48 protein-coding genes and 1 pseudogene (2 of these 49 cut by a window edge) are annotated in these 57671 nt (G+C 70.6%); 15 read left to right on the forward strand and 34 right to left on the reverse strand.

What is annotated here, in order from left to right; translation table 11 throughout:
* The 9 genes from BKA10_RS08895 to BKA10_RS08935 form a co-directional block, all read right to left on the reverse strand.
* Positions 1-1070, reverse strand: partial view of an aldehyde dehydrogenase family protein gene (locus BKA10_RS08895; protein ID WP_183499568.1) — the 5' portion only. Its footprint begins 430 nt before the window's first position; only the first 1070 of its 1500 coding nucleotides appear in the window; it begins with the start codon at positions 1068-1070; the stop codon falls past the left edge of the window.
* Positions 1071-1080: 10 nt separating this feature from the next.
* Positions 1081-2082, reverse strand: a complete 1002-nt coding sequence (locus tag BKA10_RS08900) for a proline racemase family protein (RefSeq protein ID WP_183499569.1) — start codon at positions 2080-2082, stop codon at positions 1081-1083.
* Between the two features lie 50 nt (positions 2083-2132).
* Positions 2133-3047: a dihydrodipicolinate synthase family protein gene (locus BKA10_RS08905; RefSeq protein ID WP_183499570.1), complete on the reverse strand. Its 915-nt coding sequence runs from the start codon at positions 3045-3047 to the stop codon at positions 2133-2135.
* Complete coding sequence (locus BKA10_RS08910) at positions 3044-4471, reverse strand: FAD/NAD(P)-dependent oxidoreductase (RefSeq protein WP_183499571.1); 1428 nt, start codon at positions 4469-4471, stop codon at positions 3044-3046. The genes BKA10_RS08905 and BKA10_RS08910 overlap by 4 nt, the downstream gene beginning before the upstream one ends.
* The gene (locus BKA10_RS08915) at positions 4468-4803 is read right to left on the reverse strand and encodes a (2Fe-2S)-binding protein (protein ID WP_183499572.1); all 336 of its coding nucleotides are present in this window, start codon (positions 4801-4803) and stop codon (positions 4468-4470) included. The genes BKA10_RS08910 and BKA10_RS08915 overlap by 4 nt, the downstream gene beginning before the upstream one ends.
* Positions 4800-6005: an NAD(P)/FAD-dependent oxidoreductase gene (locus tag BKA10_RS08920; RefSeq protein WP_183499573.1), complete on the reverse strand. Its 1206-nt coding sequence runs from the start codon at positions 6003-6005 to the stop codon at positions 4800-4802. Before BKA10_RS08920 ends, BKA10_RS08915 begins: the two co-directional genes overlap by 4 nt.
* Before the next feature lie 160 nt (positions 6006-6165).
* A complete protein-coding gene (locus BKA10_RS08925; RefSeq protein ID WP_183499574.1) occupies positions 6166-6858 on the reverse strand; it encodes an FCD domain-containing protein in 693 nt (230 codons plus the stop codon).
* A gap of 257 nt (positions 6859-7115) precedes the next feature.
* Positions 7116-8702 carry a glutamine-hydrolyzing GMP synthase gene (guaA, locus tag BKA10_RS08930; RefSeq protein ID WP_183499575.1) on the reverse strand — a complete coding sequence of 529 codons (1587 nt, stop codon included), beginning with the start codon at positions 8700-8702 and terminating at the stop codon, positions 7116-7118.
* Positions 8699-9238, reverse strand: a complete 540-nt coding sequence (locus BKA10_RS08935) for a DUF3817 domain-containing protein (RefSeq protein ID WP_183499576.1) — start codon at positions 9236-9238, stop codon at positions 8699-8701. The genes guaA and BKA10_RS08935 overlap by 4 nt, the downstream gene beginning before the upstream one ends.
* Positions 9239-9407: 169 nt before the next feature.
* On the opposite strand from BKA10_RS08935, the gene BKA10_RS08940 reads away from it, so the two are divergent.
* Positions 9408-9935 (forward strand): RNA polymerase sigma factor, encoded by a 528-nt coding sequence (locus BKA10_RS08940; protein WP_308221549.1) that lies wholly within the window; start codon positions 9408-9410, stop codon positions 9933-9935.
* 418 nt (positions 9936-10353) lie between these two features.
* On the forward strand, positions 10354-11394 hold the full coding sequence (locus tag BKA10_RS08945) for a hypothetical protein (RefSeq protein ID WP_183499577.1): 1041 nt from the start codon (positions 10354-10356) through the stop codon (positions 11392-11394).
* Positions 11395-11398: 4 nt separating this feature from the next.
* On the opposite strand, the gene BKA10_RS08950 is transcribed toward BKA10_RS08945, so the two are convergent.
* From BKA10_RS08950 to guaB, 6 genes are all read right to left on the reverse strand, one after another.
* Positions 11399-12232: an SURF1 family cytochrome oxidase biogenesis protein gene (locus tag BKA10_RS08950; RefSeq protein ID WP_183501129.1), complete on the reverse strand. Its 834-nt coding sequence runs from the start codon at positions 12230-12232 to the stop codon at positions 11399-11401.
* 107 nt (positions 12233-12339) lie between these two features.
* Complete coding sequence (locus BKA10_RS08955; RefSeq protein ID WP_183501130.1) at positions 12340-13458, reverse strand: GuaB3 family IMP dehydrogenase-related protein; 1119 nt, start codon at positions 13456-13458, stop codon at positions 12340-12342.
* 66 nt (positions 13459-13524) lie between these two features.
* The gene (locus tag BKA10_RS08960) at positions 13525-15213 is read right to left on the reverse strand and encodes an ABC-F family ATP-binding cassette domain-containing protein (RefSeq protein ID WP_183499578.1); all 1689 of its coding nucleotides are present in this window, start codon (positions 15211-15213) and stop codon (positions 13525-13527) included.
* 255 nt (positions 15214-15468) lie between these two features.
* Positions 15469-15753, reverse strand: coding sequence for a Fe-S cluster assembly protein HesB (locus tag BKA10_RS08965; protein WP_183499579.1), 285 nt, complete (start codon positions 15751-15753; stop codon positions 15469-15471).
* 411 nt (positions 15754-16164) lie between these two features.
* Complete coding sequence (locus BKA10_RS08970) at positions 16165-17034, reverse strand: endonuclease domain-containing protein (protein ID WP_183499580.1); 870 nt, start codon at positions 17032-17034, stop codon at positions 16165-16167.
* A 391-nt stretch (positions 17035-17425) separates the two neighbouring features.
* Positions 17426-18928 carry an IMP dehydrogenase gene (guaB, locus tag BKA10_RS08975; protein WP_183499581.1) on the reverse strand — a complete coding sequence of 501 codons (1503 nt, stop codon included), beginning with the start codon at positions 18926-18928 and terminating at the stop codon, positions 17426-17428.
* A 310-nt stretch (positions 18929-19238) separates the two neighbouring features.
* Between guaB and BKA10_RS08980 the strand changes: the two genes are divergently transcribed.
* The 4 genes from BKA10_RS08980 to BKA10_RS08995 are packed head-to-tail and all read left to right on the forward strand — an operon-like array spanning position 19239 to position 23327.
* Positions 19239-20570: an ABC transporter permease subunit gene (locus BKA10_RS08980; protein WP_372491416.1), complete on the forward strand. Its 1332-nt coding sequence runs from the start codon at positions 19239-19241 to the stop codon at positions 20568-20570.
* A 9-nt stretch (positions 20571-20579) separates the two neighbouring features.
* The gene (locus tag BKA10_RS08985) at positions 20580-21557 is read left to right on the forward strand and encodes a branched-chain amino acid ABC transporter permease (protein WP_183499582.1); all 978 of its coding nucleotides are present in this window, start codon (positions 20580-20582) and stop codon (positions 21555-21557) included.
* A 40-nt stretch (positions 21558-21597) separates the two neighbouring features.
* Positions 21598-22557, forward strand: a complete 960-nt coding sequence (locus tag BKA10_RS08990) for an ATP-binding cassette domain-containing protein (protein WP_248198843.1) — start codon at positions 21598-21600, stop codon at positions 22555-22557.
* Positions 22554-23327, forward strand: coding sequence for an ATP-binding cassette domain-containing protein (locus BKA10_RS08995; protein ID WP_183499583.1), 774 nt, complete (start codon positions 22554-22556; stop codon positions 23325-23327). The genes BKA10_RS08990 and BKA10_RS08995 overlap by 4 nt, the downstream gene beginning before the upstream one ends.
* Positions 23328-23388: 61 nt before the next feature.
* On the opposite strand, the gene BKA10_RS09000 is transcribed toward BKA10_RS08995, so the two are convergent.
* The 3 genes from BKA10_RS09000 to groES form a co-directional block, all read right to left on the reverse strand.
* Complete coding sequence (locus BKA10_RS09000; protein ID WP_183499584.1) at positions 23389-24657, reverse strand: ABC transporter substrate-binding protein; 1269 nt, start codon at positions 24655-24657, stop codon at positions 23389-23391.
* Between the two features lie 126 nt (positions 24658-24783).
* The gene (gene rarD / locus BKA10_RS09005; RefSeq protein ID WP_183499585.1) at positions 24784-25704 is read right to left on the reverse strand and encodes an EamA family transporter RarD; all 921 of its coding nucleotides are present in this window, start codon (positions 25702-25704) and stop codon (positions 24784-24786) included.
* A 326-nt stretch (positions 25705-26030) separates the two neighbouring features.
* Positions 26031-26327, reverse strand: coding sequence for a co-chaperone GroES (groES, locus tag BKA10_RS09010; RefSeq protein WP_017203655.1), 297 nt, complete (start codon positions 26325-26327; stop codon positions 26031-26033).
* Between the two features lie 308 nt (positions 26328-26635).
* Between groES and BKA10_RS09015 the strand changes: the two genes are divergently transcribed.
* The 3 genes from BKA10_RS09015 (at position 26636) to BKA10_RS09025 (ending at position 32301) form a co-directional block, all read left to right on the forward strand.
* Entirely contained in the window at positions 26636-28759 is a 2124-nt protein-coding gene (locus tag BKA10_RS09015) for an Hsp70 family protein (protein WP_183499586.1), read from the forward strand.
* 25 nt (positions 28760-28784) lie between these two features.
* Positions 28785-31409, forward strand: coding sequence for a LuxR C-terminal-related transcriptional regulator (locus tag BKA10_RS09020; protein WP_183499587.1), 2625 nt, complete (start codon positions 28785-28787; stop codon positions 31407-31409).
* Positions 31410-31500: 91 nt separating this feature from the next.
* Positions 31501-32301, forward strand: a complete 801-nt coding sequence (locus BKA10_RS09025; RefSeq protein WP_183499588.1) for an IniB N-terminal domain-containing protein — start codon at positions 31501-31503, stop codon at positions 32299-32301.
* Positions 32302-32746: 445 nt separating this feature from the next.
* Here the strand turns inward: BKA10_RS09025 and BKA10_RS09030 are convergent, their stop codons facing one another.
* The 3 genes from BKA10_RS09030 to BKA10_RS09040 form a co-directional block, all read right to left on the reverse strand.
* Positions 32747-34357 carry a dynamin family protein gene (locus tag BKA10_RS09030; RefSeq protein ID WP_183499589.1) on the reverse strand — a complete coding sequence of 537 codons (1611 nt, stop codon included), beginning with the start codon at positions 34355-34357 and terminating at the stop codon, positions 32747-32749.
* The gene (locus tag BKA10_RS09035) at positions 34354-36249 is read right to left on the reverse strand and encodes a dynamin family protein (protein WP_183499590.1); all 1896 of its coding nucleotides are present in this window, start codon (positions 36247-36249) and stop codon (positions 34354-34356) included. Before BKA10_RS09035 ends, BKA10_RS09030 begins: the two co-directional genes overlap by 4 nt.
* Positions 36250-36397: 148 nt before the next feature.
* Positions 36398-37738 (reverse strand): hypothetical protein, encoded by a 1341-nt coding sequence (locus BKA10_RS09040; RefSeq protein ID WP_183499591.1) that lies wholly within the window; start codon positions 37736-37738, stop codon positions 36398-36400.
* A 760-nt stretch (positions 37739-38498) separates the two neighbouring features.
* Here BKA10_RS09040 and BKA10_RS09045 point away from each other — a divergent pair.
* Positions 38499-39698: a class I SAM-dependent methyltransferase gene (locus tag BKA10_RS09045; protein ID WP_183499592.1), complete on the forward strand. Its 1200-nt coding sequence runs from the start codon at positions 38499-38501 to the stop codon at positions 39696-39698.
* Positions 39699-39787: 89 nt separating this feature from the next.
* Here the strand turns inward: BKA10_RS09045 and BKA10_RS16665 are convergent, their stop codons facing one another.
* The 12 genes and pseudogenes from BKA10_RS16665 to BKA10_RS09105 form a co-directional block, all read right to left on the reverse strand.
* Positions 39788-40744 (reverse strand): ribonuclease E domain-containing protein, encoded by a 957-nt coding sequence (locus BKA10_RS16665; RefSeq protein ID WP_241739889.1) that lies wholly within the window; start codon positions 40742-40744, stop codon positions 39788-39790.
* Complete coding sequence (gene tsaD, locus BKA10_RS09055; RefSeq protein ID WP_183499593.1) at positions 40741-41793, reverse strand: tRNA (adenosine(37)-N6)-threonylcarbamoyltransferase complex transferase subunit TsaD; 1053 nt, start codon at positions 41791-41793, stop codon at positions 40741-40743. Before tsaD ends, BKA10_RS16665 begins: the two co-directional genes overlap by 4 nt.
* Positions 41794-41990: 197 nt before the next feature.
* Positions 41991-42446 (reverse strand): annotated as a pseudogene (rimI, locus tag BKA10_RS09060) (ribosomal protein S18-alanine N-acetyltransferase); the annotation flags it as partial.
* Positions 42443-43111 carry a tRNA (adenosine(37)-N6)-threonylcarbamoyltransferase complex dimerization subunit type 1 TsaB gene (gene tsaB, locus BKA10_RS09065; protein ID WP_183499594.1) on the reverse strand — a complete coding sequence of 223 codons (669 nt, stop codon included), beginning with the start codon at positions 43109-43111 and terminating at the stop codon, positions 42443-42445. The gene tsaB and the pseudogene rimI, both read right to left, overlap by 4 nt.
* Positions 43112-43308: 197 nt before the next feature.
* A complete protein-coding gene (locus tag BKA10_RS09070; protein ID WP_183499595.1) occupies positions 43309-44085 on the reverse strand; it encodes a hypothetical protein in 777 nt (258 codons plus the stop codon).
* A gap of 56 nt (positions 44086-44141) precedes the next feature.
* Positions 44142-45488: a sensor histidine kinase gene (locus BKA10_RS09075; protein WP_183499596.1), complete on the reverse strand. Its 1347-nt coding sequence runs from the start codon at positions 45486-45488 to the stop codon at positions 44142-44144.
* Entirely contained in the window at positions 45478-46155 is a 678-nt protein-coding gene (locus tag BKA10_RS09080; RefSeq protein WP_183499597.1) for a response regulator transcription factor, read from the reverse strand. The genes BKA10_RS09075 and BKA10_RS09080 overlap by 11 nt, the downstream gene beginning before the upstream one ends.
* A 53-nt stretch (positions 46156-46208) precedes the next feature.
* Entirely contained in the window at positions 46209-46712 is a 504-nt protein-coding gene (gene tsaE / locus BKA10_RS09085) for a tRNA (adenosine(37)-N6)-threonylcarbamoyltransferase complex ATPase subunit type 1 TsaE (protein ID WP_183499598.1), read from the reverse strand.
* 184 nt (positions 46713-46896) lie between these two features.
* The gene (alr, locus tag BKA10_RS09090) at positions 46897-48012 is read right to left on the reverse strand and encodes an alanine racemase (RefSeq protein ID WP_183501134.1); all 1116 of its coding nucleotides are present in this window, start codon (positions 48010-48012) and stop codon (positions 46897-46899) included.
* A 5-nt stretch (positions 48013-48017) separates the two neighbouring features.
* Positions 48018-48380 (reverse strand): holo-ACP synthase, encoded by a 363-nt coding sequence (locus BKA10_RS09095; RefSeq protein WP_183499599.1) that lies wholly within the window; start codon positions 48378-48380, stop codon positions 48018-48020.
* Between the two features lie 80 nt (positions 48381-48460).
* Positions 48461-48955 (reverse strand): SRPBCC family protein, encoded by a 495-nt coding sequence (locus BKA10_RS09100; RefSeq protein ID WP_183499600.1) that lies wholly within the window; start codon positions 48953-48955, stop codon positions 48461-48463.
* Positions 48952-49395 carry a metalloregulator ArsR/SmtB family transcription factor gene (locus BKA10_RS09105; protein ID WP_183499601.1) on the reverse strand — a complete coding sequence of 148 codons (444 nt, stop codon included), beginning with the start codon at positions 49393-49395 and terminating at the stop codon, positions 48952-48954. The genes BKA10_RS09100 and BKA10_RS09105 overlap by 4 nt, the downstream gene beginning before the upstream one ends.
* 348 nt (positions 49396-49743) lie before the next feature.
* Between BKA10_RS09105 and BKA10_RS09110 the strand changes: the two genes are divergently transcribed.
* Entirely contained in the window at positions 49744-51039 is a 1296-nt protein-coding gene (locus BKA10_RS09110) for a class I adenylate-forming enzyme family protein (RefSeq protein ID WP_183499602.1), read from the forward strand.
* A gap of 22 nt (positions 51040-51061) precedes the next feature.
* Here BKA10_RS09110 and glmS read toward each other — a convergent pair whose 3' ends face one another.
* Positions 51062-52912 (reverse strand): glutamine--fructose-6-phosphate transaminase (isomerizing), encoded by a 1851-nt coding sequence (gene glmS / locus BKA10_RS09115; RefSeq protein WP_183499603.1) that lies wholly within the window; start codon positions 52910-52912, stop codon positions 51062-51064.
* A gap of 638 nt (positions 52913-53550) precedes the next feature.
* Here glmS and BKA10_RS09120 point away from each other — a divergent pair.
* From BKA10_RS09120 to BKA10_RS09135, 4 genes are all read left to right on the forward strand, one after another.
* On the forward strand, positions 53551-55050 hold the full coding sequence (locus BKA10_RS09120) for a sugar transferase (protein WP_241739887.1): 1500 nt from the start codon (positions 53551-53553) through the stop codon (positions 55048-55050).
* 474 nt (positions 55051-55524) lie between these two features.
* Positions 55525-56178, forward strand: coding sequence for a hypothetical protein (locus BKA10_RS09125; protein ID WP_183499604.1), 654 nt, complete (start codon positions 55525-55527; stop codon positions 56176-56178).
* Positions 56179-56181: 3 nt separating this feature from the next.
* Positions 56182-57492, forward strand: coding sequence for an MFS transporter (locus tag BKA10_RS09130; RefSeq protein ID WP_248198837.1), 1311 nt, complete (start codon positions 56182-56184; stop codon positions 57490-57492).
* A protein-coding gene (locus BKA10_RS09135; protein WP_183499605.1) for a TolB-like translocation protein crosses the window boundary here: on the forward strand, positions 57489-57671 show its 5' portion. The gene runs 846 nt beyond the window's last position; the window shows 183 of its 1029 coding nt (coding positions 1-183); its start codon is at positions 57489-57491; its stop codon lies off the right edge, out of view. The genes BKA10_RS09130 and BKA10_RS09135 overlap by 4 nt, the downstream gene beginning before the upstream one ends.

Below are 57671 nucleotides of genomic sequence, written 5' to 3' on the forward strand. Positions count from 1 at the left end.
CTCTCGTCGAGCACGGCCGCACCGGCGGCGGCCACATCGGCCAGGGAGGCGGCGTAGACCGACGGGCGGGCCCAGCCGTGGCCGTCTTCGGCGATGCGGATCTCACCGTCGGCGATCGAGCGGATGCCGGGCGCCGAGGCCACGGCATCCCTTCTGTCCTTGTAGGAGTCGGCGATGCGCGGGTTGAGCAGACGGTGTTCGGCGATCTGCGCGGCCTCGGCGGCGATGCGGTCGTCGAGGCCGTGTCCGGCCGGGACGAACACGAAGCCGGGCTTGGTGCACAGCTGGCCGGCCGATCCCGACACGCTCGCCACGAACCCGGTGGCGATGGCGTCGCCGCGTTCGCGCACGGCCGCCTCGGTCACCACGACCGGGTTCACCGAGCCGAGCTCGCCGAAGAACGGGATGGGGGCGGGCCGGGAGGCGGCGATGTCGGCGAGCAGCCGGCCCGCGTGGATCGAACCGGTGAACGACCCGGCTGCGATGCGCGGATCCCGCAGCAGGGCGACACCGGCTTCCTGCCCCGTCACGATCTGGAAGACGCCGTCGGGCATGCCGGCGCCGGCGAGCGCCTCGGCCACCACGGCCGCAGTGCGCTGCGACAGCTCGGGATGCCCCGAGTGCGCCTTGACGATGACCGGGCATCCGGCGGCGAGCGCGGCCGCGGTGTCGCCGCCGGCGACCGAGAACGCGAATGGGAAGTTGCTGGCCGCGAAGTTGAGCACCGGGCCGAGTGCGACGAGGTAGCGGCGCAGGTCGGGGCGCACACCCAGCGCGAAGTCGGGGTCGGCCTCGTCGATGCGGACGTCGAGGTATTCGCCGTCGACGATGGTGTCGGCGAACAGGCGCAGCTGCACGGCGGTGCGCTTCAGCTCGCCGCGCAGGCGGGCCTCGGTCAGGCCGGTCTCGGCCGCGGCAACACCGACGAGCTCGTCGGCGTGGGCCTCGAGTGCGTCGGCGACCGCGACGAGCGCCCGGGCGCGGTCGTGCGGGGCGGTGGCGGCGAACGGCTCGGCGGCGTCGGCTGCGGCCTGGGCTGTGGCGTCGAGTGCGGGGGGCAGGGTGGTCACAGGGGGCTCCTCAGAACTGGAATCCGGTCGGCATCGGGTCGGCGGGGTCGAGCAGGTACTGCCCCATCCCCGTCACCCAGGCGCGGCCGGTGATGGTCGGGATGACGGCGGGCCGGCCGTCGACCTCGGTCTCGGCGATGAGGCGGCCGATGAACCGGGTCCCGATGAACGATTCGTTGATGAAGTCGGTGTCGAGCGCCAGTTCGCCCCGCGCCCACAGCTCGGCCATGCGCGCCGAGGTGCCGGTGCCGCACGGCGACCGGTCGAACCAGCCGGGGTGGATCGCCATCGCGTGTCGTGAGTGCGCGGCGGTCGAGCCGGGCGCGATGAACTCGACGTGGTGGCAGTGGTCGAGTCCCTCGATGAGGGGATGCCGGGGCGGTGCCTGCTCGTTGATGGCGGCCATGATCGCAAGGCCGGCCTGGATGATGTCGTCCTTACGGTCGCGGTCGAACGGCAGGTCGACGTCGTCGAGGTTCACCATGGCGTAGAAGTTGCCACCGAACGCCATCGAGTACGGCACGGTGCCCAGGCCCGGCACCTCGATGGTGACATCGAGGGCGTCGACGTAGCTCGGGACGTTCTCGATGGTGACCGCGTCGGCGTGGCCGTCGGAGACGGCGACCTTCGCGATGACGAGGCCGGCGGGGGTGTCGAGCCGGATCGTGGTGACCGGCTCGACGACCTCCACCATGCCGGTCTCGACGAGGACCGTCGCCACGCCGATGGTGCCGTGCCCGCACATGGGCAGGCAGCCCGACACCTCGATGTAGACCACGCCCCAATCGCAGTCGGGCCGGGTCGGGGGCTGGAGGATCGCACCGCTCATGGCGGCATGACCGCGCGGCTCGTTCATCAGGAACAGCCGGATCTCGTCGAGATGCGCCATGAAGTGCAGCCGCTTGTCGTTCATGGTGGCGCCGGGGATGACCCCGACGCCCCCCGTGACGACGCGCGTGGGCATGCCCTCGGTGTGCGAATCGACCGCGGTGATGACTCGTGACGACCTCATGTCTCCAATTCTCCCCCGCCCGGCCTCACGACCGACCGGCGCTCAGTCGCTCAGCGCGATGCGATGTAGTCGAGTGCACGCAGCGTGTCGCGGCGCACTCCGGCCTCGTACTCGGCCGACAGCGGGCCGCGCGGCGGGCGGCTCGGCCCGCCGTAGCTCTGGCCGGCGATGTCGATCGAGAGCTTGATCGCCTGCACGAACTGCGTCTTGGTGTCCCAGCGGAACACGGCCACCAGCTGACGGTACAGCTCGCGCGCCTCGGCGATCTTGCCGGCGGTGACGAGGTCGTAGATCTCGACGGCCTCCTTGGGGAAGGCGTTCGGGTAGCCGGCGAACCAGCCCACCGCTCCGTCGACGAGCGACTCGAACAGCAGGTCGTCCGACCCGGCGATGACGTCGATGTCGCACAGCTCCTGGATCTCGAGCACGCGGCGCACGTCGCACGAGAACTCCTTGATCGCCACGACGTTCTCGAGCTCGAACAGCTCGGCGACCAGGTCGGGCGTGAGGTCGACCTTGGTGTCGATCGGGTTGTTGTAGAGCATGATCGGCAGGCCGACCTCGCTGAGCTTCGTGTAGTGCTCGATGACGTCGGCACGGCTGGCGCGGTACATCGTCGGGGGCAGCGCGAGCAGTCCGTCGGCGCCGTCCTCCTTGGCGTACTGCGCCCACTGCACGGCCTGGTGCCAGCCCGGGGCGTGGATGCCGGCGACGACGATGCCCCGGCCGTCGACGGCCTCGACGGCGACCTGCACGACCTTGCGGCGCTCGTCGTCGGTGAGGGCCGAGTACTCGCCGAGCGAGCCGTTCGGGCCGACGCCGCGGCATCCATTGCTCATCAGGAAGTCGACATGCTGCGCGAAGCGGTCATAGTCGACGGCGAGGCCGGCGGGGGCGCTCGGGTCATCCTTGAAGGCCAGGGTCGTGGCGACGACGACGCCGCCCAGGTCGAAGTTCTTACTCATTGCGGTGATCCTCTTTCGGTGTCGGGGGTGGGTGTCGCCTCGGCCAGTTCGGCCAGGCGCACGGGGGTGACGATGGGACGGTGGTCGGCGCGGCCGCCGTCGGCGTCGGCGCCGATCAGCTGCTCGACGGTGCGGCCGCACATGCGGCCCTGGCAGATGCCGAGACCGGCACGGGTGGTGAGCTTGACCGACCGCAGCGAGGCCTGCTCGGTCGCCGCGGCGACGTGGCGCAGTCGTCCGGCGGTGACGCCCTCGCAGCGGCAGACGACGGTGGCGTCGTCGAGCCACTTCTGCCAGCCCGGGCGGATGCCGTGTGCGGCTTCGAGTCGCTGCGCGAAGTGCGTGGTGGTGCGTCGGCGGCGGGTGAGGGATGCCGGGATGTCGAACGGCTCGGCCACGGTCGCGGCGGCGGCCGCGAGCCCGGCGATCTCGCCTTCGACCAGCGCCGCATCGGCGCCGCCGACGCCGGTGACCTCGCCCGCGGCGAAGACCCCGGTGACCGACGTCTGCTGCCCGTCGTCGACGACGACGAAGCGCTCGGGGGTGAGTGCGCAGCCGGCGGCGATGGCCAGCTCGACGCGCGGGAGGAACCCATGCCCCACGCAGACGGCGTCGGCCTCGATGGTGCGCTCGGTGCCGGGGATGGGTGACCAGCCCGCATCGAGCTTCGCGACGGTGACCGACTCGACCCTGCCGTTGCCGTGGGCCGCGATGACGCCCTCGCCGAGCCGGTAGGCAATGCGGTGGCGGAGGTGGCCGCCGACGTAGCCGGCCAGTTCGGTCGCCTTGTGCGCGGCGCCGAGCAGCCGCCACGGGCGGGGCAGCCAGCCGCGGGTGAGGGCGGGGATGCGGGCCGCTTCGTGCACGCTCGTGACCTGCGCGCCGACCTGGGTCAGCGAGGCGGCGACGGGCAGCAGGAACGGTCCTGCGCCCGAGACGACGACCCGGCGGCCGACCGCGACGCGCTCGCCCTTGGCGAGGGCCTGCGCGGCGCCGGCGGTGAAGACGCCGGGCAGGGTCCAGCCGGGGAACGGCAGCGTGCGGTCGTGGGCGCCGATCGCGAGGATGATCGCGTCTGCGCGCAGCTCGTGGGCGATGCGCGCCTGGCCGTCGACCGGGCCTTCGAACGCGTGCACGCGCAGGGCGCCGTCGGGGTCGCGGTCGATCGCCCAGACCTGGGTCTCGGCCAGGATCCGGATGCCGGGGTCGCTCGCGAGCGCATCGCGCAGCGCCGTGAAGGTCGACCAGCCGTGGTGCAGGCGGTGCTCGTGCGCGCCGCTGCGGGCGGCGGGCAGGTGCCGCCAGTACTGGCCGCCGAGAGCGTCGGCGGAGTCGACGAGGGTGACGGCGACTCCGCGCGAGCGGGCCGCCTTCGCCGCGGCGAGTCCGGCGGGGCCGGCGCCGAGGATCAGGACGCCGGTCATGCGCGGGCCTCCTCGTGCGTGTCCGGCAGGCGGTCGTGCTGGGTGCAGACCTCGTCACCCTCGCGCACGCGGCGCAGGCACGCCCGCACGTCGCGGGTCTCGCCCACGGTGACGATGCAGTCGAAGCAGACGCCGATCCCGCAGAACACCCCGCGCGGCTCTGCGCCGACCGCGGTCGTGCGCCAGGAGGTGCGGCCGGTCGAGAGGATCGCACCGGCGATCGTCTGACCCTCGATGGCCGTCGCGGGCTCGCCGTCGAGAGTGAACCCGATCGTGTGGCCGCGCCGCGGGGCGGCCGGGTCGTCGGCGTGATCGCGGAGGTACGCGGTCATGCGGCCTCCTCGCCGAGGACGGCCGCGCGGTCGACGCGGAAGGGCGTGGCATCCACCGGCGTGGGGTGGCCGTCGATCAGCGCCGTGATGATGTCGGCGGTCGACACGGACAGGCCGATGCCGGCGCCCTCGTGACCTGTGGCGTGCCAGAGTCCGGGCATGCGCGGGTCGGGGCCGATCACCGGCAGGTGGTCGGGGACGTAGGGGCGAAAGCCGCCGTAGGTGCGCATGATCGATGCGTTCGCGAGGAAAGGGAAGACGCGCATCGCCTTGCCGGCGAGCTCGCGCAGCACCTCGACGCGGAGGTGGTCGTCGAACCCGACCTGCTCGCGGCTCGAGCCGATCAAGACCGTGCCGCCCTGGGTCGACTCGATCACACTCGAGGTCTGCAGCGCGGCGTCAGCGGACTGCGTGGCACCGAAGTAGTCGCCGTCGTACACCTTGTGGAACACGCGGTGCGGCATGCGGGTGGTCACCAGCACCATGCCGCGGCGCGGGCGGACGTCGATGCGGGCACCCAGTGCGGTCGACAGCCCGGCGGCCCAGGGGCCGGCGGCGTTGACGATGACGTCGCCGTGGAGATCGCCGTGGTCGGTGTGGATTCCGGTGAGTGTGCCGGCGCGGACGATGCCGCCGGTCACGGTGGTGCGCATGCGCATGACGGCGCCGGCGGAACGTGCCGAGCGGAGCATCGCCTCGGCGGCGATGACCGGCTGCACCTGCGCGTCTTCGGGGTAGTGGATGGCGGCGGTGATCGCGGGGTTCAGCGCGGGCTCGAGGTCGAGCGCCTCGGCGGTCGAGATCTCGCGGGCGACGACCCCGGCATCCCGCTGCGACGCGGCGAACGTTTTCAGGGGGTCGGCGCCGGCGGCCGTCGTGGCGACCACGACGCCACCCTTGGCCTCGAATTCGATGCCGGGGAAGTCCGGTCCGCTCTCGTCGCGCAGCTCGGCGCTGAGGGTGGCCCAGCGGCGGCGGGCGTGCTGTGCGAGGACGAGCTCGGGCCCGGGCCCCTTGTCCGAGACGAGCAGGTTGCCCTCGCCGTGCGAGCTCGTGCCCGAGACCGCGTCGGCGCGATCGACGATCGCGACCGTGCGACCGGTCTGCGCGAGCGCGCGGGCGCAGGCCGCACCGACGATGCCCGCGCCCACGACGATGACGTCGTAGCCGCGTGTGCGGTCGTCGGTGGCCTGCGAACTCATGTCAGTAATATGTCACATACTGCTGACGGAGGCAAGCGGATCGACGGTGCGGTGTTCCGCACGTGACGAGGTGGCTGTTGCGGACTCGCGTGGCAGCGAGCACGACTGCGGTCTCGCTCGGCTGCGCAGGCCCCGGCCTCGCTCGGCAGCGAGGGCCCGATCAGGACGCGGCGACCGGGTCGGCGGAGTCCTCGGGGTGGCCCGACCAGACGCCGAGAACATGGCTGATGTGGTGGCTCATGACGCGCCGGGCTCCCGCCGCATCGCCGGTCGACAGCGCCCGCAGCAAGTCGAGATGCTCGGCAGCCGAGTCGGTGAGGCGCCCCGACTCCAGGAGCGCGGTGAGCCCGATGAGGCGGGTGCGAGAGCGCAGGTCGCTCACCATCTGCACGAGCAGGGGATTGCCGAGCATCGCGGTCAGTCCCAAGTGGAAGGCGACATCGGCCTCCAGGTACGTACGCAGGTCACCGCCCTCGGCGCCGGCGATGATGTCGTTGGCCGAGGCCGTCAGCTCCTCGAGCCTGTCCTGTGGGAACTGCGTCGCCAGCCGCTCCATCGCCGGCGGCTCGAGCAGCTGGCGCACCTCGACGATGTGCGCGAGCTCCTCGTCACTGACTTCGGTCACCCGGAAGCCCTTGTTCTTGACCGCCTCGACGAAGCCCCGGCGCTCGAGTTCGAGCATCGCCTCGCGCACCGGCGTCGCCGACACGTCGAACTGCGCGGCCAGCGTCGGCACCGAGACCAGGGTGCCCGGCGCGAGCTCGCCCGACACCACGAGTGCGGAGAGGGCGCGTTCGACCGACTCGCGGATGCTCAGCCGCGCTTCCACGGGCTGCACGTCAAGCTGGACCACTGCGACTTCCCCTCGCTGGGCAATGTACTGTGCCACACATTACACACTGCCGAGGCGGGGCGCGTTCTGACCCAGAGTTTCCTGACTCGCAGTTCTGCGCAGCCGTCCCGGGCCGCCGGTCACGAAGTGCGCAGTATCGGACGAACTTCGCAGGCGAACGGCGGATCTGATGCGAACTTAGCGCGATCCTGCGCACATGGGTCGCCGACCACACCCCGGACGCACGAATGCCGGGGCGCGCGGGCCCCGGCATCCATTCACTCCCACTCGATGGTCCCCGGGGGCTTGCTCGTCACGTCGAGTACGACCCGGTTGACGTCGCGGACCTCGTTGGTGATGCGGTTGGAGATCTTCGACAGCACGTCGTACGGCACACGCGTCCAGTCGGCGGTCATCGCGTCCTCGCTCGAGACGGGACGCAGCACGATCGGGTGACCGTAGGTGCGACCGTCGCCCTGCACGCCGACCGAGCGGACATCGGCCAGCAGCACGACCGGGCACTGCCAGATCTCGTTGTCCAGGCCGGCCTTCGTCAGTTCCGCGCGGGCGATGGCGTCGGCGTCACGCAGAATCTCGAGGCGGTCAGCGGTGACCTCACCCACGATGCGGATGCCGAGGCCCGGCCCCGGAAACGGCTGACGGCCGACGATCGCCTCAGGCAGGCCCAGTTCACGGCCGATCGCGCGGACCTCGTCCTTGAACAGGGTGCGGAGGGGCTCGATGAGCTCGAACTGCAGATCTTCGGGCAGGCCGCCGACGTTGTGGTGACTCTTGATGTTCGCAGTCCCGGTGCCGCCGCCGGATTCGACGACGTCGGGGTAGAGCGTGCCCTGCACGAGGAACCGGATCGGCTCGCCCTCGGCGGCCGCCTCGGCGACGAGCTCGGCCTGCACCTTCTCGAACGCGCGGATGAACTCGCGCCCGATGATCTTGCGCTTCTGCTCGGGGTCGCTGACGCCGGCGAGCGCGTTCAGGAACGTCTCGCGCGCGTCCACGGTGATCAGCCGCACGCCGGTCGAGGCGACGTAGTCCTGCTCGACCTGCTCGCGCTCGCCCTTGCGCAACAGGCCGTGGTCGACGAACACCGCGACGAGCTGGTCGCCGACGGCCTTGTGCACGAGCGCGGTCGAGACGGCCGAGTCGACGCCGCCGGACAGGGCCGACAGCACGTGGGCGCTGCCGACCTGGGCGCGGATCTTCTCGACCTGCTCGGCGATGACGTTGCCGCTGTTCCAGTCGGGGGCGAGGCCTGCGGCCTTGTGCAGGAAGTTCTCCAGCACGGTCTGACCGTGGTCGGAGTGCTTCACCTCGGGGTGCCATTGCACGCCGTAGAAGCGGCGGGCATCGTTGCCGAACGCGGCCACCGCGGTGGCGGCGGTGCGGGCGAGCACCTCGAATCCGGGCGGCGCGACGGCGACCTGGTCACCGTGGCTCATCCAGACGTTCTGCTCTACGGGCTGGCCGCCCAGCAGCACACTGTCGGTGATGATCGTGGCATCCGTCGCCCCATACTCACGGAGGCCCGTCTGCGCGACTTCGCCGCCGAGCTGCCGGGCCATCACCTGGAATCCGTAGCAGATGCCGAGGGTCGGGATGCCGAGGTCGAGCACACCGGTGTCCAGCGACGGTGCGCCGTCTTCGTACACGGACGACGGGCCACCCGAGAGGATGATGCCGACCGGGTTTCGCGCCGCGACCTCTTCGGCCGTGGCGGTGTGCGGGATGATCTCGCTGTACACGCCGGCCTCGCGGACGCGGCGGGCGATGAGCTGGGCGTACTGCGCACCGAAGTCGACGACCAGGACGGGCCGCTGCTCGGTGTCGGTGGGTGCAGAAGTGGTCACCGCGTGTGCTCCGTCGGGGTTGCAGGGGTCGGGGTCTCGGCATCGGCGGGCGGCTCGGCCGCCTCACGCCCGGTCAGGTAGGTCTTCACTTCGCGCGCGACGCGGATCTCCATGATGAACGACAGGAACGGCACCACACCGCCCAGCGCCAGCATGATGAAGCGGCCGAAGTGCCAGCGCATGAGGCTCCACACGCGGAAGCACGCGAACAGGTACACGACGTAGAACCAGCCGTGGATCACCAGGATCGCCAGCGAGATGTTGACGCCGTCGCCGGTCGGGATCAGCTCGCAGCTGTCGAGGTTGGGGATGAACAGCGAGAACCACTGGCAGTCGGCGCCCACGATGACGGGGGCGAACCAGAGGAATCCGCCGCTGCCTCCCGCGAAGAGCTCGAGGTGGATCGGCGTGTACTTGAGGATCATCTCGGCCAGCAGCAGAAGCAGCCCGATACCGGTGATGACAGCGGCGATCTGGTAGAACTTCAGCGCCGAGCGGATCGCCGGAAAGCTGGCGAGTTTGGGCTGGGCGGGCATGGGTTCCATTCTAGCCGTCGGGCCGGGTGGCCTCCGCCGTGCGTGGGGCGCCGAGCGACGGGCGAACCACGGCCCTGCAAGAATCGTTGCGTCGCCGACACATACACCGTGAGGCGCAGCTGCGCGGAACGGAATGCCATGAGCGACGACCACGGCTGGTACACCGTGGATGTCGCATGCCATCTCGACGCGATCTACCGCTACTTCGTGCGTCGAGCCCCCCCGTCAGGACGCCGACGATCTGACGGCGGAGGTCTTCACGACGGCGTGGCGACGGCGCGACGACCTGCCTCGCGGTGCCGAGCTGCCCTGGCTGTACAAGACGGCCGGCTTCGTCCTGGCCAATCACCGTCGACGTGCTGCGACGCTGCCACTGCACGCGCTGCCGCCGCTGACGACACCGGACCATGCCGAGCAGGCGGCGCGCAGCGACGAGCTGGCCCGCGCGCTGGGACGGCTGAGCGCGCGCGATCGTGAGGTCCTGATGCTGCACGCGTGGGACGGACTCGACGGCAACGAGCTCGCCACGGTGCTGGGCGTGTCGCGGTCCGGAGCCCAGGCGGCGCTGTCTCGCGCGCGGGCGCGGCTGCGCGTCGTCTGGGCCGCCGCGGACGCGCCCCGCACCGAAATGGACGCGCCCCGCACCGAGCGCGCGGCCGGCGATGACACGCCCCTGCAAGATGCGGGCGAGGCCTGACACAGATCGGGTATACGCCACTTCTGGACGGAGCACCCCATGGACAAGAACGACGACCCGCGTGCGAGCGGTTCCATCGCCGCGATGCGCGATCTCGATCCCGCGGCGGGGGCCGCACCGTCATCGACCCTCCGCGCGCGCGTCGCCGCAGTGACCGATCCGGTCGCGCTGCCGGCCGGACGGCGCACACGCTGGCTGGCGCCGGTCGCGGCCGCTGCCGCCCTCGTGGTCGGCGTGGGCGGGGGCTATCTCGTCGGCTCGGGCGCCCTGACCGCCCCTGTTGAGGCGATTGCCGCCGCGCCGCTGCCCGTCGCAACCGGCACCACGACGAACCCCGCGCCCCCCCATCAGCCTCGCCGCGGGCGGCGGCGCCACGGACGGCGTCGGCGGCGCGAGCGCCGACGGCGCCCAGGGCGAAATGAGCACGCAGTCCCAGTCGGCAACGACCGATTCCACCGTTTCGCCCTGGCACTACTCGAACGGCCGCCGTTTCCATCTGCCGGCATTCGACGAGACGACCTCGACGGCCACGGTATACGCGCTCGACGGGCGGGCGCAGTATTCTGCGGCCGATGCGGAGCGCATCGCACGGACGCTCGGCCTCGACGCCGCAGCACACCAGGAGAAGCCCGAATACGGCTGGACCGTCGGCGATCCGGAGAAGAGCGGCCCGGTGCTGTGGATGTCTCCCAGCGGCGCGGGTGACGTCTCCTTCAACACCGGCGTGGCCGACCCCTCTTCGGCGTGCTGGACGCAGATCGCACCCGATTACGGCGTCGACACGGAGAAGGGGGCGGACTTCGACGAGGCGACGTGGCGGGCCTTCGACGCCGACGTGCAGGCCTGCGTCGCCGCCACGCCCATGCCGACCGATCAGCAGGCCCGCGACGCGCTGAGCCTCTTCCTCACCGCGACCGGCGTCGACGAATCGCAGACCCAGGTCACGGTCACCTCTGAGGACACGGGCCGGACGATGACGGCGACCGCCGCACGCGTCGTGGCCGGAAACGTCACCGTCGTCACCTCGACCGTGCACGTGTCGGCGAAGGGTCTGCTGTACGGATACGGGGGCACCGCGACCGTCGTCTCGCTCGGCGACTACGGCATCGTGAGTCCGGCCGAGGCGGCGCGGCGTCTGAACGACCCGGTCTTCACCCCGGCCTACGCGGCGTCGACGGCCTCGGAGATCGATTACGACGAGCTGAACGACCCGGTCACGCAGCCGCCGGCCGTCCCCGCGGCGGGGACACGCGTGCCGTGGGGCATCACGGAGTTCGAGATCGCCTCGGCGCGACTGGGGCTCGCGCAGATGACGAGCGTCGAGGACGAGCGCTTCCTCGCTCCCGCCTACGAGTTCACCGACACCGAGGGCAACGTGTGGAGCGTGCTGGCCATCGCCGAGGCCGAGATCGACCCCATCGGCGGCGGTGCCAACTGGTGGAACGGGTGGCTGTACTGAGCCTTCAGGTTCCGGGTGCCCCGGTGTCAGGGGCCTCCTCGAGCGCCTCCAGCTCCTTCTCCCACGCATCCTTGGCCAGCCGGTACCACATGTAGAACGCGAAGCCGGCGAAGATCGCCCACTCGACGGCGTAGAAGATGTTCAGCCAGTTGACGGTCGAGCTCTCGGCCGGGGCGAAGGAGTCGATCGGCGCGACGTCGGCCGGCAGCGGGAGGCCGACCGTGCCGGGGTCGGCCACGAGGTAGGGGCGGTACACGTCGAGGTCGTCCGTGTCGGTCCACTGGCCGAGCAGCGCGGCAGAGGACATCCTCGTCATCTCGGTGATCGGGGCGCCGGGCGGGGGCAGGGCAGGCCCCTCGTCGGAGATGAGTCGTCCGGTCAGCTCGGCGGGGGCCCCGACATCGGATGTGTTGACGAATGCCGCGAACTCCCCAGCCGCGGCGTCGGCCGCTTCCCGGGTCGGCGCCCACGCGATCGCGACAGCGAGCGAGACCGGCGGCGTGGCCTCGCCGAAGCCGGCCGCGGCGGCCGCGTCCCACAGCCGCAGCTGCCCGGTGACCCAGAAGCCCTCGACGCCGTCATTGAAGCGGGATGACACGACGAGGAAGTCCGGCGCGAGCCACCAGCCGCTGGTCGACACCTTCTGCCCGACGAGTGGTTCGGGGAGGTACTCGCCCGGGGCGACGACGTCGGAGAGCGGCTCGACCTGCTCGGTGGCGCCGGGCGGCGGCGGGTCGGTGTCGATGGCGTTGCCGAGCTGCCACTGACCGAGCCACGCGAACACGGCCGCCACCAGCAGGGCGACCGCCAGCATGCCGATCCACCAGGGGCGCAGCATGACCTCGCGCAGGGTCGGCGGGAACACCTCGGTCTCGGCGGTCTGCTCGCGAGCGGGGACCGCGGCGGGCTCGTGCGCCCGCTCGCGCTCGGTCTCGGGTGCGGCCATCAGTGCGCGCGATACGGCGCGACGACGACCTCGACGCGCTGGAACTCCTTCAGGTCGGAGTAGCCGGTCGTGGCCATCGACTTCTTGAGGGCGCCGATGAGATTGGCCGTGCCGTCGGCAACCGGGGCCGGGCCGTACAGGATCTCCTCGAGCGGAGCGACCTGGCCGACCTCGACGCGGCGGCCGCGCGGAAGCTTCGGGTGGCGCGCCTCGGCGCCCCAGTGGTAGCCGGCGCCGGGAGCATCGGTGGCGCGAGCCAGGGCGACGCCGAGCATGACGGCATCCGCCCCCATCGCCAGCGCCTTCACGATGTCGCCCGATGTTCCCACGCCGCCGTCGGCGATGACGTGCACGTAGCGGCCGCCGGACTCGTCGAGATAGTCGCGGCGGGCGCCGGCGACGTCCGAGACGGCGGTCGCCATGGGCGCATGGATGCCGAGGGTCGCACGACTGGTCGAGGCGGCGCCCCCGCCGAACCCGACGAGGACACCGGCTGCGCCGGTGCGCATGAGGTGGAGGGCTGCGGTGTAGGTGGACGCGCCGCCGACGATGACGGGCACGTCGAGGTCGTAGATGAACTTCTTGAGGTTCAGCGGCTCGTCGACGCTCGAGACGTGCTCGGCCGAGACGGTGGTGCCGCGGATGACGAACAGGTCGACGCCGGCGGCGACGACGGTCTCGTAGAGCTCCTGGGTGCGCTGCGGGGTGAGGGCGCCGGCGACGGTGACCCCGCCCTCGCGGATCTGGGCGAGGCGCTCGCGCACCAGCGCGGGCTTGATCGGCTCGGAGTACAGGTTCTGCATGCGGCGGGTGGCGTCGTCGGGCGCGAGGCCCGCGATCTCGGCGAGCAACGGCTCGGGGTCGTCGTACCGGGTCCACAGGCCCTCGAGGTCGAGCACGCCGAGGCCGCCGAGCTGGCCGAGCATGATGGCGGTGCGGGGGCTCATGACCGAGTCCATGGGCGCGCCGAGCACCGGGATCTCGAACCCGAAGGCGTCGATGGACCAGGCTGTGGAGACATCCTCGGGGTTGCGGGTGCGCCGCGAGGGCACGACCGCGATGTCATCGAACGCGTATGCCCGGCGTGCGCGCTTGGCGCGGCCCAGCTCGATCTCCATGGTCACTCCCCCAGCCTACCCACCCCGCGTCCCCCGGACAGCGGGAGCCGCCCGGCCGCCGCGCGTCTACCGCGTCCGCGCGACGCGCGTCTCGTCCCAGACCGGCGCGTCCGACTCGTACACGGTGCCGTCGCCCCCGAACACCACGAACCGGTCGAACGAGCGCGCGAACCATCGGTCGTGCGTGACCGCGAGCACCGTTCCCTCGAACCGCCCGAGGGCGTCTTCCAGCGCCTCCGCCGAGACGAGGTCGAGGTTGTCGGTGGGCTCGTCCAGCAGCAGCAGTGTCGCGCCCGACAGCTCCAGCAGCAGGATCTGCAGCCGCGCCTGCTGCCCGCCGCTCAAACTCTCGAAGGTCTGCTCGGCCTGCCGGACGAGGCCGTAGCGGTCCAGCGCTGAGCTCGCGGCATCCCTCGGCATGCCCGCGCGCGCATCATCGCCGCGGTGGAGGATGTCCAGCAGTGAGCGCCCCACGAACTCGGGATGCCGGTGCGTCTGCGCGAACCACCCCGGAACGACGCGGGCGCCGAGCACCGCGCGGCCGGTGTGCGTCACGGGATCCAGGGCGGCTCCGACGCTCGTGACGTGGCCGAGCGTGCGATCCGGGTCGGTTCCGCCGCGGGCCAGCAGCCGCAGGAAGTGCGACTTGCCGGAGCCGTTCGAGCCGAGCACCGCGACCCGGTCGCCGAACCACACCTCGAGGTCGAACGGCTTCATGAGGCCGGTCAGCTCGAGGCGCTCGGTGACCACGGCGCGCTTGCCGGTGCGGGCGCCGCGCAGGCGCAGCTGCACGTCCTGGTCCTGCGGTCGCTCCTCCGGCGGCCCGGCGTCTTCGAACCGGCGCAGCCGCGTCTGCGCCGCCCGGTACCGTGACGCGAACTCGTCGCTTGCGGTCGCCTTCACCTTCATGTCGGCGACCAGCCGCTTGAGCTTCGCGTGCTCCTCGTCCCACCGCCGACGCAGCTCGTCGAGCCGCGCCATCCGGTCCTCCCGGGCGCGGTGGTAGGTCGCGAAGCTGCCGCCGTGGACCCAGGCGGTACTGCCCGCACCCCCGACTTCGAGGGTCACGATGCGGTCGGCGGCCCGCGCGAGCAGCTCGCGGTCGTGCGAGACGAGCAGCACCGTCTTCGACGTCGCGCGCAGGCGCTCCTCGAGCCACCGCTTGCCCGGCACGTCGAGGTAGTTGTCGGGTTCGTCGAGCAGCAGGACCTCGTCCGGCCCGCGGAGCAGGGCTTCCAGCGCGAGCCGCTTCTGCTCTCCGCCCGACAGTGAACCGAGGTCGCGATACTGCGCACGCGCGTACGGGATGCCCAGGGCCGCCACGGTGCTGGCATCCCACATCGTCTCGGTCTCGTACCCGCCCGCCTCGGCGTACTCGGCCAGCGCGGTGGCGTAGCGCAGCTGAGTGTCCAGATCGTCGTGCTCGATGATGGCCACCTCGGAGTCGGCCAGTTCGCGCGCGGCCGCCGCGACGCGCGCGGGAGCGACGGAGACGAGCAGGTCGTGCACGGTCTGGCCCTCGCGGCCATGGCCGACGAACTGATCCATGACGCCCAGGCCGCCGCTGATGGTGACCGCGCCGCCGTGCGGGGCGAGCTCGCGTCGTGCAATGCGCAGCAGGGTGGTCTTGCCCGCGCCGTTCGCGCCGATGAGTGCGGTCGTGGTGCCCTCGCCGACCCGGAAGGAGACATCGTCGAGCAGCGGCCTCCCGTCGGGGAGGGTGAACGAGACGCCGTTGATGTCGAGATGGCCCATGCCTGCAGTCCTGCCTGTCGCCCGCGTGGGCAGCCGATCAGCCTATCCGACGGGCGTGGCGCGCGTGCGTCGTGGCGTCCACGCGGCGTATCCGGGCGGCACCCGGCATCCACTCGGCATCCACGCGGCGCATCCGCGCGGCACCCGGCATCCACTCGGCATCCATTCGGCGCATCCGGGCGGCACCCGGCATCCACTCACCCCCACGCAGCACGTGGGCCCCGGCACCGCAGTACCGGGGCCCACGTCAGCGCATCAGGGCTGCTGCAAGAGCGCGAAGCGCACCGCGCCCTCGGCGTCGGGGGCGGCGTCGAGCACCTTGTCGTCGAGGGCCACTGCGGCCGTCTCGTCGAGGAAGATGCGAGCGCCCGCCTCGGCGACGACCGTGTCGTCCTGCTGCGGCTCAGGCGTGACGCTGAGTGCGAATCCGTTCGCACCGGTGCCGTCCTCCGCAATCCGCACCCCGCCGGTGTCGGCGGCGTTCGCGTTGGCGACGATCGACTCGACGGCCGCGCGTGCTTCGGTGGTCATGGTGAGCATGGCTACTCCTTATGTCGTCGGGCGTTGGAGCAGGCCACGATTCCGAGAATGCCGACGGACCTCAAGCTCTGACACGCCTACGGAGGCGACTCCCAGGATTTCGGGCCGGCCCGGGTCCCACGCAGATCCTCAAGTGCGCAGATTCGCGCCTTCTCCGCATCCAGACCCCGGATCGGGTGCGACCTTCGCGCGATTCTGCGCACTTGGTGACAAGTGGATGCCGCGGGGCGGCACTGCGCGGCGCGGGTGCACTGCCGCGGCGCTGCGCGTGCGGCACGTCGCGAGGTGAAAGCAGGGCGGGGCGTGCGGTGCGTCGCGAGGTGAAAGCGGGGCGGCGCGTGCGGTACGTCGCGAGGTGAAAGCAGGGCGGCGCGTGCGGTACGCCGCGAGGTGAAAGCGGAGCCGCATGGGTCACGCCGCGAGGTGAAGCCCGGCGGCGACGGCGCGGCGGATGAGCGCCTCGGTCGTGAGCCAGTCGTGGACGATCTGCGCGTAGCTGAACCGCAGCACGGTGTAGCCGCGCAGCCGCAGCTCGGCGTCATGCGCGATGTCGCGCCCGCGCTGCGCGCTCGAGTTGTGGAACTCCCACCCGTCGATCTGAATGACCAGGCGGTCGCCGACGAGCAGGTCGACGAAGCGCCCCGCGATCTTCGCCTGCTGAAGCACACGCAGTCCCCAGCGGCGCAGCGGCTCGACCACGAGGACCTCCAGCCCGGAGTCCGACAGTCCCTGCACCGACTCGGCCAGATCCTTCGCCGCCCGCGAGGGCCACCGCACCCGCCGCAGCGACTCGAGAGTCAGCCTCTCCTTCTGCACGGCAGACTCCCACAGCACGAGCGCGGCGTCGCGCGGCTGACACAGCGCGATGTGCGCGAGCGCATCCTCGACCGTCCCCTCGAGGCTGCGGCCGGCGGGTGCCAGTGGCTTGGTCCAGTGGGTCACCCCCGACCAGTCGGCCCCGAGCCTGGGGGATCCGGAGCCGGGCACCAGGTGCAGATGGACTGCCATGCCTATGCCTTCCGGCATCCACCACCTCTTGCGACGTGCGAGCGTCGTACAGGTCACACGTCCACCCGCGCGTGCCGCGGCGGTGAGCTCAGCGGGCGCGTCGGACAGGTGCACCCAGGTGCGCCGGATCGTCGTTGCCCCGCCCTCACGCACGAACGTGCGCATGAGCTGCAGCCCGAATCCCGCCCCCAGGATGTCCTCACGGTGCGCGATGCCGTTGCGCTCGGTCAGCCAATTCTTCAGGTCCTCCGCGGACTTCTTCTGCGCTGCCATGCTGGCATCCTGCCCGCCGAACATCGCCCGGCGGCCGGCCGCCGTCAACCCGTGGATAACTCCACCCTGGGGAGGAAGCGATGAGTCTGGGCTTCCCACGCCCGAACCCCGGCAGCCGACTCGCAAGTGCGCAGAGTCGCGCCAACCTCGCACCCAAACCCCGGATCCGATGCGAAGTTGGCGCGATTCTGCGCAGTTGGTGACATGGATGCCGCGGGGCGCGCCCCAGCCCGCGCGTGGATGCCGCGGGGCGCGCCCCAGCCCGCGCGTGGATGCCGCGGGGCGCGCCCCAGCCCGCGCGTGGATGCCGCGGGCCGCGCCCCAGCCCGCGCGTGGATGCCGCGGGGCGCGCCCCAGCCCGCGCGCGCCAGCCGCGCGCCGAACCGACCGCCTACCTCTTGTAGTTGGGGGCCTCGACCACGATCTGCACATCGTGCGGGTGTGACTCTTTGAGCCCCGCCGAGGTGATGCGCACGAACTTGCCGCGCGCCTTGAGCTCTTCGACCGTGCGCGCGCCGACGTAGAACATCGACTGCCGGAGGCCCCCCACCAGCTGGTAGGCCACGGCGGACACCGGGCCGCGGTACGCGACCTGGCCCTCGATGCCCTCGGGGATCAGCTTGTCGTCGTTGGGCACATCGGCCTGGAAGTAGCGGTCCTTCGAGTACGACGTCTTCTTGCCGCGCGTCTGCAGTGCACCGAGCGAGCCCATGCCGCGGTACATCTTGAACTGCTTGCCGCCCTGGAACACGATCTCGCCCGGCGACTCGTCGGTGCCGGCCAGCAGCGAGCCGAGCATGACGGTGTCGGCCCCGGCGACGAGCGCCTTGGCGATGTCGCCCGAGTACTGCAGGCCGCCGTCGGCGATGATCGGCACGCCGGCCTCTCGCGCGGCCAGGTACGCCTCGTGGATCGCGGTGATCTGGGGCACGCCGACGCCGGCGACGATGCGGGTGGTGCAGATCGAGCCCGGTCCGACGCCGACCTTGACGGCATCCGCTCCGGCGTCGATGAGCGCCTGCGCGCCCTCGCGGGTCGCGATGTTGCCGCCGATGACGTCGACACCGTCGAACGACGTGTCGGCCTTGAGCCGGCGAACGAGGTCGATGACCCCGGCGGACTGGCCGTTGGCGGTGTCGACCACGAGCACGTCGACGCCCACGTCGCGCAGCGCCTCGGCACGCTCCCACGCGTCGCCGAAGAAGCCGATCGCCGCGCCCACGCGCAGGCGGCCGTGCTCGTCCTTGGTCGCGAGGGGATACTTCTCGCTCTTGTCGAAGTCCTTGATGGTGATGAGGCCCGCGAGCTTGCCGTCGTCGTCGATGAGCGGCAGCTTCTCGACGCGGTGCTTGGCGAACAGCGCGATGACCTCGTTCGCGCCGATGCCCACGCGGCCGGTGACAAGGCCCTCCGAAGTCATGACGTCGCGCACCTTCGTGGCCTGCTTCTCGAAGCCCGACACGAACCGCATGTCGCGGTTGGTGATGATGCCCACGAGGTGCCCATCCTCATCGACGACGGGCAGGCCCGAGATGCGATACTGCGCGCACAGTGCGTCGACCTCGTCGATCGTCGCATCGGGAGTCGTGGTGATCGGGTCGGTGATCATGCCCGACTCGCTGCGCTTGACGCGGTCGACCATCGAGGCCTGGTCGGCGATGGAGAGGTTGCGGTGCAGGATGCCGATGCCTCCCTCCCGCGCGATCGCGATCGCCATGCGCGATTCGGTCACTGTGTCCATGGCCGATGACAGCAGCGGCGTCGCGACGGTGATGCGGCGGGTCAGTCGCGAGGAGGTGTCGGCCTCGGACGGAATGACATCGGTGTGCCCGGGCAGCAGCAGGACGTCGTCGTAGGTCAGTCCGACGAATCCGAACGGGTCGTTGTACTCCATGGTTCTCCTGCGCCGCGCGGCGCGTATCTCGTGTGGACGGCGACGGCCGGCGCAGGGGGCGCGCCTTGACATATCCTAAGCGGCCAGCCTCCGAATTCATTCCCGGATCCTCCCGAGAAGGCGAGTGGATGCCGGTACTCTCGGACCCACGCCACGCGAAAAGCGAGTAGGCGAAACAACGCCGACACATTACGCTCGTACCGTCGTTCATCAATGCAGATGCGATCGCATCACCCGAAGATGCGCCCGGACTGGAGGATCTGTGAGTCCCACGACCCTGACCGCACGGCGCCTGTTGAGGTGGCCTGTCCTGCTGGTGGGAGTTCTGCTGGCAGGTGCCATGCTGCTGCTCAGCAGCCCGGGCGCCGCCCATGCCGATACGGCCGGCAGCGCTACCGCGCCCGACACCCCGGGCGGAGACCAGGAACAGACCGATTTCTACTTCGGCGGGGTCATCCGGTTCGATGACGAGCCGGTCGCCGGCGTCACGATGTCGATCGAAGGCGGCGGCTTCGAGGCCGCGACGGTGACCGACGCCGAAGGCAAGTGGCGCCTGTACGTGCCCGAGAAGGACGTCTACGTCCTCACCGTCGACGAGGACACCCTGCCGGACGGCATCATCGTCGACGCGGCCCAGCTGCCTGAGGGCACGCAGCCGCAGGAGGGCACGACCGCCTCATTCGAGGTCGAGTTCGGCCAGACCGGGTCGAAGGTGCTCAACCTGTTCCTCGGCGCGGGCGAGCGCATCACCACCTCGTGGATCGACCAGCTCGTCGAGCGCATCATCAACGGTCTCAACTTCGGCCTGCTGCTGGCTCTGGCCGCTGTCGGCGTCTCGCTGATCTTCGGCACCACGGGGCTGACCAACTTCGCGCACGCCGAGATGGTGACCTTCGGCGCCATGATGGCTGTGGTCTTCGGCGTGACGATGGCGATCCCGATGTGGCTGACGATCCCGCTGGTCATCCTCGTGGGCGGGTTGTTCGGGTATGCGCTGGATGCCGCACTCTGGCATCCACTGCGCCGAAGAGGCCTCGGGATCGTGCAGGTGATGATCGTCAGCATCGGTCTCTCGCTCGCGATCCGCTACATCTTCCTGTTCATCTGGGGCGGCTCGACGATGCAGCTGCCCGGCGCCGGTGCGCCGAAGATCCAGATCTGGGGGCCGATCCGGCTCTCGGTGGTCGACATGATGTCGATGGGCATCAGCATCGTGGTCCTGATCGCGGTCGCGTTCTGGCTGCTGAAGACACGCATCGGCAAGGCGACCCGGGCCATCTCGGACAACCCGGGCCTGGCCGCGGCATCCGGAATCAACGTCGACCGGGTCATTCGGATCGTCTGGATCCTGTCGACGGCGCTGGCGGCCCTCGGCGGCATCCTGTGGGGCTACTTCCGCCCCGGCGTGCGATGGGACATGGGCGTGCACATCCTGCTGCTCATCTTCGCCGCGGTGATCCTGGGCGGACTCGGCACCGCGTTCGGTGCACTGATCGGCGCGATCATCGTCGGTCTACTGGTCGAGGTCTCCACGCTGTGGATGCCCTCGGACCTCAAGTATGTGGGCGCGCTGGCCGTGCTCATCATCATTCTGCTGGTGAAGCCACAGGGCATCCTGGGGCGCAAAGAGAGACTCGGATAGGAGGCGACCATGGATTGGGGAGGAATTCTCAACAACACCGCGGGTTGGCTGCTCAGCCCGACCACGATCGCCTACGCCCTGGCGGCGACCGGTCTGGCCGTGCACTTCGGCTACGCCGGCCTGCTGAACTTCGGTATGGCCGGGTTCATGGCGATCGGCGCGTACGGTTACGCGATCTCGATCCTGTCGTTCGGTCTCCCGTGGTGGGTCGGCATCCTCGTCGGAATGGTGGGGGCGACGATATTCGCGTTCATCCTGGGTATACCGACGCTGCGACTGCGCGCCGACTATCTCGCCATCGTGACGATCGCGGCCGCCGAGATCGTGCGCCTGCTGTTCACGACCACGGTGTTCGACCGATGGACGAACTCGGCCGACGGACTGGCCGGCTATCACGCCGGGTTCCGCGCGGCCAACCCGTTCCCGCCGGGCTCCTACGGGTTCGGGCCGTGGGTGTTCACCGCCGACCAGCTGTGGACCCGGGTGTTCGGACTGTTCCTGCTGGCGATCGCGGTCCTGATCGTCTGGCTCGTGATGCGCAGCCCGTGGGGACGCGTCCTCAAGGGCATCCGCGAGGACGAGGACGCGGTACGGTCGCTGGGCAAGAACGTGTTCGGCTACAAGATGCAGGCGCTCGTTCTCGGCGGCATCTTCGGTGCACTGGGCGGCGTTGTGATCTCGCTCCCCTCGGCGGTCATCCCCGGGACGTACGTGACCAGCCTCACGTTCTTCCTGTGGACGATCCTGCTGCTGGGCGGCGCGGCCACGGTGTTCGGACCGGCGCTGGGCGCGGTGATCTTCTGGGTCATCATGTCCTTCCTGGACGGCGTGCTGCCTGCACTGGCGTCCGCCGGCATCCTGCCCATCTCTGGAACCCAGGCTGGAACCCTGCGTTACGTGCTGGTGGGCATCGCGCTGATGCTGCTGGTCATATTCCGGCCGCAGGGAATCCTCGGAAACAAGAGGGAGCTGACCTTTGTCAAGTAACCCGCCGTCACATGACGCACCCGATGCGCCGGTCCCGCCGGTGACCGGCAGCATCCCTCGCCCCAAGACGGGCGGGCTGGCCAAGGGCGACCCGGTCCCCGGTGTCGCCAAGACCGACCCGATCGTCGTGATCGACAACGTGTCACGACGCTTCGGCGGCCTCACCGCCGTCGACGTCGAGCACCTCGAGATCCCGCGCAACGCCATCACGGCGCTGATCGGCCCGAACGGTGCCGGCAAGACGACACTGTTCAACCTGCTGTGCGGATTCGACAAGCCCAACAGCGGCACGTGGGAGTTCAACGGCAAGTCGCTCTCCGGCATCCCTTCCTTCAAAGTGGCCCGGATGGGTCAGGTCCGCACCTTCCAGCTGACCAAGGCACTGTCGCTGCTCACGGTGATCGAGAACATGAAGCTCGGGGCGCCCGACCAGGTGGGCGAGTCGTTCTGGGCCAGCCTGCTGCCGTTCCTGTGGCGCAAGCAGGAGACGGGTATCGAGGAGAAGGCGCGCGGTCTGCTCGAGCGCTTCAAGCTCGACGCCAAGGCCGACGACTATGCAGCGTCTCTTTCGGGCGGCCAACGGAAGTTGCTCGAGATGGCGCGGGCACTCATGAGTGATCCGACGCTGGTCATGCTCGACGAGCCGATGGCCGGCGTGAACCCTGCGCTGACCGAGTCGCTGCTGGATCACATTCTGGATCTCAAGGAGCTGGGAATGACGGTGCTGTTCGTCGAGCACGACATGCACATGGTTCGCCACATCGCCGACTGGGTCGTCGTGATGGCCGAGGGCCGTGTCGTGGCCGAGGGGCCGCCGGACGTCGTCATGCAGGACCATGCGGTCATCGACGCGTATCTCGGCTCGCATCAGGATGTCGACCTCGGCGTGGTCACCGGGCGTATCGCCGGCGAACTGGACGAATCGGCGCAGGAACTGCTCGAGGAGATCAACGCCGAAGAGGCGCAGTCGATCGCCGAGGCCGAGGAGGAGAACAAGTGACCGACCTCACCACGGGCGCGGCTGTCGCCGAGGAAGATGCCAAGACGGACCGTGTCGTCGTCAACGTGCAGGATCTCGTCGCGGGGTACCTGCCGGGCATCGACATCATCAACCACGCGAACCTGGTCGCCCGCAAGGGCGAGCTGATCGGCATCATCGGGCCGAATGGCGCGGGCAAGTCGACGCTGCTGAAGGCGATCTTCGGAATGGTCAAGGTGCGCAGCGGTGAGATCACCGTGAACGGTGAGTCGATCGTCGGGCTGAAGTCGGACAAGCTCGTCGCGCGTGGGGTCGGGTTCGTGCCGCAGACCAACAACGTGTTCCCCTCACTGTCGATCGAGGAGAACCTGCAGATGGGGCTCTACCAGAATCCGAAGGCGTACGCCGAACGGCTCGAGTTCGTGACGGGCATCTTCGCCGAACTCGGAAAGCGACTCAAGCAGCGCGCCGGTTCGCTCTCGGGTGGAGAGCGCCAGATGGTGGCGATGAGCCGTGCCCTCATGATGGACCCCGCCGTGCTGCTGCTCGACGAGCCCAGCGCCGGCCTGTCGCCGGTGCGACAGGACGATGCCTTCATCCGGGTATCAGACATCAACAAGGCCGGAGTGACGACCATCATGGTCGAGCAGAACGCGCGACGGTGCCTGCAGATCTGCGACCGCGGTTACGTTCTCGACCAGGGCCGAGATGCCTACGAGGGCACCGGCCGTCAGCTGTTGAACGATCCCAAGGTGATCGGCCTGTACCTCGGCAGCCTCGGCGCCGACTGATCCGCAGCAGGCAACGGAAACGGCCCCGGGGTTGAACCCCGGGGCCGTTCTCGTCGCTGCGTCAGTTGATGCGCGTGTGCGTGTTGTCGGCGCCGTACTGGAAGATGCCGATCGTGGCCTCGGTCGGGTCACCGGCGTCGTCGAACTTCACGCCACCGGAGTAGCCGTCGTAGTCGGCCACGCCGCCGTCGAGGATGATGTCGGCGCAGTCGGCGAACGACAAGCACTTCTCACCCTCGCCCGAGCCGCCGGACACTTCCTGCAGCTTGCCGGCGATGTCGGCCGCGTCGCTGGAGTTGGCCGCGAGTGCTGCCAGCGCCATCAGCACGACGGCGTCGTAGGACTCCGCCGCGTAGTTGAAGTCGACGAGCTCCTTGCCACCGCTCTGCTCGGCCCACTGCGCGGTCAGACGCTCCTGGAAGTCGTCCGCGAGCACAGGTCCGGGCTGCGTGCCCTTCGAGCCCTCGATGGAGACCGGCATGTCGGCGCCCCACTGCGAGATGTTGCCATCCACGAAGTAGAAGTTGCCGCCGGGGAAGCCGTCGTTGACGAACGTCGGGACGATCGTCGAGGTCTCCTCGAAGCCGATGACCGCGATGGCGTCGGGGTTCTGCGCCGAGATCGACGAGACCTGGGCGCTGAAGTTCGTGTCACCGACGTTGTACGACTCGCTGGCGACGACCTCGCCGCCGGTGCCCTCGAACGTCTCGGTCAGCGCGGCCTCGAGGCCGGTGCCGTAGGCGTCGTTGAGGTAGATGATGCCGAGCGTGGCGTGCCCGTCCTCAGCGATCAGGTTGCCGAGGACCTCGCCCTGGAGCAGGTCGCTCGGTGCGGTGCGCCAGTAGAGGTTGTCGTCGTCCCAGGCGGTGAAGTCAGGCGACGTGTTGGCCGGGGAGAAGGTGATGACACCGGCCGAGACCGCCTGGTCGAGGAACAGCTTCGTCACACCCGAAGAGGCAGCACCCACGAGAGCCTGCACGTCCATGCCCAGCAGGCGCGGCACGGTGGTCTCGTAGGCCTTGTTGTCGGGGTCACCCGAGTCGCCGTATTCGACCTCGACGGTGATGCCCTTGGCTGCCTCGTTGACCTCGGCTGCGGCCAGGCCGACGCCGGCCTCCTCGGGCGGGCCGAGGTAGGCGAGTGAACCGGTCTGCGGGAGGACGGTGCCGATGCTGAGCGTCAGCTCAGCACGGTCAACCGGGTCCGGCGCGTCGTCCGTCGGCGCGGGGGTACCCCCGCCGCTGCAGCCGGCCAGAATGACAGCGCTGGCACTCGCGACAGCGATGGCGCCGAGGACCTTTCCAGCGCGAGAACGTGTGAAGACGCTCATGTTGCTCCTTGCAATAGGTGTACATCGGGGTCGACTCGGGCGCCTTCCCCAGTGCGATAAACCTAACCGGCAACCTGTCTCGTGAGTGTTGCCGTTCGTTAACGATCTGTAACGCAGTCCGAATCGTTATGTTGTCGGGGCGATCACGGGGCGACGGGCATGCCGGATCGAGTCCGCCATCAGGATCACGAGGGCCACCCAGACCAGTCCGAAGCCGATCCAGCGCTCGAGCGGCATGGGCTCATGCATGATCCACACCCCGGTGATGAACTGCATGACGGGCGCGACGAACTGCAGCAGGCCGATGACGACGAGAGGCGCGCGGCGGGCTCCGGCGGCGAAGAACAGCAACGGGATCGCGGTGACTGCTCCGGCTGCCAGCAGCAGCCAGGTGTGTGCCGCGCCGGACTGCCCCATGGTGATGCCGGTCGTGGCCGCGACCACGATCAGCTGGCCGACCGCGATCGGCACCAGCCACAGCGACTCCAGGGTCAGTCCACTGATCGCGTCGACGCTCGGCCCGATCTGCTTCTTCACGAGCCCGTAGGTGCCGAAGCTGGCTGCGAGGGTGAGCGCGACCCAGGGGAACGTTCCGTAGCCGACGATGATGACGATGACGGCGAGCGCCGCGAAGCCGATCGCGAACCATTGCGCGCGGCGCACCTCCTCCTTGAGGACGAGCACCCCCAGCAGCACGGTCACGATCGGGTTGATGAAGTAGCCGAGGCTGCCCTCGACGACACGGCCCGTGAGGATGCCGATGAGGAAGACCTGCCAGTTCACGTAGATCAGCAGGCCGGCGATGATCGTCCAGAACACGAGCCGCTTGTTGCGCAGGATCGCGATCAGCTTCGGCCAGGTGCGGGTCACCGTGAGCAGCAGCGCGCAGAACACGAGCGACAGGAGGACCCGCCAGGCCACGACCTCCCAGGGGCCGGTAGGCGCGAGCTGCAGGAAGTAGAGGGGCATGAACCCCCACAGGAAGTAGGCGACGAACGCATACACGCCGCCGAGGGTCTGCTCCTTGGCATGCTCTTCCGGCGTCATGAGTGCAAGCCTAGAACGGTCATGACGGATGCCGGTGCGCTCCGCCCGCGGCATCCTGCCGACCTGCGTTCATCACCTGCCACCCCGCGGTCGGAAAGTGACGTGCGGCGTTCGTCTCGCAGGACTTTTCGACGATCCCGCGCGTGTCGACGGCGTGTCGTGGCCGAGTGGACGCCACTGTCCTGCGAACCGAACGGACTCAACCGGACCGGACCGGACCGAGTGAGCGCCGGCCGACCAACGTGCCACCGGGGCAGAAAAACCGGGGCAGAAAAGACGAAGGGCCCGGATGCCACGCATCCGAGCCCTTCGATCAGTTCAGAGTGTCAGCGAACGACGACCGCCAGGACGTCGCGGGCCGACAGCACGAGGAACTCGTCGGCGCCGAACTTGACCTCGGTGCCGCCGTACTTGCTGTACAGGACGCGGTCGCCGACGGCGACGTCGAGCGGAACGCGGTTGCCGTTGTCATCGATGCGACCGGGGCCGACGGCCACGACCTCGCCCTCCTGGGGCTTCTCCTTGGCAGTGTCAGGGATGACGAGTCCACTTGCGGTGGTCTGCTCTGCCTCGACCTGCTTGATGACGATACGGTCCTCGAGCGGCTTGATGGAAACCGACACGGTCTACCTCTTTCGTGTTCTTGGGGGTCTTGCTTCAAGACTCAATTAGCACCCACACACCGAGAGTGCTAACGCAAGTCTAGGGGGCGGCTGGCACTCTCGCAACGCGAGTGCCAATCCGATCACTCCCCCATCCCCCCAACGGATCTGGAACGCGAATCCCCTATCCCCCGGGAAGATCACGGAACAGCAACGCCATTTCGGCCCCGGCTCTATGAATGCACCCCCGGAAGGGGTAGGAAAGAGGTCGGGGCTGACTCCAAAGTTACTGTGCCGCTCAGGGCAACACGTGGGTTCGGGGGGATCGCGTGTCAGATGGATTGCTGTACTGCGCCGTCGATGTGGGGACATCAAGGACATCGACGGCCATCGCCGAGGTCGAGGCGACAGGCGTCGTCGTGCGCACGTCGCACCTGGGTCACGGCGGCGACACCGCGCCGTCGGCCGTGTTCGTCGCGGACGATGAGATCCTCCACGGCGACCTCGCGGAGCGGCGCGGCGTCGGCGAGCCCGCCCGCCTGCTGCGGGACTACAAGCGCCGCATCGGCGACGAGGTGCCGCTGACCGTTGCGGGTCGCTCGGTCACGGCCCAGGAGCTGTACGCGCGCACGGTCGAGTGGGCCGTCGCCACGGCCACCGCCGGTCGCGAGCCCGCCGGGCTCACGGTGACCGTTCCGGCCGCCTGGGGCACGCACCGCCGCGACCTCGTCCGCGCCGCGCTCGCCGCACGCGGCCTGCCCGACCCCACGCTCGTCTCCGAGCCCGAGGCGGCCGCCTACCACTACGCGGCGCAGAGCGAGTGGAGCCCCGGCGCGGTCCTGGCCGTCTACGACCTCGGGGCCGGCACCTTCGACATCGCCTTCGTGCGCGTCGGCGAGACACCAGCCGAGATGACCGTCCTGCACACCGCGGGCATCGACGATCTGGGCGGCGCCGACTTCGACGACGCCGTCGTCGAACACGTGCTCTCGTCGGCCGGGCGGGTCACCGCCTCGGCGGCGCCGGTGACGCTGGCCACCCTGCGCCGCGAGTGCGTCGCGGCCAAAGAGGCGCTCTCGTTCGACACCGAGGCCGCGATCCCGGTGATGCTCGATGGCACGGGGGGCACCGTCCGGCTCGTGCGCAGCGAGTTCGAGGCGATGATCGACGACACCATCGCCCGCACGGTGCACACGTTCGACGACGCCCGCGTCGCGGCGGGCCTGAAGCCGGACGAGATCACCGCGGTCCTGCTGTCGGGTGGGTCCAGCCGCATTCCGCTGGTCGCCCAGCTTCTGTCGGAACAGCTCGATCTGGACCTGAGAATGGATGCCGACCCGAAAGCGGTCGTCGCGCTCGGCGCCGCGCGGGCGAAGGCGGACGCCGCCGCGGCCGTGACGGCGTCGCTCGCCGAGCTCGAGCCGGCGGGACGCACCGGGCCGGCCGCGTGGCTCGCCTCCCTCGACCCGGCCACAGACCTCGATTCAGCCGCGACAGACCTCGAGACAACCGGGGCCGTCGCGGCGGCGGATGCTCGCACCCCCGTCGCCATCACCGCCGGTGCCGATGCGCGTCCGCGCCTCGCTCCGGCACTGCTGGCACTCCACCCGCGCCGCTGGCGGATGGCGATGACGGGCACCGCCGCCGCGGCGACCCTGGTGGGCACGCTCGCCCTCGGCAGTTCGGTCGCGACAGCCCAGGGCCTGCTGCCGGTGGACGCGCCGGCCGCCGGCAGCCTCGACAGCGCCCTGGCCTACACGGGCACGCTGTCGTCGCTGACGCGCCCGTACGAGATGGATGCCGGCAGCTCACTCCCGTGGGTCACCGAGCTGCCGGCCGAGGGCGCAGTCCCACCCGCAGCGGAGCCGGGTGACACCGCACCGCCCGCCGGCGAGGCACCCGACGACGCGGACGCACGCAGCGACGAACCCGAGCCGAATCCGTTCTCGCCGGTGCTGCCGGCCGATCCGGACGAGGACGAAGCCGGCGCCGAGCCCGCCCCCGCCGACCGCTTCCTGGTGCACGCCGAGGAGGTGGCCGAGGCGGAAGCCGCAAAGGACCCGCCGGCAGCACGTCCCGCCGGCTCCAGCACGCCGGCGCCGCGCGCCAGCACGTCACCGTCACCGAAGCCGTCCGCCGCGGCGTCGGCGACACCCAGCCCCTCGCCGACCTCGAGTCCGGCCAGCACGCCGACACCGACGCCCACCCGCAGTGCGACGCCGACACCGGATCCGTCGCCGAGCACCGCACCGGATCCGACACCGGACCCCACGCCCAGCACCGCGCCCGACCCGACACCCACGTCCGAGCCTTCCCCGGACCCCTCGCCCACATCCGACCCCACGCCGGACCCCGCCCCGACCTCCGAACCCACGCCGGACCCCTCGCCGACATCGGAACCGAGCCCGCCTCCCAGCCCAGGCCCCACACCAGAGTCGACGACAGGCGCCTGACCGGCGCAGGTGAGGACAAGGACAGATGACTGCAGCGACCACGACCGCACAGCGCGCCGCGAGTGCAGGGCGCACCGCTCACACCACGATGGGCATCGCGACCCTGGCATCCATCAGGGCCACGGACACCCCCGGGCGCAGGCCCGGCGAAGCGCTCCTGGCAGCGATCGCCGATGCCGCTGCCACGCCGGCCGCGGCCGACGGCCCGATCCGCGGCATCGTGGTGGGCCCGGCAGGGTCGGGCAAGACCGCGGTGCTGCGGGCGCTGCGCGCGGAACTGGCCGCCCGCGGGTTGGCGACGACCGCGGCGATCCCCGCGGCATCCACGGAAGAGATCGTCTTCGTCGACGACGCGCATGCCCTGCCCGACGACGACCTCGACGCGCTCTCGCGGTTCGCCGCCGATCCGGAGGCCGGTCTCGTCGTCGCGCTGCGGCCGCACGGCGGCGACGGCCTACGGCAGCTGACGGCCCGGCTCGAGGGGTCGCGGCCGCCGATCCTCCTGGGCGAGGTCACCGCCGAGCAGGTCGCGGCGGCGACGCGCATCCCGCTGCACTGCGCACAGGCGCTCGTGCGACTGACCGGATCGCTGACCTGGCTCACGCTGGCGGCCGTCGACGCGCACGACGCGGATGCGTGCGACGCCGATCCCACGCACCGCGACCTGATGCGTGCGCTGCGCGGCGTCATCGCGCACCGTCTCGACCACCTCGACGCCGCGACGCGCTCGGCGGTGGAGGCGCTGTGCCTGGTCGATCCGGCCGAGCTCTCCCGCATGGAACCGCCCACCGGCACCTGGGATATCGCGATCGTCGCCGGCTCGGCGGCAGGCCTGCTGACACCCAACGGCACCCCGCCGCGGGTGGTGCGGGCCGCCGTGCATGCCGTCATCCCGGCGCATCGCGTCGCCGCGCTGATGGCGACGACGGAGAGCCACACCACGACCTCCCCCGAGGACGACGTACCGGACGACGCACCGTGGGCCGGGGGCCCCGACGGCGCGGCTTCGCGGGCCGAGCGACTGGTCGTGCTGGCCGACGCCCTGCGCGCCGACGACCCCGCCCGCGCCCTGGCGATGTACCGCGAGGCGTGGGCGACCGGCGCCGAGCCGCGCGGACTGGGCCTGCGCTTCGGCATCGCCGCGCTCGGCACCGGCGACCTCGACGGCGCCACCTCGTCGTTCGATCGGATGCTGGCATCGTCCGATCCGCAGACGGCGGCAGATGCCACAGCCGCGGCCATCGCTGTCTGGGCGGCGCGGGGCGCCCTGGCCGCCGGCACGACCGGCGCAGTCGGAGCAGCCCCCGCGACCACGAGCGCGGTCGACACCGCCGCGGCCCCGCCGTCGCCGGTCATGTTCGCACGCATGGCGCTGGCCGCCGTCGGCGCAGGCGCGAACCCGGGCGCGGCGCCGACGCCGCAGGCCGGCGCACACGACACGCTCACCATCGCCTCCGAGGCGCTCGGGGCCGCGTTGACCGCCTCGCTCGGCGACGATGTGCGCGGTGCGGTCGACAGCCTGGTCCTGGCATCCGAGCTGTACAACGCGACACACTCCGACTTCCCGCTGGTCGAGCCGCCCGCCGTCGTCGCCGCCGCAGCGGCCCTGACGACCGGTGCGCTGCCGGTCGCGGCATCCACTCTCTCCGCGGCCGTGCACGCACAGCAGGGCGGGCCGTGGGCACGCCCCCGGCTGCGGCTGTGGCAGGCGTGGGTCGCGATCCAGGCCGCACGCCCCGACGAGGCCCGCGCCCACATCGAGCAGGCGCAGGACTGCGGGGTCGCGCTCCTCCCCCGCGACCGGCTCATCCTCTCGGCGTGCGAAGTGGCGCTCGCCCGCCGCTACGCACACACCGCCGAGGTGATGACCGTGTTCCGCGAGGCCGGCCACCACCTGCTGCGGCGGCGGTTCGACACGTATCTGCACCCGTTCCTCGGCGAACTCATGCTCGCCGCCGTCCGCGTGGGCGCCGCCGACACCGTCGACCGCCACTTCGCCGCGGCGCTGACCAGCCTCGAGCAGCTCGGGTCGCCGCCGCTGTGGGCGCCGCTGCTGCACTGGAGCGGCATCCAGCGCGGCATCCTGCTGGGCAGGCCCGACGAACTCGTCCCGCATGCCCGGGCGCTCCTGGCCGCGGCCGTACACAGCCCGTTCGCCGCGCAGCTCGCTGCGGCCGGCCGCACCTGGACCGATGTGCTCGCCGGGCACGTCGATGCGGCGGCGGTCGAATCGGCCGCGCAGGCGCTGGCCCACCATGGGCTCGCATGGGACGGGGCGCGCCTGGCCGCCCACGGCGCCGCGCGCACAGCCGACAAGCACGTCTACGCGCAGCTGCTGGCCTGCGCCCGCGACCTGCACCCGAAACAGGTGCTCGGCGCCGAGCCCGCGCACACCGCGCCCGCGGTCGCCACACCCGACGGCTCCGCGCTCAGCGCGCGCGAGCTCGAGGTGGCGCAGCTGGTCGTGCAGGGCAAGACCTACGTCGAGATCGGCCAGACCCTGTTCATCTCGCCGCGGACCGCCGAGCACCACATCGCCCGCATCCGCCGCCGGCTGGACGCGACCTCGCGGTCGGACCTGCTGACCAAGCTCCGCGACCTGCTCGGCGCCGAGACCGACACCGATGCCGATGCGGAGGTCGTCGCATGATCACCCGGGCGCTCCCCACCGGGCCAGGGAGAACCCTTCCGGCCCGTACCCCTCACGAGGGGAACACAGCATGCAACCACAAGGAGACACCATGAGCACCGTGCTTTCGACCATGGCGAACGCGCTGATCGATTTCATCCTCAGTCTGCTGCGCGACCCGGATGCGGCTGCCGCGTTCGACGGGCAGCCCGAAGCGACTCTGGCCGATGCCGGACTCAGCGGCGTTTCGTACGACGACGTGTGCTCGGTGATGCCGCTGATCTACGACAATCCGCAGGTGGTGCAGCGGGCGAGCGATACGAGCCCGACTTCCGTCACGCCCGCTGTGCACCCGACGGCGCAGCCGATGTCGCAGACGCCGCCGGACGTGATCCGCGAGCTGCGCGACGTCATCAACAACAACTCGTACATCAACAACAACTCGACGCTGGTCGATCAGTCGGTGAACCAGAACATCTGGGCCGATGGCGATGTGATGCAGCTGTTCGACAATGAGACCGTCGTCGCCAGCGGCGAGGGCTCGACGGCCGCGGGCAACGACGTCGTGCATGACAGCAGTCAGAACTCCGGTACGACGATCATCGCCGGGCGGGATGCCGCGGTCGACAACGACACGGATGTCACCGCGACGGTGGACTCGTACAACCAGACCACCGACAACTCGACCAACACCGGCACGGCCCCCGCCGCAGCCACCCCGGCCGACGTGGTCACCGCCGCCGCGGCAGCACCGGCCGCCGAGCCGGTCGCCGCACCCGAGCCCGCCGCGGCCCCGGCGCCGGAGCCGCTCGCCGACACGCTGAGCGAGTCCGACCCCTACGCCGATCAGGGGGTGGACACGGCCGCCGAGCCCGTGGCGTACGACGAGCCGCTGACCGACGATGACTACTGAACCCACCGCCACGCCCGGCGCGCTGCGGACGCCCCGTTCGCAGCCGCCGCGGCCGACGCTGGCCACGAGCAATCACGCGCCGGTGGTGGCGAAGGTGCCGCCGCCGTTCTCGGTGCGGCTGAGCGAGCTGTTCTGGATCCTCAGTCTCGCGGCGGGCGCCGTGGGCGTCGTCTACATGTTCATCATCCGCGCCGACCAGACCGCGCACATCGAAGAGCGTGTACGAGGGGTGGATGCCACGCGCGCCGACGAGACGGTCACCGCGACCGCCGACATCATCTACTGGTCGCTGTTCGGCGCGCTCGTGGCGATCGTGCTGCTGCAGATCCTGTTCCTGGTGTCGTTCGCGAACCGTCGGGCGGGAGCCCGGTGGTGGTTGCTGGGCACCCTGCTGCTGCAGGCAGTGGTCCTCGTCGCGATGCGCGAGTTCACCAGTGAAGAAGCCTCAGCCGACCCGCTCCGGCTGATCCTGCTGCTGCAGGGCGGGCTCGCCGTCGTCGGGCTGCTGTGGAGTCTGCTGCGCGGCGCCCTGCGCTGGACCGCCCGCGGCATCGACGTCCGCCGCGGACCGGAGAGCTTCGGAGCGGGCGGCGACCTCTGACGCGATCCCCTCGAGGGTGCGCACGACGTCGCCGCACACCCGCGCGGTCGTGCGGGAGGCCAGCGGCGACTCGGCCCGTTCGCGCCACTGCGCGACCAGCACGTCGATGCGGTGCAGGGTCGACGTGCGGCGGGCGTCGGCGCCGAGGCCCAGACGGGTGGAAACATCCACGCCGGCGCCGCCGAGGATGCGCTCGGCGTCGGCGGCCGCGTCGGGGTCGAGCCCCAGCCCCTCGGTGCGCGAGCGGGCGAGCAGATCGAGTTCGCGCAGCTCGTGCGAGGCGGCCGTCAGCCGTTCGACCCCGGCGGCGATCGCGGCACTGCCCTCGCGGGGCCGCTCGGCGAGCAGCGACTCGAGCCCGGCCGTCACCGCCCGCACCTTCAGCGCGGCCTGCCGTGCGCGGAACTGCTGCCGCACGAACGCGCGCAGCTCTTCGAGCCCGCTCTGCTGCACGAGCCGCTCCGACAGCTGCTGGGCCGAGTGCGTGCCCCCGCGGATGAGGGCGGTGGCCAGGCGGATGCCGGAGATCCCGAACCGGTCGACGAGTGACTGCCGGGCGGCGACGTCGAGCACGGCGGTCTGGGTCACATCGGTGCCCACGAAGCGGTCGACCGACAGCAGCATCCGCTCGCGGCGTGCCCGATCGAGCCCGGCGAGCGCGCTCAGCGCGGCGAACTCCCGCTCGCGCAGCGTGCGCGCGCTCTCGGCCAGCAGGCCCGCCACCGGCAGCACAGTCAGCGCCAGTGAGCGCAGCTGCACGTGCTCCCGGTAGCGTTCGGCGATCTTCCGCGCCGACAGCATGGCATCCAATCGCCCGGCGCCCACCTCATCGGCGCGCGAGAGCACGGCGACGGCATTGACGGCGTGCGCGGTGCCCGCGGCAGTGTCGCGGAACGCCTCGAGGAAGGTGAAGTCGGAGGGATGCAGGTGCCGCATGAGGTAGACGATGGCGTCGGCGTCGGACGGCGAGCGGTCGTCCGGCGTCAGGAACGTGCGGGTACGGTGCGAGATGTGGTCGGTGACCGACTCGATGCCGGGAGTGTCGATCAGCACGGTCGAGCGCAGACTCACCGACGGCCAGCGCACGTCGATGTGGGCGATCTCCTCGACCTCGGTGCCGCCCAGCTCGAACACGAGGCGGCCTTCGGTGCGGTGCAGCGCGAGGCGTCGGTGCCCGCCGCCCTGCAGGTGTGCGACCACGCCGGGGCTGTCGCCGTAGCGGTACCAGGTGACCGCGCGCGTGCACTCCCCGGCATCCGTCGGCGCGATGCGCTCACCGATCATGGCGTTGAGCAGCGTCGACTTGCCGGCCTTGACCATGCCGGCGATGCCCAGCCGCAGCGGGTCGCTCAGGCGCGCTCGCCACTGGTCGATGCGGTCTGCGGCGACGGTGTCGTCGCGGTAGACCTCGCCCGCGGCGTCGACGAGCCGGACGGCGTCTTCGAGCAGCGTCACGACGGGCCCGCCGCCGTCAGCGCCTGAGCCTGCGCCCGCATCTCGAGCGACTGCGGCGCGTCGCCGGGCCCCAGCGCCGGCACCGCGGATCTCAGCAGCTGCAGCGTCTGTACCCGGCGCTGCAGGTACTCGATGCGCTTGTCGCGGTCCTTCGAGTAGGCGCCCGCCGAGAGCCGCGCGGCATCGGCGGCGGCCGTCAGCGACCGGTAGATCTCGTCGGCGCGGGCGCCGAAGTGGTCGCGCGTGGCGCGCTGCACGGCCCGCAGCCGGTCGCGCAGCTGCTTGCCCACCTGGAAGGCCACCTCGTCGATGTATCGCCGGACGAGGTTCTTCGCCTCGGACTGCCGGCGGCTCAGCCGCGCCTGCTTGTCTTCGCGGTACGCGCGGCGGCCGACGAGCACACCGGCCAGCAGCGAGAGCGGGTTGAGCATCGACATGCCCAGCACGCTCGTGGCGAGCCCCACCATGAGGACGCCGCCATAGGAGCCGCGCACCCCGATGTAGAGCTTCTCCGCGGCCGAGAGGGTCGCGGCATCCATCCCCGAGATCTCCTCGACGGGGTCGAGCACGCCGGTCACGTCGCTCACATCGATGTCGGGGATGTCGTCCTCGCCTTCGAGGAACTGCTCGGCAACGTCCTGCGCCAGCCACTGCTGCCGCTCGTTGGTCCACACGAAGGTGTCGGTGACCGCCTCGCCCACGCGCTCGTCGAGCCACTGCGCGAACTCGTCCCAGATCGGCCCCGGGTCGCCCTCTTCGATCGCCGACTCGGCCTGCCGCTGCACGCGGCGCAGGCGGTCGCGCAGGTCATGCTCGGTGTCGGCGATGAGGTCGGCGATGCCGTCGGTGAGCGTGGTCTGCCACCGCGACGAACGGCTGCGGAAGTCTTCGGCGCGCTGCTTGGCGATGTCGAGCTGGTGGATGAGCTCGGGCGTCTGCTCGGGGTGCTGCAGCGCGTGCAGTTCGGACTGTGCGGCGATCGCGAGCTGGTCGGCGACCGAGACGATATCCGCCGACGCCGCGCGCCGCTGCAGGTGGTCCGCTCGGCCTACCACCTGCGTGCGCAGATGCTGCACGAGCGCCGGGAAGCCCGACTCGTCGTTGAGCTCACGGTCGTGCTCGACCGCGGCGGTCAGTCGCAGGTCGCTGGACACCGGGAAGACCGGGACCGCGCCGATCTCGGTGAGGTGCTGGGTGTCGAGGTCGGTGATCTGCCGCCACTGCGGGTAGACGTCGGTCTTCGAGATCACCGCCGACACGTGCGGCGAGATGCGCAGCGCCTGGCTGAGCAGCCGCAGCTCGGGTGCGGTGTACTCCTGCGAGGCGTCCGAGACGAGCAGCATGGCGTGGGCGCCGACGAGCGCTGACAGGGTCGACAGTGCGCGGAACGAGGCGACGTCGGCCACACCGGGCGAGTCGACCAGGCGCAGGCCGCCCTTGAGGATCTCGCGAGGCAGCATCACCTCGGCCCCGACGACGGGGGCGCCGTCGTGCATCGCCGGATCGGCGGTGACGTGGGCCGGCAACTCGTCGAGCGGGATGGGGCGGCGCTCGACCCCGGCATCCACCCCCGACTTCACCAGCAGCGCGGCCGACGGCGTCTCGCCGTACCCGACCACGGTGGCGACTCGCGTGGCGATGTCGTCGTCGATCGGGCAGGCCGGCGCGCCCACGAGCGCGTTGATCAGCTTGCTCTTGCCCTGCTTGTACTCGCCGACCACCAGCACCCGGATGTACGGATCCTGCAGCCGCGCGCGCGTGTGCATCAGCCGCTCGCTGAGGTCCTCACGCCCGACGGCATCGCTCATCGCCGTGAGCTGGTCGACCAGGCGCACCAGATCTTCGGTCGTCGGAGCCGACGTGTCGGCCCCCTCCCCCACGGGCTCGTTCATGGATGACTCAATCCGCTCACGCGCGACGCGCGAGCCCCCCACTTGGCAACGTAACGGGTTCATGGGCCGGGCTCAAGGGCCGGGCGCACCGCACGGCGCCCCGGGTGTCGAGAACACCCGGGGCGCCGGTGCTGCGTGGTGCCGTGATCTACATCCCCAGGTCGAGATCAGCGTCCACGTCGACATCGACCGCAGTCGAGCCGTCATCCACGATGTCGTTGCCCATGCCGACGTTCGACGACCAGATGTCGGTCGAGTTGTCGGTCCAGGCCTGATCGTTGTTCAGCGTGGGAGAGAACTCCTCGTTGAAGGAGTTGTTGAACGAGTCCGAGATCGTCGTGTTGATGCTCTCGTCCAGGCTGTTGTCGACCGACGTGTTGGCGGTCCACTCCGACGTGAACGAATCGGTGATGTTCGAGTGCAGCGAGTTGTCCGTCGTCGACTCGTCCACCGCCGAGTTGTGCGACGCGATCGTGGTGTTGATCGTCGTGGTGTTGCCGATGAAAGCGTCACCCCCGGTGAGGTAGTTCACCGAGTTGTCGATCGAGTTGTCGAACACGACGTCGTTGCCGGCCGCGTTCGAGTTCGCACCCGTCGAGGCCACCACCGACGACGCCGAACCGATCGCGACATCTCCGCCGGCGTTGATGTTGGCGTTGATCGACTGGTCGAGCACCGTGTAGTTGCTGTTCACCGTGCCGGCCGCCGCCGCTGCTCCCGCAGCCCCGCCACCGCCGATCAGGTTGCCGTACTCACGCACGCCCGCGTTGACGGAGTTGTCGTTGGCCGAGTCCTTGATCGAGTTGTCCTGGTTGTAGTCCAGGTCCTGGTTGTACGAGCCGACGTTGCCCGAGTCGTGGTTCGAGTTGTCGGAGTTGTTCGCCCAGCCGTTGACCGAGTGGTTGGAGTTGTCCGAGTTGTCGGAGTTGTCGGAGTTGTCCGAGTTGTCGGAGTTGTCACTGTTGTCCGAGTTGTCGGAGTTGTCCGAGTTGTCGCTGTGGTCGTCCGTCGAGTTGTCGGAGTTGTCCGAGTTGTCGGAGTTGTCGGAGTTGTTGCCCCAGCCGACGCCGATCACGTCGTCGTCGCTCGAGTTGTCCGAGTTGTCGGAGTTGTCGGAGTTGTCCGAGTTGTCGCTGTTGTCGGAGTTGTCCGAGTGGTCGTCGGTCGAGTTGTCGGAGTTGTCCGAGTTGTCCGAGTTGTCGGAGTTGTCGCTGTTGTCGGAGTTGTCCGTCGATGAGTTGTCCGAGTTGTTGCCCCAGCCGACGCCGATCACATCGTCGTCGCTCGAGTTGTCGGAGTTGTCGCTGTTGTCCGAGTTGTCCGAGTTGTCGCTGTTGTCGGAATTGTCCGAGTTGTTGCTGTTGTCGACCGAGTTGTCGGAGTTGTCCGAGTTGTCCGTCGAGTTGTCGTTCCCCAGATCCACATCTGCATCGACGTCAACGCCCACGTTGGTCTCGTCGACGTCGCTGAGGAAGTTGCCGTCAGCCATAATCTTGTCCTCTCATAGAGCACCCCCAGGGCGCCGGTTGAGTAGAGTCTGCGCCGATGGCCGCACCCCGGCATCCGGGACCATCCCCCCATGTCCCCCTCCAGACTCGGGGTCCGTTAGGGAGTCCGCACCCGGGGTATGGGGGATCCCTGTGTCTGCCGGGCATGACCACCATCACCAGCCGAGACTTCAATCGCGACGTCAGCGCCGCCAAGCGGGCGATCGCTCGATTCGTGGATCGCCGAGCAGCGCATCACCGACCTGGCCATCAGCGCGCCCACTCTTCTCGAGCTGGAGGTCGGAGTTCGCCGCACGGAAAGCCAAGATGCCGCCGGTGGTGCGAACCTGCGCCGCTGGCTCGACGGCACCGTGCGGACCATGTTCGCGGGGCGGATGCTCCCCATTGACGAAGCTGTCGCACTCGCGGCGGCCCCGATGCACGTACCCGACCCGCTCCCGGCCATGGCGGACTCATCGCCGCCACCGCGCTCGTCCACGGGCTCACCCCGGTCACCCGCAATCGTCGCGACATGGAACGCACGGGCGTCAACATCCTCAGTCCCTGGGATGACGACTGACCACAGTGTTGCCGCGGGCCTCATCCGGCCGAGAATGCCGCTACGCGCTGCGATAGCCGCACTTCGCGACGGATGAGCCCTGGGGCTGCAGCGCTCATCCGGCCGAAAATGCCGCTACGCGCGCCGGTGAGAGCACTTCGCGACGGATGAAGTGCCGCCCGCGCGCCGCATAGGCTGGCCGGATGGATCTGGCCGAACTTCACGCCCTGCTGACCCCCGAGGGCCTGCGGCTGGTCGACGACCTCGGCGAGATCGGGTCCACTGACGATGTGGCTGCCGCGGTGTCGCGGCTGCGGCGCGACGGCCACTCCCCTGACCTCGTCTCGGCCGTCGTCGATCAGGCACGGCTGCGCACGAGGGCCCGCGCGAAATTCGACACGTTCGCCGGTCGCATGCTGTTCACCCGCGCCGGCCTCGAGCAGGCGACCAGACTGGGCGTCGCCGCCCGGCACGCGGCCCGATTCCGGGCGGCCGGCATCGAGCGGGTCGCCGATCTCGGGTGCGGTATCGGCGGTGACGCGCTCGGTATGGCGGGCCTCGGCCTGAACGTTCTCGCGGTCGACGCCGACGAAGTGACCGCGGCCCTCGCCGCGTACAATCTCGCGCCGTTCGGTGACGCGGTCGCGGTGCAGCACGGCCGCGCCGAAGACACCGATCTGAGCGGCGTCGACGCCGTCTGGCTCGACCCCGCCCGCCGCACCGCCGGCCATACCGAGACCACCCGCGTCGGCGCGGGCGACTGGTCGCCGTCGCTGGAGTGGGTGTTCGATCTCGCCGAGCGGATGCCGGCGGGCATCAAGCTCGGCCCCGCATTCGACCGCGCGCGCATTCCCCACGGGGTCGAAGCGCAGTGGATCAGCGTGGATGGCTCGACGATCGAGCTCGTGGTGTGGTCGGGCATCCTGGCGCGGCCCGGCGTTGCCCGGTCGGCGCTCGTGATTCGAGGGGACTCGGCCGCCGAGCTGACCGCACCGGCCGACAGCGCCGATGAGCCGGTGCGCACGCTCGGAGAGTTCATCCACGAGCCCGAGGGCGCCGTCATCCGTGCCCGGCTCATCGGCGAGGTGGCCCGGGAGTTGGAGGCCGGAATGGTCGCGCCCGGCATCGCTTACCTGACCGGGGATGCCGCGGTCACGAGTCCGTTCGTGCAGACCTTCCGGGTGCGCGAGCAGCTGCCGTTCGACGTGAAGCGGCTCGGCGCAGCGCTGCGCGAGCGCGGCATCGGGACCCTCGAGATCAAGAAGCGCGGCGTCGACATCGACCCGGCGGTGCTGCGGACCAAGCTCAAGCTGCGCGGTGACGCGTCGGCCACCCTGATCCTGACGAAGATGGACGGCAAGCGGGTCGCGATCCTCGCCGACCGCGTGTCAGCGACGACGTAACTCCTTCGATCTGGAAGCAGGCCGGCACGAATCGGACCTTCCGACGGCTCCGGCAGCCGAATCGAAGGAGTTGGGCCGAGTGCGGTCGGTCAGGCGAAGACCGGCACCTGGGTCGATGCCCACCAGAGCCACCCGGCGCTGTAGATGAGTGAGAGAACTCCGAGGCAGAGCGCCCAGACGGCCATGGCGGTGCTCTCCCACGGGCGGCGCAGGGCGATGATCGCGAACACGACACCGGCGAGACCGATCACGAAGCCCCACCCCACAAGGAGCGAGACGATCAGCCCGATGATCGAAAGCGTCAGCGCCCACGGCGCGCTCTCCGGCAGCGGTGCGGGCGGAGGCGGCGCCCACTGCACCTCGGGCTGCACGGGCTCGAGCGTCGGCACCGGCGCGGTCAGCGCACGCGAGAATCCACCGCGGTGCTCCCCCGGCATGGCCGAAGAATCGACGGTCGCGTCGACATCTTCGGACGGCGGCTCGACCACCGGGCTCACCGGCCTCGCGACCGCGGACGGGGCGACGGCCGTGGGCGGGCCGGGCACCACGGGCGGGCCGGCAACCGGGGCGGCGACAACGGGCGGGGCGGCCGACACGGGCGGGCCGGCAACCGCGGGCGGATCGGCGACAACGGGCGAATCGGCCGACGCGGGCGGGTCCACGACGGCGAGCAGGTCGGGCCCCGCGGGCGGATCGGCGACCACGGGCGGGGTGACCATCGGGCTCACCGGCCCCGCCACCACGGGCGGCTCGACCCCCGGGCTCACCGGCCTCGCGACCGTGGGCGGGGCGGCGACAACCGGCGGGGCCGCAACCGCGGGCGGGTCGGCTACCGCGGGCGAGTCCGCGACGGCAAGTGGGTCGGGCGCTACGGATGGATCTTCAGTGTCGCTCTGCGCGGACGGTTCGGCGGGCACCCGCACCTCGGCAGGCACCGGCATCTCGGAGGGCCGCGTCAGCTTCGAGGGCTGCTCGGCGGCATCCGGCCCCACATCTGGCGTCCCGGGTTGCGTGCCCGGCTCGCGTCCGGCATCCATCTCGGTCATGCGGCGGCCACCTGGATCTCGGTGACCGGCAGGGTCGAGTCCGCGCCGAACGCGAGGGTCGAGGGCTTGCGGCCCGACATGATCAGCTGCGACGCGAGGCCGGCGATCATCGCGCCGTTGTCGGTGCACAGCGACAGGGGCGGGATCCGCACGGCAACGCCCGCCGCCTCGGCGCGCTCGATCGCCACCTCGCGCAGCCGCCGGTTCGCGATGACGCCGCCGCCGAGCAGCAGCCGCGGCACATCGTTGCGGGCGCAGGCGTCGAGGGCTTTGGTGACCAGCACATCGACGACCGCTTCGCGGAAGGATGCCGCGACGTCGGGCACCGACACCGTCTCACCCGCGGCCGTCGCCTGCTCGACCCAGCGTGCGACGGCGGTCTTGAGCCCCGAGAACGAGAAGTCGTAGCGGTGATCTGCCATGTCGGAGGCGCGGGACAGCCCGCGCGGGAAGCGGATGGCGTTCGGGTCGCCGGTCGCGGCGGCCCTGTCAATCTCGGGGCCGCCGGGGTAAGGCAGCCCGAGGATGCGGGCGATCTTGTCGAAGGCTTCGCCGGCGGCGTCGTCCATGGTTTCGCCGAGCAGCTCGACGTCGTCGACGAGATCGCGCACCAGCAGCAGCGAGGTGTGCCCGCCGCTGACGAGGAGTGCGACGGTCGGGTATTCGACCTCTTCGCCGGTCAGCAGGTCGGCGGCGATGTGGCCGACCAGGTGGTTCACGGCATACAGGGGCTTGCCGAGCGAGACGGCGAGCGCCTTCGCGGCGCCGATGCCGACCATGAGCGCGCCGGCCAGGCCCGGCCCGGAGGTGACGGCAACGGCATCCACGTCACGCAGCATGATGCCCGCCTCCGCGACGGCGGACTCGATCGCGGGCTGCAGTGCTTCGAGGTGGGCGCGGGCGGCCACTTCGGGCACGACCCCGCCGTAGCGCGCGTGTTCGTCCATGCTCGACGCGATCGTGTTGCTCAGCAGCGTGCGCCCGCGGACGATGCCGATGCCCGTCTCGTCGCAGCTCGTCTCGATGCCGAGCACCAGTGGCTCACCCATCAGCACCACCCTTTCTGCGTCGACGCGGCGCTTGGCGCGGGCGCGGCGCTCGGCGCGGGCGCGGCGGTCGGCGCGGACGCGGCGTCCGCGCCCGGCTCACCAAGTTCGCAGACTCGCGCCAAGTTCGTACCATTTCCCGGATTCGGTGCGAAGTTCGCGCGATTCTGCGAACCTCGCGCGTCCGAAGACCCCCGCGCCGCAGCCCACCCGACCAGGTCGAGCTTCATGACGACGGCGTCGACGCCGTCCGGCTGGTAGTAGTGCGGCCGGCGGGCGATCTCGACGAAGCCCTCCGACACGTACAGCGCCGTGGCGACGGGGTTGTCGGCGCGAACCTCGAGGAACACCTCGCGCGCCCCGCGCTCGCGCGCCGAGGTCAGCAGCTCGTGCAGCAGCGCGCGGCCGCGGCCCTTGCCCCGGGCGTCGGCGGCGATCGCGATGGTCTGGATGTCGGCATCCGCCCCGCCCTCCACCGCACGCACTCCGCCGTACCCGCGCAGCTGCCCGGCTTCGATGTCGACGACGTAGCGGCCGTGGGGCGAGTCGAGTTCGGCGGCCATCATGGCGTCGCTCCAGGCATCCGAGGGAAAGCTCGCGCGCTCGAGCGCCATGATCTGGTCGAGGTCGGATGCCGTGGCGGTACGCAGTGTCATGTGCCCACCCGCTTGGGCGCGGCGGGAAGGGTGACGTCGGGGGCACGCAGGTAGAGGGGTTCGGCCGGTCCGTCGGCGCGGCCGGCGGCCAGCGCGCGGGCGCCGGCGAGCGCGATCATCGCGGCAGAGATCGCCGAGACCTCGCGGCGCTCGGCACCGAGCTCGGCCAGGCGCTCCTCGAGGTCGGTGCGCAGGATGTGAGCGGGCTCCGTGCGCCGGACCGGAAGCCCGTCGTCGTCGAGGCCGTCGTAGACCGTGTAGGCGAACTCGCGGCGGCGGGCGTCGGTGACGACCGCGAACGGCGGCAGGTCGGCGAACGGGTCGGCGAGCAGGATCGCGAGGGCGGCGGCGTCGTGGCTGACCACCGGAACGACCGGGATGCCGCGGCCGAGCGCGAACGCCCGCGCGGCGGCGATGCCGACGCGCAGTCCGGTGAAGGGGCCCGGCCCCATGCCGGCGGCGACGGCGGTGATCTCGACGGCACCGGGCGCGGAGGTGGCGCCGACCGGGCCGAGCGCGGCGCCGGCGAGCGCCGACTGCACCAGGGTGCCGATGACTTCGGCGTGGCCGAGCGGATTGTCGCTGACCTGCTCGGCGAGCACGGCACCATCGGGGTCGGTGACGGCGACGGCCGTGCCGAGGGACGTGTCGATGCCGAGGATCACCCCTCCAGGGTAGTCGGGCGGCGGCACTGCGACGCCGGGCCGCGCGGGTGCTGCGACGCCGGGCCCACCGTGCTGCGACGCCGGGCCTCGCGGGCGTCGAGATCGCACGAACCGCCCGCGCGGCAACGCGTCAGGTGACGGTTCGTGCGATCTCGATGTGTGCGGGAACGCGGGATGCCGGTGTGCCGGCCGCCGACTCAGTCGCGGTCGACGGCGATCACGGTCAGGTCGGCGGCCAGCTCGACCTCGACCTGTCCGCCGGCTTCGCGAGCCACCGTCACGTCGTAGCGCGTGCCGTCGTCCGTCTCGATCGAGGTCACGATGCCCGGTCCGGCGGCGCCGATTGCGGCGGCCACGATGTCGTCGATGCGGGCGGTGTCGATGGGCGGGTCGGCTTCGTCGTCGCGGTGATCGGCACGCACCGTGGTGGTTCCGTCGCGCGCGACGCGCACGTCGACCTCGGAGCCGTCGGGCAGGATCACGTCGACCGACCAACCGTAGGATTCGAGCTCGACCGACGAGGCGCCCGTGCCCTGTGCGGCGGTGACGGCGAGATCGATCGCGACGACGAGGGCCGCAGAGCCGGAAGCGGCATCCTGCGCTTCGGCAGCCTGGCGCGCAGCTTCTTCCTGTGCCTGGCGCTCGCGCTCCTGCTGTGCGCGCCGCTCGGCGTCGGCCGCGGTATCGGCGGGCGGCGTGTCGGCGGTGGGATCCACGCCCGCCGCGTCCACGTCGCTGACCTCGGCGGCCGGCACGGCCGGGAACGTGCCGCGATCGTTGAGCGCGGCGATCGCGCCGATGCCGACACCGCCGACCAGCAGCACAGCGACGCCGGTCGCGGCGCCGATGAGCAGGGGGCGCGCAGCGGGGCGCGTGCGCGTCGGGGCGACTCGCTCGGGGTCGCCGGCGGGCGTGGGCTCCGGCGGCAGGACATCGTCGGGGAGCGGAGTGGTGGGGGTCTCGTCGCTGTTCATGTGTCCAGGGTCTCGCGCGGGCGCTGAACCTGATCTGAACCGTCCTGAACGGGCATTCAGCCGGTGGCTTCGGGCAGTTCGAGGACGAAACGCGCACCGCCGCCGGGCGCATCGTCGATACGGACCGAACCGCCGTGGGCGGCCGCGATCTCCCGGACGATCGCGAGGCCCAGGCCACTGCCGCCGGCTTCTCGCGATCGGGCCTCGTCGAGGCGCACGAATCGCTCGAAGACGTGTTCCCGATCGGATGCCGGTAGGCCGGCGCCGTCGTCGTCGACCCAGATCAGCGCCCGCCCATCGACCGCGCGCACGCCGAGGGCGATGCGCGACGATGCGTGGCGGACGGCGTTGTCGACGACATTTCGCACCGCGCGGCCGAGGAGCCTCTCGTCGCCGGCCACCGGCACCGCGGCGATCGCGCGCGCGTCGACGGCGATTCGGTCGAGTGCGCGGATGCGCTGCGCTTCGGCGAGCATCAGGTCGTCGAGATCGACGGTGCCGCCCGCGCGTACCGCCGCTTCGTCGAGACGGGCGAGCAGCAGCAGGCCTTCGAGGATGTCCTGCATGCGCGCACCCTCGTCGAGCACGACGTCGGCAAGCTCGCCGGATGGTGCGGCTTCGGGGTGGGTGCGTGTCAGTTCGGCGAACTGCCGGATCGTCGCCAGCGGCGAGCGCAGCTCGTGCGACGCATCGCCGGCGAAGCGCTGCCGCGCCCGGTAGCCCTCTTCGACCCGGTCGAGCATGCGGTTCATGGTGCCGGCGAGACGGTCGATCTCATCGCCCGAGCCGTCGCCCGGCACGCGCCGATCGAGCGCTTCGGCGTCGATGGACTCGACCTGGCGCCGGATCCGCTCGACCGGGGTCAGCGCACGCGCCGCCACCGCCCACACCACGAGGGCGATCACCGCGACTGCGAGCGGCACGCCCACCAACAGCAGCGTCGTCGCGGCACCGACCGCGTCTGTCACGTCGCGCAGCGACGCGCCCAGCACGAGGACACCGTCGTCGCGCGTCTCGGCGACCACGAGCAGGGGCTCACCGGCGATCGTGGTGCGCACAGGCTGGTCGGCCGGCGGAGTCGGCAGGGCCAGCGCCGCGTCATCGTTGATGACGGTGCTCGATCCGGTGCGCCAGGCGATCAGCACGTCGTCGTCGCGCTCGGCGATCCACGCGGATGCCACGAGGCCCTCATCCAGGCCGTCGGCGATGCTGGTGAGCTCGGACTCGAGCCGCGTCGCGACGCCGGTGGTGAGTGTCTGTCCGAGCAGGGCGACGATCCCCCAGGCTCCGAGACCCAGGACGAGCGCGACCACGAGGGTCGCGCCGATGGTGATGCGCGTGCGGATCGAGAGGGCTCGCCGGGGCGCCGGGGCACCGGCATCCACTTGTCGATCAGCCACCATCGGCCGCCAGTCGATAACCCGCGCCGCGGAGGGTCTGGATGCCGTCGCGCCCGAACGGGCGGTCGATCTTGCGGCGCAGGCGGCCGATGTACACCTCGACGATGTTCGGGTCGCCCTCGAAGTCGTCGGCCCAGACGTTGTCGAGCACCTCCAGCTTGGTGACGACCTCGCCGCGGCGGCGCAGCAGGAAATCGAGCACCGCGATTTCGCGCGAGGTCAGTTCGATCTCGGTGTCACCGCGGTGGACGGTGCGCGCGGCGGGATCCAGCCGCAGGTCGCCGGCTTCGAGCACGACCGGGCGAGCTCGCGCCCCGCGGCGCACGAGCGCCCGCAGCCGCGCGACGAGCACCGGATACGAGAACGGCTTGGTGAGCCAGTCGTCGCCGCCGGTGTCGAGGCCTTCGACCTCGTCCCACTCGCCGTCCTTCGCCGTGAGGAACAGCACGGGCGTCCAGATCTGTTCGGCGCGCAGGGTCGCGCAGACGCGATACCCGCTCATTCCGGGCATCATGACGTCGAGGATGATGACGTCGTAGTCCTGCTCACGAGCGCGCCACAGTCCGTCCACGCCGTTGTGCGCGACGTCGACCGCCATCCCCTCGGCCTCGAGCCCCCGGCGCACCCCGTCGGCGAGACGCACCTCGTCGTCCACGAGCAGTACACGCATGGGACCGAGTCTGCCCTGCCCGACCTGACTCCGCACTGAATCGGCGGCGCGGCTCATGGATGCCGGGTGACGATGACCTTCCGCGGCGCGTTGTCCTCCATCTCGCGGGCGGCCGGCCCGCTCGTGCCGCAGGCGCTGTCGACGCCGGTGCCGCTCCACTCCTGCTCGAGCTCGACCTCCCACCAGCGGTCGACGAGGCCGTCGACCATGCCGCGTCCCCACTCGACGATGGTGACGGAGTTCTCGTAGTCCAGGCCGAGGTCGTCCAGTTCGGCCGGAGACCCGAGCCGGTAGGCGTCGACGTGCACGAGCGGTGGCCCGTCGACCAGCGACGGGTGCGTGCGGGCGATCACGAACGTCGGGCTCTGGATCGGGCCGCGCACGCCCAGCGCGTCGGCAATGCCGCGCGTGAGGGTCGTCTTGCCGGCGCCCAGCGGGCCGGTCAGCACGACGAGGTCGCCGGCGCGCAGCGTGGCGCCGAGTTCTCGTCCGAACGCCTCCATGTCGGCAGGCGAGCCGATCTCGCGCACCCCGACAACGCAATCCAGCCCGGTCATCGCGCTGCCTCCGGCCGCATTTCGGCGCCGTGCGGGGCCGAAGGCGGGCGTAACTCCTTCGAAACGCGGCTTCGACGCCGCGCCATCCCCGCAATTCCGCGGGTCATCCGCCGCGACTCTGCGAGATCGAAGGAGTTACGCGAATGGCGTGTCCGACACCCCACCCTGATCCGGCCCAGACCGCTCACTGCGAAACCTGCCGGCGCGGCACGCGGGGCCCGATGCGCGTGACGATCTCGTAGTTGATCGAGCCCGATGCGTCACCCCACTCGTCGGCCGACGGCACGCCGAGGGTCGGGTCGCCGAACAGCACGACCTCGTCGCCGACCGCGACCGGAGTCTCGCCGACGTCGACGACGAACTGGTCCATGGCGATGCGCCCCGCCACGGTGAACCGGCGCCCGCCGACCGAGACGGATCCCTTGCCGGATGCCGCGCGCGGCACGCCGTCGGCATACCCCAGCGGCACGAGCGCGAGGGTGGACTCGGTGGCCGTGCGGTGCGTGTATCCGTACGAGACGCCCTGTCCGGCCGGCACCCTCCGCACGGCAGCCACCGCGGCGCGCAGTGTCATCGCGGGGCGCAGTCCGAGATCGGCGGCACTGCGGTCGGGGAACGGCGACAGCCCGTATATGCCCAGGCCGATGCGCACGCAGTCGAAGCGCGACTCGGGCAGGTCGATCGCCGCGTGCGTGGCGGCGATGTGCCGCAGCTGCGGAGTGATGCCCTGCTGCGCGGCCGCCGCGAGCGCGACCTGGAACCGCGACACCGCGGTCCGGTCGTCGGCGGCGCTGGCGTTGGAGAGGTGGCTGAAGATCCCCGTGATCCGCAGCTTGCCGAGCCGTTCGAGCCGGGCCGCCTCGGCGAACACGACCGAGTAGTCGGCCGGCGCGATCCCGTTGCGCGCGAGCCCCGTCTCGACTTTGAGGTGCACCGAGACGGGTTGGTCACGGGATGCCGCGGCCGCGGCCGCCAGCAGCTGCTCGATGTTCGAGATGCCGAGCTCGATCCCCTGCGACGCCGCTTCGACGAACGACGCACCCGGAGCGTGCAGCCACGCCATGATCGGCGCATCGATGCCCCCGCGCCGCAGCGCGAGCGCCTCGGCGACGTCGGCGACGGCGAGCCGCGTCGCCCCGCCCTCGAGCGCCGCCGCCGCCGAGCGGACGGCGCCGTGCCCGTAGCCGTCGGCTTTCACGACCGCGATGATCTGCGACTCGGTGAGCTTGCGCAGATGGCGGACGTTGGCGGTGATCGCCCCGATGTCGATCACGGCCTCGCGCATCACGCCCTCCGGCATCCGGCTCACGAAGCGGCTCCGTTCTCGGCGATCACATACGCGGCCGCCATGCCGGCGTCGTGGGTGAGCGACAGGTGCACCGCGGTGATGCCGCGCGCGTGCACCGTCTCGGCGGTCTCGCCCGACAGCGCGAACACGGGGCGGCCCGAGGGCTCGGAGGCCACTTCGATGTCGGTCCAGTGCAGTCCGTCCGAGCCGCCGAGCGCTTTGATCAGCGCTTCCTTCGCAGCGTAGCGGGCGGCGAGCGAGTGCGATTTGAGGCCGCGCTCCCCCGGCGCGAAGAGCCGCTCGATCAGTCGCGGCGTGCGGGCGAGCGACCGCTCGAACCGCGGAATGTCGACCAGGTCGACGCCGATGCCGACGATCACGGCGCCTCCCCTCCCGCCGCGCGTGCGGGTGTCGCGGCACCTGCCAGCCTATCCCCGGCGCCGCCAGCGGCCCCGCGTGATCACAGCGCGCCGAAGCGCGCGTCGTACTGCGGCTTGAGTTCGGCGAACCGTGCCTGCCACGCGTCCTCACCGCCGAGCTCGGCATCGGCGTCGGCGACGTGGCGGGTCAGCTGTTCGAGATACGCCTGCCAGCCGGCTCCGTAGAAGATCGACTGGATGCCGGTGTGCTCGAGCAGCAGCCGCGTGCCGCCGTCGACGGGCTCGAGCCGCACCACGAGTTCGGTCGGCTCCTCGCCGGTCGCATGCCAGGTCGTCGTGAACGAGCGCGGCGCATCGCACGCGGTGATGGTGCCGCGGCCCCACGTCCCCTCACCGTCGCTGCTCGCCACCTCCCACGTGCCGCCGAGCCGCAGGTCGCCGGTGTAGTCGGCCATCCACCGCGCGAGGCGATCGCGCGTGGTCACGGCATCCCAGAGGTCGTCGATGCCGGTCGCGTAGACCTCGTCGTAGACGAGGCGGTACCGGTCGTCGTGCTTCTCGATGAGCGGGTTCATGAGGCGTCCTTTCGTCGTGCGGCCGGTGCCGCATGTGTCTGCGCAGTGGCGGCGGATGCCGCACGCTTCTGGCCCGCAGCGGCCGGTGCCGAGGGGCCGCGTTCTTCGGTGATGGATGCCGCCTGGCGGCGTCCTCGCGCGATCTCGGTGTGCAGGGCGTCGAGGCGCTGCGCCATGGGCGCCCGCAGTCGCGCGAGGGCAGCCTCGGCCGCGGCGATCCCGGCCGGGTCGGCGGCGTAGAAGCGGCGTGTGCCCTCCGCGCGCACGGACGCGAACCCCTCCTCGCGCAGCACCTTGAGGTGCTGCGACACCGCGGGCTGCGAGATGCCGAACTCGGCGCGAACGACGTCGGTCAGCGTGCCGGCGGACTGCTCGCCGACGCCCAGCAGTTCGAGCAGTCGTCGCCGAACTGCATCACTCAATACTTCGAATGCGTGCACACGCGCATTCTATAAGTCACAACTTATCGAATCAAGTGTCGCACTGCCGCACGCCACCTCCCTACCATTCACGCCGTCCGCATGCGATACTCACTCCAAGCCAGCGCCATTGGGGGCTCTCGGGCCACGGTCCGGGAGCAATATCCGGCCGATGTGGGAATCGGCCGGAGGCACTGGCGATCTGGGGATCGCGGGCTGGGGAGCCCGAGATCGCTGATTTGGGGATCGCGGGCCAGCGCCTGCCTGGGGATATTGGGGAACGTTCATGGCTGAACGCATCAGCGTGGCCGCGCGTGTGCGCACCGCCACGAAATCGCACGTCGCCTGGCGGAATGCCGAGGCACTGCGATGACCATCACGACGCTGGAGCCGGTCGAGCCGCTCGACCCGCTGGAGCCGGTCGAGCAGGAGCTGCAGCACGCGCACGTCGTGACGGGGCACGGCGCCGAGTCGGCGGAGTGGAACGTCGCCGGCTTCCTCGCCGGCCGCGGGCACGACGCCTCGACCGCGTGGGTCGACGGCCACCGCCGCTTCACCCACGCCGAGCTCCGCGGCGCCGCGACCGCCATCGCCGACGCACTCCGCGAACGCGGCATCCAGAGAGGCGACCCGGTCGCCCTGCTGGCCGGCAACGGCTTCTTCTGGGTCGCCGCATACCTGGGCATCCTCGGCGCCGGCATGATCGCGGTGCCGCTGTCCACCGACGACGACGCCACAGAAGCACGCCGTCGCGCCGGATGGGCCGGCTGCCGCGCCGTCACCCTCGGGCAGGGACAGCGCTGGCCGACCGGCGACACCGCCGTGCCATCGCTGGCAGAGGTCGACCTGCCCGTCGGCTGGGATCGCACTCCCGCCCCGAGTCTCGACGCCGCCCCGGTGCGCGCCGGAGCAGACGCCGTGTACGTGTTCACTCCGGGCACCCTCGGCCAGCCGCGCGCCGTCCGCATCACGCACGACAACATCCGCGCCAACACCGAGTCGATCCTCGACTGCCTGTACCTCGAAAGTTCCGACCGCACGCTCGCCGTCGTGCCGTTCACCGAGGCGTTCGGCGCGTCGCTGCTGCACACGCACCTGCGCATCGGCGCCGCCCTCGTCCGCCACCAGTCCACGACGATCCCCGAGACGATCGTCGGCTCGCTCGAGCGGTTCAACTGCACCGGATTCGCCGGGGCGCCGACGGTCTACAGTGCGCTCGTGCGCAACAGCTCCTTCACGCTGCGCCGCCTGCCCCAGCTGCGCATGCTGCAGCAGGCGGGCAGGTCGCTCGCTCCGGTGATCGACGAAGAGGTCGCCCGGGCGCACCCGTCGGCACGCCTGTTCGTCATGTACGGCCAGACCGAGGCCACCGCGACCCTGTCGCATCTTCCGGTCGAGGAACGTGGCCGGCGAGCAGCCTCCATCGGCCGGGGCATTCCCGGTGTCCGGCTGCGGGTGGTGGATGCCGGGGGCGCCGACGTCCGCACCGGCGACGTCGGCGAGATCTGGGCGACGGGCGGCAACATCTCGCCCGGTTACCTCCACGACGACATCGCGACCGCCCGCACCATGCAGGGCGGCGTACTTCGCACCGGAGACCTCGCGACGGTCGACGACGACGGCTACATCTACCTCGTCGATCGCCCGGCGCTGCACCCGCGGTGACCCGGGCCACCCCGGCCGCACCCTATTCGACGGTGACGGACTTCGCGAGGTTGCGGGGCTGATCCACGTCGAGGCCCTTGGCGGTCGCGAGCCCCATCGCGAAGATGTGCAGCGGCACGACCGCCAGCAGCGGCTCGAACAGGGGTCCGGCCAGCGGAATCCGCAGCACCTCGTCGGCGAACGGCAGCACGGCCGCGTCGCCCTCTTCGGCGACCGCGATCACGCGGGCGCCGCGAGCGCGGATCTCCTGGATGTTCGAGACGACCTTCTTGTGCAACTCGGCCGACTCGCGCGGCGACGGCACGATCACGAACACCGGCTGCCCCGGCTCGATCAGTGCGATCGGGCCGTGCTTGAGCTCGCCGGCGGCGAAGCCCTCGGCGTGGATGTACGAGATCTCCTTGAGCTTGAGCGCGCCCTCGAGGGCGATCGGGTAGCCCACGTGACGACCGAGGAACAGCACCGACTGAGTGTCGGCCATCCAGTGCGCGAACTGCTCGATGTGGGCCTGCTCGCCCTCGAGCACCCGCGAGATCTTGTCGGGCACGGCTTCGAGCTCGGCGACGTTCGCGGCCGACGCCTCGGCTGACAGCACGCCGCGCAAGCGTCCGATGTGCAGCGCGAGCAGGTACAGCGCGGTGATCTGCGCCACGAAGGCCTTGGTCGAGGCCACGGCGACCTCGGGACCGGCATGCGTGTAGACGATGGCATCCGACTCACGGGGAATGGTCGCGCCCTGCGTGTTGCAGATCGACAGGGTCTTGGCGCCGTGCTCACGCGCGTACTTGACGGCCATGAGGGTGTCCATGGTCTCGCCGGACTGTGAGATCGACACGACGAGGGTGTCGGGCCCGATGACCGGGTCACGGTAGCGGAACTCGTGGGCGAGTTCGACGTCGACGGGGATGCGGGTCCACTGCTCGAGCGCGTACTTGCCGGTCTGGCCCGCGTAGGCGGCGGTGCCGCAGGCGATCACGACGATCCGCGAGATGCCGAGGAACAGGTCGTCCAGCCCGTCGAGCTCGGGGATCACGACCTCGCCGTCGCGCACGCGACCGCGGATGGTGTTGGCGACGGCCTCGGGCTCTTCCGAGACCTCCTTGGCCATGAACGAGGGCCAGCCGCCCTTCTCGGCGGCGGCGGCGTCCCAGACGACTTCGAACGGCTCGACCTCGACGGGCCGGCCCGCGAAGTCGGTGACCTCGACGCCGGCCGGCGTGATCGAGACGATCTCGTCCTGACCGATCGCGAGCGCGTTGCGGGTGTGCTCGACGAAGGCGGCGACGTCGGAGCCGAGGAAGTTCTCGCCCTCGCCGAGGCCGATCACCAGCGGCGAATTGCGGCGCGCGCCGACCACGAGGCCGGGCTCGTCGCGGTGCATGGCCAGGAGGGTGAAGGCCCCCTCGAGACGCGTGACGACGGCGCGGAACGCCTCGACGAGGCTGCCGGATGCCGCGTATTCGCGCCCCAGCAGCACGGCGGCGACCTCGGTGTCGGTCTCGCTGCGGAAGGTGAATCCTGCCTCGACGAGTTCGTTCTTCAGGTCGGAGAAGTTCTCGATGATGCCGTTGTGGATGACGGCGAGCTTGTCGTCGTCGGCCAGATGCGGGTGCGCGTTCGCGTCGGTCGGGCCGCCGTGCGTGGCCCAGCGGGTGTGGCCGATGCCCGTCGTCCCGTCGGGCATCGGGTGCGCTGCGAGGTCGTCGCGGAGTACCTGCAGCTTGCCGGCGCGCTTGCGCATGTCGAGGTCGCCGTCACCGTCGATGACGGCGATACCGGCGGAGTCGTAGCCGCGGTATTCGAGGCGGGCGAGCCCCGAGAGCAGGATGGCCTGGCTGTCACGCGGGCCGACATATCCGACGATTCCACACATGGGGTCAATCGTACGGGCGGGTATTTGCGCGGAAGCCTCACAAATGCGCGCCCCGGGCCCGGCGAATGGATGCCGGTGCTCCGGCATCCATACCCGAAACAGAGGCGGGCCCTCTAGAGGAGCCGTTGGGGACGGTCGACTCGAGAGGGCCCTATCCACGCACCCTCGGAGGACCGTTGGGGACGGCTGAGCTCCGAACGCCACTTTGGGGGGCAGCTGGGACAACGCGCGGACTCGGCCATTTTACCTGTACCGACAGGGTTTCAGGTCACAGCAACGCGCCGAGAACTCGGCACGGCGCGACCTCACGACACGTGGCAGGGTTGCTCTTCCGTTCGCTCGCGGGCTATGCAATACTCAAGCCAAGTCAGCCGCCGCGAGGTGGCGGGATCGCCGAGGGGTCGGTGGTCCTGAACATGATCCGACCGATGTGGGAATCGGCCTGGAGGGTTCGGACCGTTGGGGAGCGGGGTTCACCCGCTTTTGGGGATTGCGAGCTTGGGGCTCGCCTTTGGGGATATTGGGGACACGTTCATGGGGGGACGCTTCTTTGCGACCGTGCGCTCGCGCGCCGTCGCAGATTCGACCGTGGCAACGCCGGCCGTCATCGGTGTATCGCTGCGCATCGAGGTGCGCCGATGAGCACCTCGATGCTGCCCGTCGATGAGCTGGTCGGCGCCCTCGCGGCGCCGCGCGTCATGCCGGTGCTCGAGAAGCGACTGAGCCAGGTGCGCAGGCACCGCGCGGGCACAACGGTCGCCGACACCGTCATCATCGCTCTCGCCGCCGCGGTGACCGCCACGGGGCAGATGATCACCGCCGAGACGTCGGTGATCACTGCGCACCGTCCCGCATTGACGGCCGTGATCGCTGCGGCGGTCGTAGCACTCGCGTGGGCGGCGTCGCTTGTGTGGCTTCGCGCCGGCGCCTATCGTCGCGGCGTGGGTGAGAGGCTCGCCCTCCTGCCGATCCTGCACTCCGCCGTCATCGGCTTGGCCGCACTGGCGATCGTCGAGGGCGTGTCGGGGTCGGTCGTGCTCCCCGCGCATGTTGCCGTGACGCTGCCCGTGGGTGTGGCCGCGCTCGTCGCTGCGCACGCCGTGCGGCGCACATGGATGACGCAGCATCGGACCACGCACTCGATGGCCACCCGGACGCTCGTCGTGGGCGACCGCACGAGCGTGGAGCATGTGATCCGCTCGTTGACCGCTGACTCGCGCTTCTCGCACAACGTCGTCGGAACGGTCGTCCAGGGCGCCGACAGCGGCACGGTAGACGTCGACGGTGCCGCCTACACGGTGGTCGCCGCGCCAGACGGGGTCGCCGAACTCGCCCGCAGCCTCTGCATCGAGACGGTCATCGTCGCGGGCGGCAGTGACGATCCCGACTACGTCCGTCGCCTCAGCTGGAGCCTCGAAGGCGCAGCCACCAACCTCATCCTCGCAACTCGCCTGGCGGATGTCGCCCGGTCCCGGATCGCTTTCGAGCGGACGAATGGGCTGGCCCTCACGCACGTGAGCATTCCCAGGTTCGACCAGCCGACCATGCGCACCAAGCGCATGCTCGACGTGGTCGTGGCGCTCGTCGCGCTCGTTCCGATCGCGGTGATCACTCCGATCATCGCCCTGCTCATCAGAATGGACACACCGGGGGGCGTGTTCTTCAAGCAGCAGCGGATCGGGCGCGACGGGCGCGAATTCAGCATCCTCAAGTTCCGCACGATGACGGCCACCGCCGAGAAGGACCGTGCTGCGCTCGAGGAGCAGAACGAAGGCGCTGGACCGCTCTTCAAGATGAAAGACGACCCGCGCGTGACGCGGGTGGGCGCCGTCCTTCGCAAGTACTCGCTCGACGAGCTGCCGCAGTTCTGGAACGTGCTGCGCGGCGACATGAGCGTCGTCGGGCCGCGGCCGCCGCTGCCCAGCGAGGTCCGCGACTACAACGGTCAGGTGTTCCGCCGGCTGTATGTGCAGCCCGGCATCACCGGCCTGTGGCAGATCAGCGGCCGCAGCGACCTGTCGTGGGAGCAGAGCGTGCGGCTCGACCTGCACTATGTGGAGAACTGGTCGCTCGCGACCGACCTGAGGATCATCCTGCGCACTGCAGCGGTGATGGTTCGCCCGAACGGCGCATACTGATGCGGCGTTCGGACACGACGACTGTCGCCGACAGCCGTCATCGATCGCGTGTTCGCCACTCGGCGACGCGCACAAGATGTGGCGGCTCATGCTCGAGTCTGCGCGACACCCGCGACACACCATCGCGGAACGCCGGTTTGCCCGACTGGCGAACGTCGCACTCCTCCCCCAGAGGGCATGAGCCGTCCACGGGCCGACGTGCCCGCCTCACTCCCACACGAGGCGGGCACGTTGATCACCACCGAACGGGCACAGTGGCGACGGTTCCCAACGGGAGCCTGCCCGAGTAGAGTCAGGCGATAGGAGTCCCGCAGACACGGGTCGTCACTGGGGAGTGACAGACGATCCGAGCCAGGCGGGACGTGTGGGGAGGCCCGGGTTCACCCGGACGAACAATGTGTGGGGACACGTGTAATGGGGACACGAACGGGTACGTCGACGCGCACCGCGGACGACAGGCAACTCACTGCCGGAATGCGGTGGGCGATCATCGGAGTGGCCGCGGTGGTGCTGGCCGGACTGACAGTGGCCGCATGGTTGCTGCTGGCATCGCCTGGCGCGCCGGGTGCAGGCATGCCGGCCACCGCACCATCGAGCGGGGCATCGGCCGGCACCCCTTCGGACGACGACGACGCTCCACCCGCATCCGATGACGGCTCATCGACCGAGACCACACCCAATGCGGGGCCCTCGCCCGACTCGGCACCTGTCGACGGCAGCGAAGTGCTGCCACCCGCTGACAGCGCCGCACCGTCAAACCGCCTGCCACCGCTGCCGCAACCCACGCCTCTGGTAGAGGCGCCGTTACCCGAGAATGCGTCCGCGCGCGGGAAACTGGTCGACGGCTTCCCCGCGGTAGTGGCCGGTCCGGCACCCGGCGACGACGTGCTGGAGAGTTCGATCACCTCGGACGGCACCACGATGCAGGCGGCCCTGACGGCGCGCACAGACGACAGCCCAGACGCCGTGGCCGAACACTATCGAGCGACATGGTCGACCCTGGGACTGGCGCCGACCGCCGGCGAGACGGTCTCGGCTACCGATCCCTTCACGTCCGTCACCCTTGCGATCACCGAATCGGGCACCGGCACCGTGTACACGGTCTTCGCGACGCTGCGGACGGAGTGACGCGTGTACATCTCCTTCACGAACTCACCGGTCGGCAACGAGAGCAGCGACAGTAACGCACCCACCGACGGCACGCGGCCCACTCGCCCGGCACGCGGCATCCGTACCGTCTCATCGACCGTGGTGACGCTCGGCATCGTCTCTATGTTGACCGACATCTCATCGGAATCGGTGTCGGCGATCCTGCCCCTCTATATAACGGGCTTCCTAGGACTCTCCACGATCGCGTTCGGCGTCCTCGACGGGATGTACCAGGGCGTCAGCTCGGTGGTCCGCATCGCCGGCGGCTACGCTTCGGACCGGATCGACCAGCCCAAATGGGTCGCCTTCGTCGGGTACGCGCTGGCGGCTGTCGCCCGCGTCGGCCTGCTCTTCTGGACCGGGTTCGCCGCGCTCAGCGCCGTCATCACCGCCGATCGACTCGGCAAGGGCATCCGCACCGCGCCCCGTGATGCGCTGATCACCGCCACCTCCGACCCGCAACGCCTCGCCGCGTCGTTCGGGGTGCACCGCATGCTCGACAACATCGGCGCGGCGATCGGACCATTCCTCGCCTTCGTGATTCTGCTCGTCGTGCCCGACGGCTTCCACATCGTCTTCATCGCCTCACTGGTCTTCGCCACGATCGGTGTGCTCGTGCTCGGACTGATCGTGCCGAACGTGCGGAGCCGCAAGACGCGAGTGGATGCCGGAGAGCCGAAGGTCCGCGTCAACTGGCGCAGTATCGTGCGTGGCCCGATGCGCCGCGTGCTGGCTGCCGCCGGCATCCTCGGTCTCGTCACGATCGGCGACGGGTTCGTCTACCTCGTCCTGCAGGCGCGCAGCGACTTCGCGGCGCAGTGGTTCCCCCTTCTCTATGTGGGCACCAACGTGGCGTTCCTCGCGTTCGCCATCCCGCTGGGTCGCCTTGCGGACCGGGTCGGGCGCGCTCGGGTGTTCGTGTGGGGGCACGCCGGACTGCTCGCCGCGTACGTCATCGCCGTGATCCCGATGGCCGACGTCGCAGCCACGTTGCTCTGTCTCGTGTTCCTCGGAGTGTTCTACGCCGCCACGGACGGCGTGCTGTCGGCTCTCATGTCACAGCTGTCGACGCCCGACAGCCGCGGCACCGCGATCGCCACCGCCCAGACCGTCATCGCGGTGACCCGGTTCGTCTCCGCCGCCGGTTTCGGCCTGCTCTGGTATGCGGCCGGGCGTGAGCCGGCGATGATCATCGTCGCGATCGTGCTCGCCGTGGCGATCCCGCTGGTCGCGATCCTGCTGCGGCCACTACTCCGGTCGGAGCGCACCCCGTCAGAGCAGGCGGCGGCATGAGTCTGCGCGCGCGCTGGATTCTCATCGCGGTCCTCTCCATCGCCGCGCTTGGCGCGACCACTGTCGTCGGCGTCGTCGCCTGGGCGCGATTCCAGGCGCAGCAGTCCGCGCCGAGCGCGGTCGCCACATCCGATGTCGTGCCGACCGGCGACCGCATCGTGTTCCGGAACACGGCATCG

It is taken from the genome of Microbacterium invictum, from assembly GCF_014197265.1.
Taxonomy (GTDB): Bacteria; Actinomycetota; Actinomycetes; order Actinomycetales; family Microbacteriaceae; genus Microbacterium; species Microbacterium invictum.

Bases quoted from the DNA above. Each gene is read 5' to 3' on its own strand.
- BKA10_RS08900 (WP_183499569.1), bottom strand. From the start codon at position 2,082: ATGAGGTCGTCACGAGTCATCACCGCGGTCGATTCGCACACCGAGGGC.
- BKA10_RS08905 (WP_183499570.1), bottom strand. From the start codon at position 3,047: ATGAGTAAGAACTTCGACCTGGGCGGCGTCGTCGTCGCCACGACCCTG.
- BKA10_RS08910 (WP_183499571.1), bottom strand. From the start codon at position 4,471: ATGACCGGCGTCCTGATCCTCGGCGCCGGCCCCGCCGGACTCGCCGCG.
- BKA10_RS08915 (WP_183499572.1), bottom strand. From the start codon at position 4,803: ATGACCGCGTACCTCCGCGATCACGCCGACGACCCGGCCGCCCCGCGG.
- BKA10_RS08920 (WP_183499573.1), bottom strand. From the start codon at position 6,005: ATGAGTTCGCAGGCCACCGACGACCGCACACGCGGCTACGACGTCATC.
- BKA10_RS08935 (WP_183499576.1), bottom strand. From the start codon at position 9,238: ATGCCCGCCCAGCCCAAACTCGCCAGCTTTCCGGCGATCCGCTCGGCG.
- BKA10_RS08940 (WP_308221549.1), top strand. From the start codon at position 9,408: ATGTCGCATGCCATCTCGACGCGATCTACCGCTACTTCGTGCGTCGAG.
- BKA10_RS08945 (WP_183499577.1), top strand. From the start codon at position 10,354: ATGAGCACGCAGTCCCAGTCGGCAACGACCGATTCCACCGTTTCGCCC.
- BKA10_RS08950 (WP_183501129.1), bottom strand. From the start codon at position 12,232: ATGCTGCGCCCCTGGTGGATCGGCATGCTGGCGGTCGCCCTGCTGGTG.
- BKA10_RS08955 (WP_183501130.1), bottom strand. From the start codon at position 13,458: ATGGAGATCGAGCTGGGCCGCGCCAAGCGCGCACGCCGGGCATACGCG.
- BKA10_RS08960 (WP_183499578.1), bottom strand. From the start codon at position 15,213: ATGGGCCATCTCGACATCAACGGCGTCTCGTTCACCCTCCCCGACGGG.
- BKA10_RS08965 (WP_183499579.1), bottom strand. From the start codon at position 15,753: ATGCTCACCATGACCACCGAAGCACGCGCGGCCGTCGAGTCGATCGTC.
- BKA10_RS08970 (WP_183499580.1), bottom strand. From the start codon at position 17,034: ATGGCAGCGCAGAAGAAGTCCGCGGAGGACCTGAAGAATTGGCTGACC.
- guaB (WP_183499581.1), bottom strand. From the start codon at position 18,928: ATGGAGTACAACGACCCGTTCGGATTCGTCGGACTGACCTACGACGAC.
- BKA10_RS08985 (WP_183499582.1), top strand. From the start codon at position 20,580: ATGGATTGGGGAGGAATTCTCAACAACACCGCGGGTTGGCTGCTCAGC.
- BKA10_RS09000 (WP_183499584.1), bottom strand. From the start codon at position 24,657: ATGAGCGTCTTCACACGTTCTCGCGCTGGAAAGGTCCTCGGCGCCATC.
- rarD (WP_183499585.1), bottom strand. From the start codon at position 25,704: ATGACGCCGGAAGAGCATGCCAAGGAGCAGACCCTCGGCGGCGTGTAT.
- BKA10_RS09020 (WP_183499587.1), top strand. From the start codon at position 28,785: ATGACTGCAGCGACCACGACCGCACAGCGCGCCGCGAGTGCAGGGCGC.
- BKA10_RS09025 (WP_183499588.1), top strand. From the start codon at position 31,501: ATGAGCACCGTGCTTTCGACCATGGCGAACGCGCTGATCGATTTCATC.
- BKA10_RS09035 (WP_183499590.1), bottom strand. From the start codon at position 36,249: ATGAACGAGCCCGTGGGGGAGGGGGCCGACACGTCGGCTCCGACGACC.
- BKA10_RS09040 (WP_183499591.1), bottom strand. From the start codon at position 37,738: ATGGCTGACGGCAACTTCCTCAGCGACGTCGACGAGACCAACGTGGGC.
- BKA10_RS09045 (WP_183499592.1), top strand. From the start codon at position 38,499: ATGGATCTGGCCGAACTTCACGCCCTGCTGACCCCCGAGGGCCTGCGG.
- BKA10_RS16665 (WP_241739889.1), bottom strand. From the start codon at position 40,744: ATGACCGAGATGGATGCCGGACGCGAGCCGGGCACGCAACCCGGGACG.
- tsaD (WP_183499593.1), bottom strand. From the start codon at position 41,793: ATGGGTGAGCCACTGGTGCTCGGCATCGAGACGAGCTGCGACGAGACG.
- BKA10_RS09070 (WP_183499595.1), bottom strand. From the start codon at position 44,085: ATGAACAGCGACGAGACCCCCACCACTCCGCTCCCCGACGATGTCCTG.
- BKA10_RS09075 (WP_183499596.1), bottom strand. From the start codon at position 45,488: ATGGTGGCTGATCGACAAGTGGATGCCGGTGCCCCGGCGCCCCGGCGA.
- BKA10_RS09080 (WP_183499597.1), bottom strand. From the start codon at position 46,155: ATGCGTGTACTGCTCGTGGACGACGAGGTGCGTCTCGCCGACGGGGTG.
- tsaE (WP_183499598.1), bottom strand. From the start codon at position 46,712: ATGACCGGGCTGGATTGCGTTGTCGGGGTGCGCGAGATCGGCTCGCCT.
- alr (WP_183501134.1), bottom strand. From the start codon at position 48,012: ATGCCGGAGGGCGTGATGCGCGAGGCCGTGATCGACATCGGGGCGATC.
- BKA10_RS09100 (WP_183499600.1), bottom strand. From the start codon at position 48,955: ATGAACCCGCTCATCGAGAAGCACGACGACCGGTACCGCCTCGTCTAC.
- BKA10_RS09110 (WP_183499602.1), top strand. From the start codon at position 49,744: ATGACCATCACGACGCTGGAGCCGGTCGAGCCGCTCGACCCGCTGGAG.
- glmS (WP_183499603.1), bottom strand. From the start codon at position 52,912: ATGTGTGGAATCGTCGGATATGTCGGCCCGCGTGACAGCCAGGCCATC.
- BKA10_RS09120 (WP_241739887.1), top strand. From the start codon at position 53,551: ATGAGCACCTCGATGCTGCCCGTCGATGAGCTGGTCGGCGCCCTCGCG.
- BKA10_RS09125 (WP_183499604.1), top strand. From the start codon at position 55,525: ATGCGGTGGGCGATCATCGGAGTGGCCGCGGTGGTGCTGGCCGGACTG.